The sequence below is a fragment of the Terriglobia bacterium genome (assembly GCA_020072645.1).
Classification (GTDB): Bacteria; Acidobacteriota; Terriglobia; order Terriglobales; family Acidobacteriaceae; genus Angelobacter.
The window spans coordinates 230,687-288,357 of the sequence record JAIQGK010000002.1 but is presented as its reverse complement, the minus strand read 5'-3'; the positions used below and the strand labels follow the sequence as shown (position 1 = coordinate 288,357).

General features: G+C 55.2%; 47 protein-coding genes (1 of these 47 cut by a window edge). 19 read left to right on the top strand and 28 right to left on the bottom strand.

The window, feature by feature from the left end; translation table 11 throughout:
* Positions 1 to 431: 431 nt before the first annotated feature.
* Positions 432 to 1,469: a hypothetical protein gene (locus LAO76_03325; protein ID MBZ5489946.1), complete on the bottom strand. Its 1,038-nt coding sequence runs from the start codon at positions 1,467 to 1,469 to the stop codon at positions 432 to 434.
* Between the two features lie 269 nt (positions 1,470 to 1,738).
* Here LAO76_03325 and LAO76_03320 point away from each other — a divergent pair, with 269 nt between their 5' ends.
* A complete protein-coding gene (locus LAO76_03320) occupies positions 1,739 to 3,997 on the top strand; it encodes a M28 family peptidase (protein MBZ5489945.1) in 2,259 nt (752 codons plus the stop codon).
* Positions 3,998 to 4,086: 89 nt separating this feature from the next.
* Here LAO76_03320 and LAO76_03315 read toward each other — a convergent pair whose 3' ends face one another.
* From LAO76_03315 to LAO76_03305, 3 genes are all read right to left on the bottom strand, one after another.
* Positions 4,087 to 5,073 (bottom strand): beta-propeller fold lactonase family protein, encoded by a 987-nt coding sequence (locus LAO76_03315; protein ID MBZ5489944.1) that lies wholly within the window; start codon positions 5,071 to 5,073, stop codon positions 4,087 to 4,089.
* Between the two features lie 113 nt (positions 5,074 to 5,186).
* Positions 5,187 to 6,110, bottom strand: a complete 924-nt coding sequence (locus LAO76_03310; GenBank protein ID MBZ5489943.1) for a ketopantoate reductase family protein — start codon at positions 6,108 to 6,110, stop codon at positions 5,187 to 5,189.
* A 44-nt stretch (positions 6,111 to 6,154) separates the two neighbouring features.
* Positions 6,155 to 6,973, bottom strand: coding sequence for a hypothetical protein (locus LAO76_03305; protein ID MBZ5489942.1), 819 nt, complete (start codon positions 6,971 to 6,973; stop codon positions 6,155 to 6,157).
* Between the two features lie 138 nt (positions 6,974 to 7,111).
* On the opposite strand from LAO76_03305, the gene LAO76_03300 reads away from it, so the two are divergent.
* Both LAO76_03300 and LAO76_03295 read left to right on the top strand, forming a co-directional pair.
* Positions 7,112 to 9,118, top strand: a complete 2,007-nt coding sequence (locus LAO76_03300) for a S9 family peptidase (GenBank protein MBZ5489941.1) — start codon at positions 7,112 to 7,114, stop codon at positions 9,116 to 9,118.
* A 121-nt stretch (positions 9,119 to 9,239) separates the two neighbouring features.
* Positions 9,240 to 9,611 (top strand): response regulator, encoded by a 372-nt coding sequence (locus LAO76_03295; protein MBZ5489940.1) that lies wholly within the window; start codon positions 9,240 to 9,242, stop codon positions 9,609 to 9,611.
* Positions 9,612 to 9,830: 219 nt separating this feature from the next.
* Here the strand turns inward: LAO76_03295 and LAO76_03290 are convergent, their stop codons facing one another.
* Genes LAO76_03290 through LAO76_03280 form a run of 3 tightly spaced genes read right to left on the bottom strand, consistent with a single transcriptional unit; the run spans position 9,831 to position 12,629 of the window.
* Complete coding sequence (locus LAO76_03290) at positions 9,831 to 10,367, bottom strand: thioredoxin family protein (protein MBZ5489939.1); 537 nt, start codon at positions 10,365 to 10,367, stop codon at positions 9,831 to 9,833.
* A gap of 59 nt (positions 10,368 to 10,426) precedes the next feature.
* Positions 10,427 to 11,371, bottom strand: a complete 945-nt coding sequence (locus tag LAO76_03285) for a class A beta-lactamase-related serine hydrolase (GenBank protein ID MBZ5489938.1) — start codon at positions 11,369 to 11,371, stop codon at positions 10,427 to 10,429.
* A 37-nt stretch (positions 11,372 to 11,408) separates the two neighbouring features.
* Positions 11,409 to 12,629, bottom strand: a complete 1,221-nt coding sequence (locus LAO76_03280; GenBank protein MBZ5489937.1) for a DUF763 domain-containing protein — start codon at positions 12,627 to 12,629, stop codon at positions 11,409 to 11,411.
* Between the two features lie 89 nt (positions 12,630 to 12,718).
* Here LAO76_03280 and LAO76_03275 point away from each other — a divergent pair, with 89 nt between their 5' ends.
* Positions 12,719 to 13,075: a WYL domain-containing protein gene (locus LAO76_03275; protein ID MBZ5489936.1), complete on the top strand. Its 357-nt coding sequence runs from the start codon at positions 12,719 to 12,721 to the stop codon at positions 13,073 to 13,075.
* A gap of 82 nt (positions 13,076 to 13,157) precedes the next feature.
* Positions 13,158 to 13,937 carry a VOC family protein gene (locus LAO76_03270; GenBank protein ID MBZ5489935.1) on the top strand — a complete coding sequence of 260 codons (780 nt, stop codon included), beginning with the start codon at positions 13,158 to 13,160 and terminating at the stop codon, positions 13,935 to 13,937.
* A 183-nt stretch (positions 13,938 to 14,120) separates the two neighbouring features.
* On the opposite strand, the gene LAO76_03265 is transcribed toward LAO76_03270, so the two are convergent.
* On the bottom strand, positions 14,121 to 14,981 hold the full coding sequence (locus LAO76_03265) for a YihY/virulence factor BrkB family protein (GenBank protein MBZ5489934.1): 861 nt from the start codon (positions 14,979 to 14,981) through the stop codon (positions 14,121 to 14,123).
* A 145-nt stretch (positions 14,982 to 15,126) separates the two neighbouring features.
* On the opposite strand from LAO76_03265, the gene LAO76_03260 reads away from it, so the two are divergent.
* Positions 15,127 to 15,585 (top strand): SRPBCC family protein, encoded by a 459-nt coding sequence (locus LAO76_03260; protein MBZ5489933.1) that lies wholly within the window; start codon positions 15,127 to 15,129, stop codon positions 15,583 to 15,585.
* 107 nt (positions 15,586 to 15,692) lie between these two features.
* A complete protein-coding gene (locus LAO76_03255; GenBank protein ID MBZ5489932.1) occupies positions 15,693 to 16,232 on the top strand; it encodes a DUF2127 domain-containing protein in 540 nt (179 codons plus the stop codon).
* A gap of 246 nt (positions 16,233 to 16,478) precedes the next feature.
* Here the strand turns inward: LAO76_03255 and LAO76_03250 are convergent, their stop codons facing one another.
* From LAO76_03250 to LAO76_03215, 8 genes are all read right to left on the bottom strand, one after another.
* A complete protein-coding gene (locus LAO76_03250) occupies positions 16,479 to 16,754 on the bottom strand; it encodes a hypothetical protein (GenBank protein MBZ5489931.1) in 276 nt (91 codons plus the stop codon).
* A gap of 346 nt (positions 16,755 to 17,100) precedes the next feature.
* Positions 17,101 to 18,798: an amidohydrolase gene (locus LAO76_03245; protein ID MBZ5489930.1), complete on the bottom strand. Its 1,698-nt coding sequence runs from the start codon at positions 18,796 to 18,798 to the stop codon at positions 17,101 to 17,103.
* A complete protein-coding gene (locus tag LAO76_03240; protein ID MBZ5489929.1) occupies positions 18,795 to 20,039 on the bottom strand; it encodes a M20/M25/M40 family metallo-hydrolase in 1,245 nt (414 codons plus the stop codon). The genes LAO76_03245 and LAO76_03240 overlap by 4 nt, the downstream gene beginning before the upstream one ends.
* Before the next feature lie 143 nt (positions 20,040 to 20,182).
* Complete coding sequence (locus tag LAO76_03235) at positions 20,183 to 20,383, bottom strand: hypothetical protein (GenBank protein ID MBZ5489928.1); 201 nt, start codon at positions 20,381 to 20,383, stop codon at positions 20,183 to 20,185.
* Between the two features lie 163 nt (positions 20,384 to 20,546).
* The gene (locus tag LAO76_03230; GenBank protein MBZ5489927.1) at positions 20,547 to 20,777 is read right to left on the bottom strand and encodes a hypothetical protein; all 231 of its coding nucleotides are present in this window, start codon (positions 20,775 to 20,777) and stop codon (positions 20,547 to 20,549) included.
* A gap of 104 nt (positions 20,778 to 20,881) precedes the next feature.
* On the bottom strand, positions 20,882 to 22,057 hold the full coding sequence (locus LAO76_03225; GenBank protein MBZ5489926.1) for a LeuA family protein: 1,176 nt from the start codon (positions 22,055 to 22,057) through the stop codon (positions 20,882 to 20,884).
* A 115-nt stretch (positions 22,058 to 22,172) separates the two neighbouring features.
* Positions 22,173 to 23,777: an aldehyde dehydrogenase family protein gene (locus tag LAO76_03220; GenBank protein ID MBZ5489925.1), complete on the bottom strand. Its 1,605-nt coding sequence runs from the start codon at positions 23,775 to 23,777 to the stop codon at positions 22,173 to 22,175.
* Positions 23,778 to 24,380: 603 nt separating this feature from the next.
* A complete protein-coding gene (locus tag LAO76_03215) occupies positions 24,381 to 24,875 on the bottom strand; it encodes a nuclear transport factor 2 family protein (protein MBZ5489924.1) in 495 nt (164 codons plus the stop codon).
* Positions 24,876 to 25,941: 1,066 nt separating this feature from the next.
* On the opposite strand from LAO76_03215, the gene metH reads away from it, so the two are divergent.
* Complete coding sequence (metH, locus tag LAO76_03210) at positions 25,942 to 29,409, top strand: methionine synthase (GenBank protein MBZ5489923.1); 3,468 nt, start codon at positions 25,942 to 25,944, stop codon at positions 29,407 to 29,409.
* A 36-nt stretch (positions 29,410 to 29,445) separates the two neighbouring features.
* Positions 29,446 to 29,814 carry a DoxX family protein gene (locus LAO76_03205; protein ID MBZ5489922.1) on the top strand — a complete coding sequence of 123 codons (369 nt, stop codon included), beginning with the start codon at positions 29,446 to 29,448 and terminating at the stop codon, positions 29,812 to 29,814.
* A gap of 5 nt (positions 29,815 to 29,819) precedes the next feature.
* On the opposite strand, the gene LAO76_03200 is transcribed toward LAO76_03205, so the two are convergent.
* Together LAO76_03200 and LAO76_03195 are read right to left on the bottom strand one after the other, a co-directional pair.
* A complete protein-coding gene (locus tag LAO76_03200) occupies positions 29,820 to 30,932 on the bottom strand; it encodes a pyridoxal phosphate-dependent aminotransferase (GenBank protein MBZ5489921.1) in 1,113 nt (370 codons plus the stop codon).
* Positions 30,929 to 32,317, bottom strand: coding sequence for an amino acid permease (locus LAO76_03195; protein ID MBZ5489920.1), 1,389 nt, complete (start codon positions 32,315 to 32,317; stop codon positions 30,929 to 30,931). The genes LAO76_03200 and LAO76_03195 overlap by 4 nt, the downstream gene beginning before the upstream one ends.
* Positions 32,318 to 32,373: 56 nt before the next feature.
* Between LAO76_03195 and LAO76_03190 the strand changes: the two genes are divergently transcribed.
* A complete protein-coding gene (locus LAO76_03190) occupies positions 32,374 to 32,970 on the top strand; it encodes a hypothetical protein (GenBank protein MBZ5489919.1) in 597 nt (198 codons plus the stop codon).
* Positions 32,971 to 32,983: 13 nt separating this feature from the next.
* Here the strand turns inward: LAO76_03190 and LAO76_03185 are convergent, their stop codons facing one another.
* Together LAO76_03185 and LAO76_03180 are read right to left on the bottom strand one after the other, a co-directional pair.
* Positions 32,984 to 34,318 (bottom strand): NUDIX hydrolase, encoded by a 1,335-nt coding sequence (locus LAO76_03185; protein MBZ5489918.1) that lies wholly within the window; start codon positions 34,316 to 34,318, stop codon positions 32,984 to 32,986.
* Between the two features lie 56 nt (positions 34,319 to 34,374).
* The gene (locus tag LAO76_03180) at positions 34,375 to 34,902 is read right to left on the bottom strand and encodes a hypothetical protein (protein MBZ5489917.1); all 528 of its coding nucleotides are present in this window, start codon (positions 34,900 to 34,902) and stop codon (positions 34,375 to 34,377) included.
* A 479-nt stretch (positions 34,903 to 35,381) separates the two neighbouring features.
* Between LAO76_03180 and LAO76_03175 the strand changes: the two genes are divergently transcribed.
* Positions 35,382 to 36,473: a hypothetical protein gene (locus tag LAO76_03175; protein MBZ5489916.1), complete on the top strand. Its 1,092-nt coding sequence runs from the start codon at positions 35,382 to 35,384 to the stop codon at positions 36,471 to 36,473.
* Positions 36,474 to 36,572: 99 nt separating this feature from the next.
* Here LAO76_03175 and LAO76_03170 read toward each other — a convergent pair whose 3' ends face one another.
* The 5 genes from LAO76_03170 to LAO76_03150 are packed head-to-tail and all read right to left on the bottom strand — an operon-like array spanning position 36,573 to position 41,240.
* The gene (locus tag LAO76_03170; protein MBZ5489915.1) at positions 36,573 to 37,343 is read right to left on the bottom strand and encodes an ABC transporter ATP-binding protein; all 771 of its coding nucleotides are present in this window, start codon (positions 37,341 to 37,343) and stop codon (positions 36,573 to 36,575) included.
* On the bottom strand, positions 37,330 to 38,070 hold the full coding sequence (locus tag LAO76_03165) for an ABC transporter ATP-binding protein (GenBank protein MBZ5489914.1): 741 nt from the start codon (positions 38,068 to 38,070) through the stop codon (positions 37,330 to 37,332). The genes LAO76_03170 and LAO76_03165 overlap by 14 nt, the downstream gene beginning before the upstream one ends.
* On the bottom strand, positions 38,003 to 39,019 hold the full coding sequence (locus tag LAO76_03160; GenBank protein MBZ5489913.1) for a branched-chain amino acid ABC transporter permease: 1,017 nt from the start codon (positions 39,017 to 39,019) through the stop codon (positions 38,003 to 38,005). Before LAO76_03160 ends, LAO76_03165 begins: the two co-directional genes overlap by 68 nt.
* A complete protein-coding gene (locus tag LAO76_03155; protein ID MBZ5489912.1) occupies positions 39,016 to 39,948 on the bottom strand; it encodes a branched-chain amino acid ABC transporter permease in 933 nt (310 codons plus the stop codon). The genes LAO76_03160 and LAO76_03155 overlap by 4 nt, the downstream gene beginning before the upstream one ends.
* Before the next feature lie 26 nt (positions 39,949 to 39,974).
* Positions 39,975 to 41,240, bottom strand: a complete 1,266-nt coding sequence (locus LAO76_03150; protein ID MBZ5489911.1) for an amino acid ABC transporter substrate-binding protein — start codon at positions 41,238 to 41,240, stop codon at positions 39,975 to 39,977.
* A gap of 475 nt (positions 41,241 to 41,715) precedes the next feature.
* Between LAO76_03150 and LAO76_03145 the strand changes: the two genes are divergently transcribed.
* From LAO76_03145 to LAO76_03115, 7 genes are all read left to right on the top strand, one after another.
* On the top strand, positions 41,716 to 43,221 hold the full coding sequence (locus LAO76_03145; GenBank protein MBZ5489910.1) for an MHS family MFS transporter: 1,506 nt from the start codon (positions 41,716 to 41,718) through the stop codon (positions 43,219 to 43,221).
* Positions 43,222 to 43,380: 159 nt separating this feature from the next.
* Positions 43,381 to 45,495, top strand: a complete 2,115-nt coding sequence (gene acs / locus LAO76_03140) for an acetate--CoA ligase (protein MBZ5489909.1) — start codon at positions 43,381 to 43,383, stop codon at positions 45,493 to 45,495.
* Positions 45,496 to 45,569: 74 nt separating this feature from the next.
* Positions 45,570 to 46,913, top strand: a complete 1,344-nt coding sequence (locus tag LAO76_03135) for an extracellular solute-binding protein (protein MBZ5489908.1) — start codon at positions 45,570 to 45,572, stop codon at positions 46,911 to 46,913.
* Between the two features lie 125 nt (positions 46,914 to 47,038).
* Positions 47,039 to 48,079: an ATP-binding cassette domain-containing protein gene (locus tag LAO76_03130; GenBank protein MBZ5489907.1), complete on the top strand. Its 1,041-nt coding sequence runs from the start codon at positions 47,039 to 47,041 to the stop codon at positions 48,077 to 48,079.
* 74 nt (positions 48,080 to 48,153) lie between these two features.
* Complete coding sequence (locus tag LAO76_03125) at positions 48,154 to 49,020, top strand: sugar ABC transporter permease (GenBank protein ID MBZ5489906.1); 867 nt, start codon at positions 48,154 to 48,156, stop codon at positions 49,018 to 49,020.
* 422 nt (positions 49,021 to 49,442) lie between these two features.
* Positions 49,443 to 50,249 (top strand): carbohydrate ABC transporter permease, encoded by an 807-nt coding sequence (locus LAO76_03120; GenBank protein ID MBZ5489905.1) that lies wholly within the window; start codon positions 49,443 to 49,445, stop codon positions 50,247 to 50,249.
* Between the two features lie 272 nt (positions 50,250 to 50,521).
* The gene (locus LAO76_03115; protein MBZ5489904.1) at positions 50,522 to 52,258 is read left to right on the top strand and encodes an L-lactate permease; all 1,737 of its coding nucleotides are present in this window, start codon (positions 50,522 to 50,524) and stop codon (positions 52,256 to 52,258) included.
* 81 nt (positions 52,259 to 52,339) lie between these two features.
* On the opposite strand, the gene LAO76_03110 is transcribed toward LAO76_03115, so the two are convergent.
* Positions 52,340 to 53,665: a M23 family metallopeptidase gene (locus LAO76_03110; protein MBZ5489903.1), complete on the bottom strand. Its 1,326-nt coding sequence runs from the start codon at positions 53,663 to 53,665 to the stop codon at positions 52,340 to 52,342.
* A 95-nt stretch (positions 53,666 to 53,760) separates the two neighbouring features.
* On the opposite strand from LAO76_03110, the gene LAO76_03105 reads away from it, so the two are divergent.
* Positions 53,761 to 55,467: a patatin-like phospholipase family protein gene (locus tag LAO76_03105; protein MBZ5489902.1), complete on the top strand. Its 1,707-nt coding sequence runs from the start codon at positions 53,761 to 53,763 to the stop codon at positions 55,465 to 55,467.
* A gap of 85 nt (positions 55,468 to 55,552) precedes the next feature.
* Here LAO76_03105 and LAO76_03100 read toward each other — a convergent pair whose 3' ends face one another.
* Entirely contained in the window at positions 55,553 to 56,983 is a 1,431-nt protein-coding gene (locus LAO76_03100; protein ID MBZ5489901.1) for an FAD-binding oxidoreductase, read from the bottom strand.
* A 142-nt stretch (positions 56,984 to 57,125) separates the two neighbouring features.
* A protein-coding gene (locus tag LAO76_03095) for an amino acid permease (GenBank protein ID MBZ5489900.1) crosses the window boundary here: on the bottom strand, positions 57,126 to 57,671 show its end. It continues 873 nt past the right edge of the window; the window shows 546 of its 1,419 coding nt (coding positions 874-1,419); the start codon falls outside the window, past its right edge — the gene reads right to left on this strand; it ends in the stop codon at positions 57,126 to 57,128.

Sequence of the window (57,671 nt, the reverse complement as noted above, 5' to 3'; positions counted from 1 at the left end):
ATCGCAGAGATTTGTTGAGTTCGCGGTCGAGCAACTCAAGAAAAATGGGTATTCACCATTGGCGTCCAGCCGTCCGTTGTCAGACGATGAATCGTCTGTCGCTACGCCTGAAGAAACAAAGGATGATCATTTGCCACAATCTAATACCTCGCAAAATCGGCGGTGGTGGCAGATTTGGCGTGACCCATCCTGATGCGTACATGGATGTCCAAATAAATCATTGGCCTTCTAAGGCTTACGCTTGTTAATTTGGAATTGTTTCCCTTGCCATCCCCGAAACCGCTTAGGAGCTTCTGCATACGCCCGTTACTTCTCCTGCTGCAGCCCCACCGCACACTCTGCCGACGAAGCCTCGGATCGGCTCATTGCAAGTCAAGACCACCCGATCTTGATCCGCGTCAATCCGCGTCAATCCGTGGTAGGCTTCGTTTCTAATCGCCGCTATCTTCCCGCTTGACGCCCGGTATTCTCACCCGAGCTGGCCCTTCCAGCTCCACGCCGGGGACCTCGGTTTCAATCCGTATATGCTGTGTCGTGTCCTTTTCTTCGGCAAAAGCCAGGAACGTCAGCTTGTACTGGTGTCCCAGACGGTCGCTGAACTTCCGCAAATATGGGGTGAAAGACAAGGGCGTGTGCGATCCCTGAAAATAGGCCTCGCCGCCCGTCCTGTCCGCCATCTTCAGAAGATTGCTCTGGCCAAAGTCCAGCATGCCATTGCTGAAGACTGCGCCGGAACAGTAAATGGAAGAGACGGAGACTTTGGCCCTTTGCGCGCGTTCCACGGCACTGTCCAGATAAGGATTGGTGGGGCCGGATTCCATGCCGTCAATTCCCGGCGACACCATGAAAATAACGCGGCGGTCGCCAATGTCCGGCCAGCCTTTGATCAGGTCGGTAATCGCCAGGTAGGGGCTGGAATACGCGGCGGTCCGGCCCATGGGCAGCCGCACGGATTTGGCTGCGCGCGCATGGTCTTTCGTCGGGTTTTGCAGGATGCGCACATTGCTGTTGCTCATGTAGCCCACGCCGATGGCCATTTCTGGCGGCTGCGCCAGAATGAACTTGCGCAGGTCCCTGAGCTGCTGCCCGACCTCATGGGTATCGCAGGCGTCGTCCACCACCACCATCAACTCCAGCCCGGCTCCGTCTTTTTCCGCTGGGACCCACTGCGTGACTTTCAACCGTTCCTTTCCCTGAAAGACCCGCACATCCTCGCGGTAAATCACGGGAAAATCCTTCCCATGCTTCGTTTCTACTGACACGGTCACGGTGACCGGAACAACGGCCGTGGAGCTCGTTTGCGGCTGCGCTTTGCCTGGCTCCTGTGGCCTGCCCGTTTCCGAGAAGAGCAGCAACAACGTAATCGCAATCAGAAGATACCAGAGACCAATGCGCTCGTGCGGGCGTTCGCTCATCAAGCTGGAGCGTTGCATCATGGCCCGCTGTTTGTGGATTGTTGTGAGATTCATCGCATTCCTCCCGTCCCGGCTGCGGGGCTAAAGGATTCATCCTCTGCTTCTATGATCCACGCACCGTAACCCTGCCTGCCGTGACGCCGGTCACTGGCCCGTTTCCCATCGGGCAGCCGGTTATTCAAGGGTTTGACATCGGAATAAGCTCCTAACCTCGAAGACGAATCCTTCTTCAATAAGGGCTTTATCTGCGTAATCTGCGGTAAATTCTTTTTGTCATGGCTGCGAAGATATACAATTCCGTTCTTGTTCATAGGAGTTCCTGCATGCGCCGAGTTCTGTTCATCGCCCTTATCTGCCTGATCGCCCTGCTGCCTCTTTCCGCCGCTAACTTTGATGACGATGCTCTCTTCGGCTTCACCTCTGCCACGTCGCACACAGAGCGTGATTGGGAAAATAAGTTTCGCGCCATCCCCGACCCTAAAAACCTTCGCGACTACATGCAGCAGCTTAGTGCGCGTCCCCACCACGTGGGCTCGCCCTATGACAAGCAGAATGCTGAATGGATCCTCTCGCAATTCAAGTCCTGGGGACTCGACGCGCAGATTGAACAATTCGATGTGCTTTTTCCTACGCCTAAAGAGCGCGTACTGGAACTGACGGAGCCGACGCGCTACACCGCCAAGTTGCAGGAGCCGCCCGTAGCTGGCGACCCCACGTCAAATCAGCAGAGCGAGCAACTGCCCACGTATAACGCTTACTCCATAGACGGCGATGTGACCGGCAAGCTGGTTTACGTCAACTATGGCCTGCAGCGGGATTACGAGGAGCTCGACCGTCTCGGCGTTTCCGTAAAAGGCGCAATCGTGATTGCCCGATATGGCAATTCATGGCGCGGCATCAAGCCCAAGATCGCTGCGGAGCACGGCGCAATCGGCTGCATCATTTATTCCGATCCCCGCGATGATGGCTACTTCCAGGACGATGTTTTTCCTGACGGCCCCATGCGCAATGAGAATGGCGTGCAGCGCGGCAGCGTCATGGACATGCCCATCTATCCCGGCGATCCCACCACGCCCGGCGTCGGTTCCAAGGGCGACGTAAAACGCCTGGCACTCAAAGACATCACCACGCTCACCAAGATTCCTACGCTGCCAATTTCTTATGGTGATGCCAAGCCGCTACTCGCGGCGATCAAAGGCCCGGTAGCTCCGGAGAGTTTTCGCGGCGCGCTTCCTATCACCTATCACGTAGGCCCCGGCCCGGCTAAGGTCCACCTGAAAGTGGCTTTCAACTGGGACATCAAGCCGGTCTATGACGTGGTTTTCAAGATCCAAGGCTCGGAATCTCCTGATCAGTGGATTGTGCGCGGCAACCACCATGACGGCTGGGTGAACGGCGCGGAAGATCCCATCTCTGGCCAGATCGCATTGCTGGAAGAGGCGCGCGCACTGGGTACGCTGCTCAAGCAGGGCTGGAAGCCCAAACGCACCATCGTCTATTGCGCGTGGGATGGCGAGGAGCCCATGCTGCTGGGATCGACAGAATGGGCTGAGTACCACGGCGACGAACTCAAGCAACACGCCGCTCTTTACATCAATACTGATGGCAATGGCCGCGGCTTTCTTGGCGTGGAAGGTTCGCACTCACTGGAAAAATTCGTCAACACCGTGGCCCGTGACATTACCGATCCGGAAAAGAACATTTCCGTGTGGAAGCGCGAACAGGCAGCGCGCCTCACCATGGGACGCCCGGAAGATCGCAAGGACGCGCGCACCCGCCCCGATCTGCGTATCGCCGCGCTTGGTTCCGGCAGTGACTACACCACCTTTCTCGACCATCTCGGCGTTGCTTCACTCAACGTTGGTTTTGGCGGCGAGGATGACGGCGGTATTTATCACTCAATCTACGACGATTTCTATTGGTTTACCCATTTTTCCGATAAGGACTTTGTCTATGGGCGCGCTCTTTCCCAGACCGTTGGCACCATGGTGCTGCGCTTTGCCGACTCCGATGTGCTGCCTTACGACTTTGCCGATTTTGCCGACACCATCCACAAATACAATGACGAACTCAAGAAGCTGCTCAAGGACAAGCAGGAGCAAATCCACGATCGCAACCAGGACATAGACGATGGCGTTTACAGCGCCGTTTCCGACCCGCGCAGGCCGACTGTCGCGCCGCCCAAGGAAGAGGTCCCACCATACCTGAACTTTGCCCCGCTTGATAACGCGCAGAATGCTTTGGATCACAGCGCGCAACGTTACGCCAAAGCGCTGAAGACATTCAACAATGCCAGCGGCTCGCAGCAACTGCAGGAACTTAATGCCAAATTGATTCAGGCAGAGCGCAAACTCACCAACCCAGACGGCCTGCCGCGCCGTCCGTGGTTCAAGCACCTGATCTATGCACCGGGCTTCTATACAGGATACGGCGCTAAGACCCTTCCCGGAGTGCGTGAAGGAATCGAAGAAAAGCGCTATCAGGAAGCGGACAAAGAAATCGTCCGGGTCGGAAAGGCGTTACAGGATTACGCAGATGTCATTGACTCAGCCGCAATGGATCTGGAGAAAGCTGGGCACTAAAAAATCTCACCGCGGAGACGCGGAGAGTTGCAGCGCTGTTCCTCATGTACCGGCGATTTTTGGCAATATTGGCAGTTCCGGCAATTTTATTAGGGTACCCACGCCATCCCATCTGGCCCGGGCCCAACATCAATCATGCCGATCGGCGTTAGCTTAGCCAGATCGATGATTGCGACTTGTCCGGCCTGGGCGCAGGCCACATAGGCGCGCTGGCCGTCAGGAGCGATCTGGATTCCCAGCGGCGCCTCGCCTACCTGGATCTTTTGCACCAGCTTTCGAGTTTTCACGTCCATCACCAGCACCTGGCTTGACTCTGCATCAGAGATCAGCACGAGCTTGCCATCAGGAGTAAACTTCAGCCGGTTGGAATGCTTTGTAAGCGCCGGAATCGTAGCAACAACCTTTTTTGTTTCCGTATCAATCACGCTTACGCCGCCATCCTGGGAGTGCGCGGTCCAGACTTCCTTGCCGTCAGGAGACAGATCAATCGCTTCCGGGCGCTTGCCCACGGGGATCACGGTGTAATGCCAATTGCCTCCCTGGCCCATGGGTTCCATCACGCCCACCGAGTCCGAAAAGATATTCGCGGTGAAAATCCTGTTCTGCTCTTTGTTGATCACCAGCATGTGCGTCAGGTCCTGGCCGGTGCCCATAAGCCAGTCCACGCGGTCTGCCGCGGGGTCGTATCTGGCGATAGCTTTGTTCATCTCTACCGTGAAATAAATCTTGCCCTTGCTCTCCACAATCCCATGCGGACGCCGCAATGCGCCTAGATTCACCCGCCGCAATTCTTTCTTCGCTTCCAGGTCGATGACCGAAATGCTGTCACCCGGCATCTGGTCGCCATAGTTGGCGACAAACGCGAGCTTGCCATCCGCCGAAACCGTGACCTCATGCGGCCCATTTCCTGTTGTTACCTCACCGATGACTTTCTTTGCTGCTGGATCAACCAGCAAGAGTTTTCCCTGGGGCTTGTTCAGTACAAGAAGCAGCGGTTTAGGTAGTTCGGCCGCAAAAAGTATGTTACTGAAGACGATCAGGAGTAGTACGAGAGCGGTTCGCCAGAAACGAGTCATAAACCTCCGGGAAAGATGACGAGCGCGTCTTCCAATTTTTAGTCCGCAGGTTTTAGACGACAGCAGGAGCAAAAAGTGAGACCGCGCAGGCGCGACGGCTCACACAGCTCATTTCATCTTTTGGCGGATACCCCGATCGCCGCCGCGGCCGTGTCATGCACCGGAGTTTCCACGCCGCATGACTTGCCGAGCCGCGACACCGCGCCGCTGAGGTCTTCAATTTCCGTAGGACGGCCAGCTTCAAGGTCGATCAGCAGGCTTGGTTTCATGGCATCCGGCAGACCATCGATGGTCTTCATCGTGCGTTCTGCTTCATCATCCGCCAACGCGACCTTGCGTGCGCGGGCGATGCTAATGACTTCACGCACAGCGCGCTCGGTCAGTAAATGGCCGAGCTTTGTTGCGCGAAGCGGGCCAATGGCGGTGCGTGACAGCCCGCAAGCGGCGGCCATGGACGCGATGAAGGCAAACTTTCTCCATAGGTCGGCGGTGATGTCCAGGGAAACACTTGCGTCCACCCCGGCGTCGCGAAGAGCTCGTGCGATGGCATCGATACGCTGCTTGCGTTCCGCCTGTGGTTGGCCCAACTCTCCCAGCACTACGCGCTGGAAAGGGCTGCGTCGTTCAAAAACGCCCGGCGCGGTGCGCACAACGCTGATGGCAGTGAGTCCGCCCACCAACTGCGCTTGCGGAACCCCGTTGGCTACCAACCGGTCCGCCACTTCAACGCCATTGAGCAGTGGCACAATCAGTGCGCCTTGCCCGGCTAAAAAAGCCGCAGCCGGAGCAATCTCAGCCAGCGAATAATTCTTTACGGCCACCAATGCGCAGTCCACGGCGCTGAAATCTTTTACGTCATCGCTTGCCTGCACTGGAACAATGAACGATCCTTCGGGCGTCCGGACTTCCAGACCGCGTTCCCGTAGCGCAGCCAGGTTGGACGATCGCGCAAGAACGCACACATCATGGCCGTTTTTCGCCAGCAGGCCGCCGTAATATCCGCCAACGCCGCCCGCTCCCAAAATCGCAAACTTCATCGCTCGGCCTTTAAGCCGCAGACGCTAAGATTCCTCTCGACCATTTATTCCGATCCCCATTCAAATGAGAGCGTGGGGGCGCAGCTCTTGCTTTTCACTACCACCTGCGTTGTACCCATCGTCCGGGCTTGTACAAACGGCGTGAGTGTTGCCCAGAACTCTCCTTGCGGATTTACCCTGGTTTGCGAATCATGGGCTTCCTGGTAAGACTGTGTGTGGAAGCTGATCTGCTCTCCAGGCGTGAAGCCTTTGCCGCGAATCAGCGCTAACTGAAATCGCGGGCTCAAGCGCACGATCTCAAGGCTGCACCCCTTGTCATGTTCCACCATGGGCGCCGGGACAATGGAAAAGAAAATCCTGGTGGTATGGTCTTCGGAAACCAAAGCATGCCGGTAAATTTCACCGATCCCCGGCGTATAGGTGAGCTTCAGTTCCGCGCCCTTCATGCTTTGAGCGCAGCTCTTGGTTGAATCAGGCGGGCAGCCAACAGTTCCATCCGCCGCGATCACCAATCCGTTTACCATGATGACAGGCGCGGCAAGGGTAATAGGCCAACTCATGAGCGTGTAAAACTTGTTCTTTGGCGCGCCAGTTACCTTCACGTGATACTGCATGACCGGTCTGTCATTTACCTGATCTTTTTTGATCAATAGCACATCCACCTTTGCACCTGGTGTCGTCTTCTTGTCCCAGTCGATCGTGGCCTCTGCTGTCTTTTTCATCAGTTCTTCATCGGATGGCTGTTGGGGCTTTGCCGGTGTAGCGGCGGCCGCAGGCGGTCTGGGCTTTTGCTGTTTCGCGGCCTGTCCAGCCGCTGCAAAGCACACGCCCAGAATTGCTATAAGAAGATAAGTATGTCGCATGATGAACTGGAGAATACCATAAGCGGCGCTGGCCTCTAAATGTGGCGCTCCGCGAAAAATGCGGTCTATGCTCCGCGTTTGCTACCCTCATGTGCAGCCTGTATATTTGGCAACAAATCAATCCTTGGAGATCCTGGAATGCCTGAAGTGGTAAGAACAAGAGTGGCGATCATTTTTGCCTGTCTGCTGCTGGCTCCTGCGGTACTTGCCCAGCCTGCTTCCTCCGCTCGCTCAAAGGCCAGTTCTTCATCCATGGACAACGTGATTGCCACTCTCTGGGCCGGCAAAAATTTTGATCAGACCGCCATCTCGCCCAACGGCAAACAAGTCGCATGGGTGGAGATCACTAAAGACGGATCGGCAATCTTTGTTTCCGCAGTGACTGGCGGTACGCCACGCCGCATTACAGCCGGTGGACAATCCGAGAGCGCCGTTGCATGGTCGCCGGACAGCAAGCAGATCGCTTTTCTCTCTGACGCTGCCAAGCCCGACCAGCCTCAGATCTATGTTACCAACGCTGCCGCCGGCTCGCCGCGCAAGCTCACCAACGTAAAAGGATTTCTCGCCTCGCCTGGCTGGTCGCCTGACGGCAAGACCCTCGCATTCCTATTTACTGAGAACGCTGAGCGTGCTGCTGGCCCTCTGGTGGCGGAAAAAGCGCAGACTGGAGTGATTAAAGAAGCTGTCACTGAGCAGCGTCTTACACTCGTCGATGCGGCAGGTGGCAAGCTGCGCCAGATCTCGCCCGCCGATATGTATGTGTACGAGTATGCATGGTCGCCGGACGGCAAGAACTTTGTGACCACAGCGGCCCACGGCAATGGTGACGACAACTGGTACGTCGCGCAAATCTATACCATCCCTGCCGTTGGCGGAGAGAGGAAATCAATTTACACACCGCCCATCGATTCGCAAATCGCAGTGCCTGCCTGGTCGCCGGACGGCAAGACGGTCGCTTTCATCTCCGGCATTATGAGTGACGAGCCCGCTGTTGGTGGCGATATCTTTATCGTTCCCGCTGAAGGCGGTGCAGCTAAAAATATCACGCCCGGCATGAAAGCTTCCGCCAGTTGGCTTACGTGGACTAGCGGCGGCAAGATTCTTTTCGGTGAAGATGTGGATGGCGAAAGCGGAGTCGCCACCGTCGAACCAAGTTCTGGTGATATTGCAACCCTCACTCGCGGACCGGGCGAACTCAATGCATATGGCTGGGGCACGGCTGTCTCTCTTGCCGCCGACGGAAAAACTGCGGCGGTGATTCGGCAGTCTCTGGCGCATCCTCCAGAAATCTGGGCCGGAGTGATTAATGAATGGAAGCAGATCACCTCGCGTAACGCTTCGCTTAAGCCCGCGTGGGGAGAAGCGAAGAGCATCCATTGGCAGAATGACGGTTTCAATTTGCAAGGCTGGCTGCTTTATCCGGCCAATTTTGATTCAACAAAAAACGACGCGACAAAAAAATACCCCATGGTGCTGCAAGTGCATGGCGGCCCCAGTTCCATGCAGCATTCAGCGTGGCCCGGCCCGCACAGCTTTGGCGTGGCGCTTTCGGCCACCGGCTATTTCGTTTTCATGCCTAACCCACGCGGCAGCTTTGGCCAGGGTGAAGCTTTCACGCGCGCCAACGTCAAGGATTTTGGCTATGGAGATTTTCGCGACATCATGACAGGCATTGACCAGGCAATCAAGCAAGCGCCTATCGACGAGCATCGCCTTGGCATCACCGGCTGGAGCTATGGTGGTTACATGACCATGTGGGCGGTTACGCAGACCAATCGCTTTGCCGCCGCGGTGGCTGGGGCAGGTTTAGCTAATTTCCAGAGCTACTATGGCGAAAACCAGATCGATAAATGGATGGTCCCGTTTTTCGGCGCGACCGTTTATGACGATCCTCAGGTTTATGCCAAAAGCTCACCTATCACATTCATTAAAAATGCCAAAACGCCGACTCTGGTTCTGGTGGGCGATAGCGACGGCGAATGTCCGACTCCACAGTCGTATGAATTCTGGCATGCGCTCAAGACAATTGGCACGGAAACAGAACTGGTTGTCTATGAGCATGAAGGACATATGTTCGTGGATCCCTCGCATCAGCGGGACGTGATTGAGCGCGTGGCGGCATGGTTCAACCAGAAACTGAAGTAATGATTTGTCAAGAAATAAACAGGGTCTCTGCTTTTTTGCTGCTCTGAAATAAATTCATTGGTACTACGGTGATAGGGCCATAAGCAGGTGTTCACACTGGTGTAGTCTGGGAATACCTACCATGACCCCAGCCAGACGCAAAGTCCGTATTCTGCTTGTTGATGGCAATAGCACCGTGCAGCATTTGCGGGCCCTGATGCTGCGGATGCGAGGCTATAACGTTGATACCGCTGTTGATCTGGAAGCCGCCCGCACAGTAATTTCAGCCGCTCCGCAGTACGATCTTGTGATCGTTGACGTGGGCCACTTTGCCGATCCCGGCCTGGAATTCTGCGAAGAGATCAAGCAGCGGCATCCCCATCAGAAAATCCTTATGCAGGTGGATGGGCACATCTATCTCGGTCGCGAAACCTGTCCGGACAAGGTGGTTTCAAAGCAGGAAGGGCCGCACCACTTTGTGGAAGAAGTAGAACGGTTGCTGCCTGCTTCTTAGCTGTCTTGCTCCTTTGTTGACATACGCTCTTACTTATCTAAAAGATAATCATATTTGTTGGGTAACTAAAGGGGGTAGAACGAACTAACTATTGGGGGTAGGAGATTCTCTCTCCATAAGCGGGAAATTGCAATAGCTTAACGCAGAAAAATGCGCTTTGCCGGAGCGGGCAGTATAGCCCGAACTTAAGGGGCGGGCTCTTAGCTATTGCTTATCTACCTATCGCTTACTATGAGCAGGAGTTCCGGAAGAAGAACTTCCCGCGGCAGATGGCTTCCATTTGTATAAAAACTGGATTACATCATCTTCGCTCATCAAATGCGCGCGCTCAAAATCGCTGGTGCCATAGAGTACCTTACCCAGTGAATCCAGCACCGCCAGCGACGGCACGCCTTTTTGCAGATCAACGTGGTATTTCTTTGCCAAGTCCAGATTCTTTTCGTACTTTCCCACGTCAACATGCACAACAATGTAATTGCTGTTCAGCAATGGCGCGATCCTGGGTTGATGAAAGGCATTTTCCAGGATATGGCAGTCAATGCACCAGTTGCCACCAAAATCGAGCAATACATTCTTGTGCTGCTTGCCGGCGGAAGCCAGCGCCCTCCGGATGTCCTGCGCGGCATTCGCGTCTGCTTTGTACAACTGTGGATTCGGATTGGCCGGAGCCTGTAATGGGACGCGTTTAAACTGTGCTGGCGAAACCGCGGTAAGAAGAATAGCGGCGATCAATGTCCATAGAAACCGATTGGTCATAACGATTTCATTTTAGTCCATAAGCCAAGGCGGAACGGCAGGCTGCTTTACAGCGCGTTCTATTTGGGCGACACGACGCGGCCATATTCAGATCCGCGGGACACTCGATCGAAGTAACTATACGTAAGGGCGGCAATCTTGCGGATGGCGGCGGAGCCTTCCTTTTCGTCCTCTAGATATGTGGTCATTACGCACAAAATGTAGGGGCGATTTTTCACGAAAATAATTCCAGAGTCATTTCGCACGGCTTCCAGTTCACCGGGCTTGCTGGCTGCCACGGCATCATCCGGCAGGCCTTGCAGGAGCGAGCTCTCTTTATGGGTGCTCAGGACTTTGATGAAATCGGCGGTCATCTCTTTGTTGAGCAGCTTGCCGCGATAAACGGTTTCCAGCAGCGTCATCATCTCGCGCGGCGTGGAAACGTTTTCGCGGCCTTCGCCGGCAGCTTTCAGGTCCATCATCTGCCGCCGCAGCCGGGTTGCGTGCAAGCCCAGGCTATCCAGCATGGCGTTAACGTTTTCCATGCCAACGCGCCCGATCAGGACGTTGGTCGCGCTGTTATCGCTCACTGCCACCATCATCGTGGCCAGGTCGCGGAGCGTCAGGCGCGTTACTCCCGGCGTCAGGCCCAGCATGATGTCGCTGCCGGAAACCAGGTCCTGGCTGCGCACCACGTATTCATCCGTCAGCTTGAGCTTGCCCTGCTGCGCCTGAAGATAAAGTTCTGCCAGCACCGCGATCTTAATGGAACTGGCCTGCGGCATGATTTCATCGCCATGAATGAAGAAAGTTTCTCCCGAGGCGAGGTCTTTGACAGCGAGACCCATGACGCCATCCAGTCCTTTATCGATGGCTTTCAATTCTTCCTGAAGTTTCTGCCAGAGCGCTTCACGTTTTTCTGTGGTGGGTTTTTCTGGGCAGCATTGGGCCATGGCAGGAATGCAGGCAAGCGCGGTAATTAAAGACAGGAAAAATCGTTTCATCATGGCGTGTGCAGTGTACATAGACGGGTTGCAATGGAGCAAACGCCAGCGCGGGACGCTAGAACAGTTTTAGTTGCTTCTCGTTTTTATTTCTTGTCTTCGGCTTGCGATCATCGAAGACCGTTCTGCCGTCGAGTGATGGAGAAATCTGGCGTTCATGAGCCAGAGTCGCTTCGAAATCGACTTGTGGCTCAACATTGCTCTCGACCATGCGGGTAAAGCGGTCAAGCCGGCTGAAGCCGCTTAATTTTTCTGTATGACCCACTTTGGCCTGCTGCAATGCGCGCCGCAAGACTGAAAGCGACTCGTCATAAGTCTTTAGCGGGACAGGGAAGGGATGGCCATCTTTTCCGCCATGCGCGAAGGAGAAGCGCGCCGGATCAGCAAAGCGCGTCGGCGTTCCGTGCACCACCTCGGCAATCAGCGCCAGAGATTGCAATGTGCGCGGTCCCAGATTTTCCAGCAACAGCAGATTGGCAAAATCGCGCAGCTGCTTCTCATAGGCGACGGCCAGCACCGCGCCCAGCCGTTTTGCGTCAATATCTTTTTCGCGGACATCATGATGTGCGGGCATGGCGAGCCGTGGAACTTCACGCAATGTGCGCTCGGGATTCTCCCGCGTAATCTCCAGCAGAGCGGCTTGCGCGGCTTTGGCCCGGCTATCGACGAGATTCATGATTGCGCCGGCATAAACGCGTTCGCCCACGATTGCTGTGTGCGGCTCGGAAATAAAATCCCGCACGGTTGCTGAATGCCAGTGATAGCGGCGGGCTAGCCCTGTGGCATCGTTCATTCCTTGCTGAACGACGGTCCAGTCTCCGGCTCTGCTCACCACAAAACTGTGTAGATATAGCTGAAAGCCATCGGCAATGGCGTTGTTATCGATCTTTGCGGTGAGGCGGCTGGTGCGCGCCAGTTCGTCACCATTCAGGCTCTCACGCTCGGCCACAGCGCAAAGCTCGTCTGGGGTCTTGCGTGAATGTTTCCCGCGTCCGCCACATACGTAGATGCCCAGCTCATGCGCGCGCGGGTTCAGCCCGCGCTTCAAGGCCCCCATGACAGACGTTGTGATTCCTGATGAGTGCCAATCCATTCCCATCACGCAACCCAGGGCCTGGAACCAGAAAGGATCGCTCAAGCGGGAGAGAAGTTCCGGCGCGCCGTAATGGTAGAGCACGCTCTCGGAAATCGCCGTGCCCAACATGGTCATGCGCTCGGCAAGCCACGGAGGCACACGCCCGCCATGCAAAGGAAGATCGGCAACCCCGGAGCGCTTCATGCTTACTATTATCTACCAGCCGTTTTACAAATTCAGGACAGAAGCGATGTAGCGCGATTAACACGCTTAGGCTCGCTCATGATTGAAAGATGAGGGGCTCGCTTCACGTAATACGGCACCCTGCGCCTGCCGGCGTGGATCCTGGTGTTCACAAGCTCATCCTGACGGCGATTCATGAGAGACGCCTGTTGCGTTTTTCCTATCACGGTAAGCATCGAATCGTGGAGCCGCAGGATTATGGCATTCAAAAAGGAGTCGTGAACCTCTTTACGTACCAGACCGGCGGCGAAAGCAGCAGCAGCCGTTTGCCTGACTGGCGCAAGTTTGCCGTTCTGAGAATGTCCAGCCTTGAATTGCTGGATGAAACATTCCCCGGCAGCCGGTCTGTTCCTTCGCAAAGGCATCAGGAGTGGGATGTGCTGTTTGCCAGAGTCGATCATTCTTAAAGTAGATCATTCCTAAGTAGCGCATTCCTGGATAGTCGCCGAAAAGCGCAAGCTAATATGCTTCGCGTATACTTTCTGGGCTATGGCAAACATTGATAAGCATCCCGCAGGTTCGTTTTGCTGGGTTGAGTTGGCGACCACGGACCAGAATGCCGCAAAAAAATTTTATACATCGCTCTTCGGTTGGGCCGTGGAAGACAGTCCCATGGGGCCGGACGATTTTTATTCCATGTTCAAACTTTCCGGTCGCAATACCGGAGCCGCTTACACCATGCGCAAGGAGCAGCGCGCGCAAGGCGTGCCTCCGAACTGGATGCTTTATATTGCGGTTGAAAATGCCGATCAGTCCGTCGCCAAAGCGGCCCAGGCCGGCGGCACCGTACATGCTCCGGCGTTTGACGTAATGGATATAGGCCGTATGGCCGTTCTCCAGGACCCTACGGGCGCGGTTTTCTCCATTTGGCAGCCCAAAAAGCACAGTGGCATTGGCATCACCGGCGACAACACAGTCTGCTGGGCTGATCTCAGCACTGCGAATCCGGAACGCGCAAGCAAATTTTATGGCGATCTCTTCGGCTGGCAGTTAATGAAAGATGAAAAAGATCCTTCCGGTTACATTCACATTAAGAACGGCGAACATTTCATCGGCGGAATTCCTCCGGCCAAGCACCGGAATCCCAACACTCCACCGCACTGGCTGGTTTACTTCCAGGTGGCCGATGCTGAAGCAGCCACAGCCAAGGCCGCACAACTGGGAGGAAAAATCCTGATGCCTGCGCGCCAGATGGAAAACGTGGGGACATGGTCCATTGTTGCCGATCCGCAGGGCGCGGTGTTTTCATTGTTTAAGTCGGCAAGGTAAAGAAGCCGCTGGCTACTAGCCGTTGGCCGCTAGCCAAAGAAAAATCAGGCCGCGAATCAACGCGAAACACGCGAATGATGTTTAGATTGTGATTCGTGTTTATTCGCGAAATTCGCGGCTACGTTTCCGTTCTCGCGTTTACCAGCGGAAATCTGCGGGATACCGGCTGAATGCTAATTGCTCCTACGCTGTCAGGTCCAGTTCCGTGAGCCCACTCGGTTTTTCGTCCTGCTTGATTTTTCCTTCTTTCGTCTCTTTTGCCAACTGGCAATTCAGCTCTGCTCCCACCAGCATGAAGAAGCTTGTCCAGTAGAGCCACACCATCAGCGCGATCACAGCGCCCATGGCGCCGTAGGTTTTGTTGAAGTGAGCAAAGCTGCGGAAGTAATAACCCAGAATGTAGGAAAGACCGATCCAGCAGCCCACGGCCAACACAGCTCCAGGAAGCGTGGCCCAGAAACGCTGCCTCACGTTCGGCGCAAGAAAATAGAGAGATTCCACGGCGAGAACGGTGAACACCACTGCAACTGTCCAATGGATATATGGCCAGGCTTGCGCAAACAGCCATGAGAGGCTCGTCCGCAATGCCAGCCAGGTCCCAAATTGCGGGCCCACAATCATCACCACGAGCGCGACCAAAAGAAGTAATCCCACCAGGAGAGTGAGGGCAACGGCCAGCGGCCTTGTTACCCAGAACGGACGCGCTTCTTCAACTTCGTAAGCGATGTCGAGAGCCTCAATCGCCGCTGCGAAACCGCCGGATGCGGTCCACAGCGTTCCCAGGATACCGAAGGAAAGAAGCGTGCTTCGGTTGGGCGTTACCACAGTGGCAAGCACCTTGCGCAGAAGCTCAATCGATTCGCGGGGTACGAAACCCGACATCAGCGATAAGACCTGTTCGAAAGGATGCGCTCCCGGCAAATAGGCGACAATCGCAGAGACAAGAAGAAACGCCGGAAACATCGAGATAACAAAATAATACGAAAGAGCCGCGGCCATTTGCAGCGTGTGCTTTGCCGGCACTGCTTCGACCGTGCGCCACACAGCATCTTTAATTCTGCCAAGAACCCTGCGAGGCCTTTTGATCCTGGTTCCATTCGCAAAGATGGGGCCGACGCTACTCACAATGGGTTAGATGCCATTCGGTGCTTGCGCGTCCGGTGTGTTCCAATGGAAGAAAGGCGGTTGAATGGCGGATGAACCCTATACTTTGTCTTTCATGCAGCAGGTGGCCCGTCCGCTGCCGGAAGTTTTCGAGTTTTTCTCGCGAGCAGAGAACCTGGAAGCGCTTACTCCTCCGTGGCTGAACTTCAAGATTCTTAAGGTCAAGCCCCAGCCGGTCCAACAGGGGACGCTGATCAATTACAGCCTGCGCGTGCATGGCATTCCGCTGCGCTGGACGAGTGAAATTGTGGAATGGGAGCCGCCGCACCGCTTTGTTGATTTGCAATTGCGCGGTCCGTACAAACTGTGGCGGCATGAGCATCGTTTTGAAGCGGGAAATGGCGGGACGCTGATCACGGACACAATCACTCTCGCGCTTCCGCTTGGCGTTCTGGGGCAGATGGCATACAAGATCAAGGTCAAATCGGACGTGCAAGAAATATTTACCTTCCGAAAAGAGAAGATTCGCGCGCTTTTTGGCTGAGAAGCGTCATCGTCACATCGGTCACACGCTCTACTAGTGCAAACAACGCAACCTCTCCGGTTTCCGTCTAAAGGTGCATATAGAATAGTTCTTCATCCCTGAATCGAATGAATAACCAGAAGAGCCTGCTCGCAAAACATCTTGGCCTGCGCGGAATTGCCCTGATTGAGGCGGCCAAGGGGCTGCTTGCCGTATTGGTGGCGATATGGCTGGTGAGCCTGCTGCACAAAGATATTCAAGATGTGGCTGAGCATCTACTGCGTATTCTTCACAAAATTTTTCGGTTGAATCCTGATGGCCATCTGGCCCGCGAGCTCATTCGCGGAGCGCGACACGTTACCCCGGGAAACCTTCATTTATGGATCGGCGGCACGCTGCTTTATTCCACCATTCGCTTTGTGGAGGCCACGGGGCTGTGGCTGGAGAAGCAGTGGGCGGAATGGTTCGCGCTGATCAGCGGCTGTTTGTATCTTCCCATTGAAATCTATGAACTGGCGCACCGCGCCACGCCGATCAAATGGGCCATTTTTGCCACCAATGTTTTGATTGTGGCGTACCTGGCGTGGCTATTGTGGGACCTGCACATGCAGAGAAAGCAAGATAAAGCCGCTCTTCGCGAGGTGGTGGAACCTGCGACACGACTTTGAGCAAATAGCAAATAGCAATTGGCAAATAGCTTGCACAAAATCCCCAAACCTCACCGCAGATGACACTGATAATACTGATTTACACGGATCAAAAGTTCAATAGGACCATTTTTGATTTGTAAATCTGTGTCATCCGTGTTTATCCGTGATGAGATTTTTTTTGTGCAAAGCAATTCTTCCAATGCTAAGGGCATTGGGTGAAGGGACCCGCCTTGCAGCGGCGGGTCCTGCGTTCAACAGTGGGCTTCACTCTTTGGGTGGCTGCGAAAATTTCTCGCGGTCACGTTCTTCAATGCGGCGCATCGCCCCGAGCAGATGGTAATTGGCGCCTGCCCTAAGATGCTCAGACTGGCGGTTCAGGGACTGCATCATGAGCGGATCGAAAATGCCGACCTGTTCCAATGCTTCCATGTTGCGATGAACGCGGGCGAAGGATGCGTTGAGACGGTTGAGAAGATCGTAGATGTGGGGTTTGGGTACGCTGCTGGAATTAGGTGCGCTGCTAAAATCTGTGTCAGCCATAGGTCGCCTTTCTTGTGAAGGTGATTTGTGGTTAGGGCTGCGTTCGGTGTGCTAGCACCGGCGTGGCCCGTCTTTGTTATAGATGCACGGTGAAAGTGGACGCAACAAAATAGCGAAGCAATTTGAAGAAACGCATAAAGTTAAATGGCGGGCGAAGATTGTTAAGTAGGGATTTCAAGGGCTAAAGCAGTTTCAAAGAACATGTCCTTGATTTTGTGGCACAGGCACTCCTGCCTGTGCTCTGTTAAACGTTAAGGATGCAAGCACAGACAAGAGTGTCTGTGCCACATCTCTTCAGACCAGAAAGGCCCGCTCTTCCACCGGATCGACGACAGCAATACTATATCTACTTAGCTTCGTAGACCGTCTTGCCGCCGACCACGGTACGCAGAACGCGCGTCTTCAAAATCTCCGGCGGCGCTATTTTTGTGATGTCGCGATCAAGCACGACGAAATCGGCCAACATACCGGGTTGAAGCTGGCCTTTTTTCTGCTCGGCAAACTCTGCTATTGCTGAGCCGACGGTATAAGCGAAGATGGCGTGCTGCATGCTGATTTTCTGCTCCGGGTAATACTCTTTGGTCCCGGCTTCATTCTTGCGGGTTACAGCGGCGTACAGACCGCGGAAGGGCGTGATGGGCTCAACGGGATAGTCAGTCCCGAACGCCATGATAATTCCGTTCGATTCAAATTCCGCCCAGGGATACGAGTGTTTGGCACGTTCTGTTCCCAGGTGTGATTCAGCCCAATTCATGTCTGTGAGCAGATGGTTGGGTTGCACGGAGGCAATCACGCCGAGATCTTTGAATTTCTTAAAATCTTCCGGCGCGATGACCTGATCGTGCTCAATGCGGAAGCGGAGTTTCTTGTTGTTGCTTTTTTGCTCCGCATAGGCAAAGGCATCAAGGGCCATGCGTGCGCCGCGGTCGCCGATGGCGTGGAATCCCATCTGAAAGCCGGCGCCGGCGCGCTCGGCGGCCTTGGCATCCAGCTTGTCTTGTTCATAGCGGGGAATGCCGGAGTTTTTTGGATCGTCGGTGTAGGGCGCGAGCATGGCGGCGGTGCGCGAGCCAAGTGATCCATCCATAAAGCCCTTGAGCATGGTGGTGTGCAGCATGGGGTCCTCCTTAGGATGGTGCTGGCGCATCTTGATCAACTGCTCCACCGGCGCGTCGAAGGGGAGCCACTCCGAGATGCGGAGGGTCAGCTTACCCTCTTTTTCCATCTGCTCATAGGTGAGGAAGTCTTCCCAGTCAGAGTTGTCCTGGGCGGAGGTGATGCCAGAGCGCGCGGCGTCTTCAAGCGCAAGTTCTGCGGCTTTGCGGCGCTGCGCAGCGGTGGGTGGCGGGATCTTGTCGCCGACCAACCCCATGGCCGTCTCACGCAGAATGCCGGTCGGCTCGCCTTTGTCGTCGCGATCAATCTTGCCGCCGTGTGGATCAGGTGTCTGCGCTGTAATGCCTGCGGCTTTGAGCGCTACGCTGTTGGCAATGGCAATGTGTCCGTCAACGCGATTGAAAATGGCGGGATGGTCGCCGGTGACGGAGTCGATATCGCTGCGCACAGGCGTCTTCTGCTCCGCCCAGAGAGTGTGGTCCCAGCCGCGGCCCTGGATCCATTCGCCCGGCGCGGCGGTCTTCACACGGGCGGCGATCCGCTGCTTCATCTCGTCGAGCGATTTGGAGCCGACCAGGTTTACGTTCAGCTTTTCAAATCCGCCCGAGCCGAGATGGACGTGCGCGTCATTGAAGCCAGGCATCACAAAGTGCCCGCCAAGATCGACAACCTGGGTATTAGGGCCTTTGAGCTTCTGGACTTCTTCATTCGAACCCACGGCGACGATCTCGCCGCCGGCAACTGCCACTGCCTGAACCCGGGCGAAGGGGGCCTGCGGCGCACCGCTTGCCGTTAAGCTTGCCACCTGTGCAGCGGTTCGGTAGATATCGCCATTCACGAAAATGACATCGGCGGGTGTTTGCGTTTGTTGCGCAGACGACAAACTTGCCATGGTTAGCACCATCAAGACAGCTAAAAGAATTTTCATTCCTGCACTCCGGTAAGAGCCATCAAGACTAACAGAATGCGCTTGAGTCCAAGGTCACGATTGCTGCAATCGAACCATTCGCGCAGCGTGTGCGCGCCGCCGCCGTCACCGCCGGCGCCGATTGTGGTCGCCTCAATCCCCAGCGCGAGAGGAACGTTGGCGTCAGTGGAAGCCAGCCGGGCAAAAGATTCAATCCGCAGATGCTTGTCCGCGGCGCGGACAAACTGCAGGATGCGAGCATCAGGCGGCAGCTCGGCAGCAGGGCGGTCGCCAATGCTCTCAATGGCCAGCGTGACCTTGAGTTCGCCGGAACGATGCGACAAAGGCGCTTCCCGCCAGGCTTCAGCAATGCATTCGCGCAGACGATCTTCAAGCTTTTGCAGCTCTTCCATGGATGCAGAGCGGAGATCAACACGCGCCGTTGCCGATTCAGGAATTGAGTTGACCGATGTCCCGCCCGAAATCACGCCGACATTGAATGTAGTGCGAGGAGATTCCGGCGCCTGCACGTCACTAAAGCGGGCCAGTGCGCGCGAGAGAAGAATGATAGGGTTGGGGACGCCGAAGTCGCTCCAGGAATGGCCGCCCGGACCGCGAAATGTGATCTCAAAGCGCCGGCTTCCCAACGCCTGATTGACGTATGTATCAGTGCCTGCGCCGTCGATCACAAGCAGTGATTGTATAGAGTCGCGCCACGGAGAGGCCGCGAAGAGATGCCGCATGCCGCGAAGATTGCCTTCACCTTCTTCCCCCACGTTGCCGATGAAAACGATGTTGGTTGCCGGTTTGAGCTGTGTTCGTTTCAACGCATGAGCGATAGCCAGAAGAGCCGTTACTCCGGCTGCATTGTCACTGATGCCGGGACCATAAAGCCTGTTGGCTTCTTCACGCGTTTGCAGCGCGGTGCCCTGAGGAAAGACGGTATCGAGGTGCGCGCTGATGCCGATCAGTGGCGCAGCCAACCCGCTATTGAGCAGTCCCAATACGTTTCCGAGTCTGTCCACCTGAATGTTTTCAAGCCCGAGCGCGGTAAATCTCTGCCGCAACCATTCGGCGCGGGCAGCCTCGCCAAACGGGGGAGCTGGGATTTCAGTAAGCTCACGCTGCCAGCGGCGAAACTCGAGTTCCTGATTGTGGAGATAGGCAAAAGCGGCGTGCACGCTCCGCATCTCCGCGATGCGGGCGATCTCGCGCTGGGCGGAAATTCGCGAGGTGTCAGGGATCGGTGGGCGGGTGGCCATCTCTTAATGTTTAACTATATAACCCGCCGCGCCCTGAAATGAAGCTGGTATTGCGATATCAGGCTTTGAGCGCCAAGGCCAATTCAAACCAAAACAAAGCGGCCGCACTGGGCCGCTTTAATCTACAAACTTTCAAGGAAAGCCTATTTCGGGGGCGGGGTAGTGGTGCTGCCGGATTTTTTCTTGGACTTCTTGCCGCCCTTGTGGTGCATCGTTTTCTTGCCGGATTTGGTCGTTGCGGTCTTGTCGCCTGCCGGTTTGTCTGTGGACCCGCCACCAGCCTGTGCGAACGACAGGGTAGCGCCGAGCAGCAGTGTAAACGCGATTGTAAGTAGCTTCTTCATTCGTCTCCTTCAGAGGGACATCAGTTTTTTGAAATCCTTCAACTCTGTAAAGAATTGTTTGCGCAACATTTTAAGCAGAGAAGCTGGAAAAAGGAAAGCATTCTTGTGAGGCGTAAAAAAGCGGCCCCTGCGTGAGGCCGCTTGGGTAACGATGAATAACAGTTTATTTCGGTGATGGGCTGGCTGCTGGAGCCGGAGTTGCCTCAGTAGATTTCTTTCCTTTTTTCGACTTCTTGGCGCCATGTTTGTGATGCTTCTTGGTGGTGGTGGTCGAAGTGCTGCTCTTTGTCTGGTCGCCAGATGGAGTCTGTCCGCTGGTGGTGCTGCCTGTTTGAGCAAAGGCCAGAGCGCCGCCAAGTACCAGAGTGCACGCGATTGTGAATAGCTTCTTCATTCTTTCTCCTTTAAAGGGAAGTTCAGAGTGTTATTACAAGAAACCCGCGCCGCGGAAAATAGTTGCGTTGCGCCGATGGGGCCGCCAATCACTCTCTAACACGGCTAAGTATTGGCTGGAACCTTTTGGCAGCACGCCAGGATTTCCTCTTCCGTAAGGCAGCGGTCTGAAGCTTTGGCCCGCTGAAAGATGCGGTCCACCAGCTCCTCAGAGGCGGGGATACCTTTGCGCTCCAGCCAGAAGATCACGTTTGACTTGCCCGACATGGGGCCAATCTCAATGATTTGTTCCAGGCCGAAGTAATGAGAGGGTACACCGGAGTAGACGGAATTAGCCAGCTCAATATCGCCTTTGCGGAATGCCTTAATAACAGCCGCGGCATGTACTCCCGTCGCTGTACGAAAGGCATCTTCTCCCATCACGGGATAATTGCGAGGGATCGGCACGCCCGTGGCTTCCGAGACGGTCATGCAGTATTCCTTCAGCTTTGTCAGGTCCTGCTCTGCCCAGGGTGAAACGCCCATCAGCTTCAGGTTCACCAGCATCTGGTCGATCTGCGTATTCCCCACGCGTTCGCCGATGCCAAGCGCCGTGCCGTGAACGCAGTCCGCGCCGGCCGCCAGCGCAGCCAGAGAGTTGGCGACAGCCAGCCCTCGATCAGAGTGGCCATGCCAATCTACACGGATTTTCTGTCCTGAAGGCTTCACCACTTCGTCCAGCACAAAGCGGATCAGCGCCTGCACGCCGCTGGGCGTCGCATGGCCCACGGTATCGCAAATTACGATAGCCGTCGCGCCGCTGTTAATGGCCGTCGTGTAGAGCCGCTTCACCGTCTCAGGATCGCAGCGGGAAGTGTCCTCCGTTACGTACATCACTTCCAGGCCAAGAGACTTTGCGTAGGTCACGGCTTTTTCCGTGGTGCGGAACAGGAAGTCGTCAGTCCAGTTTTCTGTGAACCGGCGGATGGGGCTGGAGCCCAGGAAGCACGCAACTTCAATCGGTATGCCGGCGCGCTGAGAGATTTCCGCCACCGGACGAATGTCGTTCTCATGGGTGCGGGCGGCGCAGTTCGGCTTGATCTTCATCCGGCAGCTTGCGATTTCCCGCGCCAGCAGCTCCACGTCCGCCACCGCGCGCGGACCGGCGCCGGGCAAGCCGATATCGACAAGGTCAATACCGAGGTCTTCCATCAGGTGCAGGATCTTGATTTTTTCGTCGATGTGCGGATCTTTGACTGAAGGCGACTGCAGGCCGTCGCGCAGCGACTCATCGTCCAGCATGACACGTTGTTTAGGCGCAGATTCGGTTCCGGGAAGGGAATTCCAGTCGTAAATCAAATGAGAGTGTTTCAACATTACTTTATTAGGCCCCGCTGCCTCAAAGCCGATTTTACGCCTAAAGAAGTCGCCGACGAAGATATGATTTTGTGCTTTTCACCCCTCCACGCAGGCGTTTTATTAATCCTTTTGCGAACAGCAGTTCAATGAACCCGCCCATCTGCTGCCCGAAGGCAGGGCCGTATCCATACCACCAGAGCTTTTTCATGCGCGGCATACGGTCTGAATCCACGTACTTGGGCCAAACCATTTCTTCCAGGCCAAACCGGCCGTGCGTGCGGCCAATCCCGCTGGCCTTGATGCCGCCGTGCGGCGCTTCACTGATGCCAAAGCAGGTCAGCACATCGTTCACCATTACGGTGCCGGCCTGTACGCGCCGCGCCAGCGCCTCACCACGTTTGCGGTCGTTGGTAAAGACGCAGGCCGCCAGGCCGTATTCGGAATCATTGGCCAGCGCCACGGCTTCGTCTTCTGTCTTGAAACTGCACACCGGCAGCACCGGGCCAAAGGTTTCTTCGCGCATGATCTTCATGGAGTGGTCCACGTCTGCCAGGATGGTAGGCGCAAAAAAGTTTGGACCAAGCTGTGCCAGCGGCTTGCCGCCGGCCAGCAGCCGCGCGCCGTGGGCCACAGCGTCTTCCACATGCGATTGAACGATGCCGAGCTGGCGTTCATGGATCATGGGGCCGGCATCAATGTTTGGATCCGTACCTGGACCGATGCGGAGTTTGTTTGTCTTCTCAACGCACTTCTCCAGAAACTTGGGATAGATTTTTTCCTGCACGTAGCAGCGCTCGACCGATAGACAAGTCTGTCCTGCATTCATGAACGCGCCCCACACCGCGGCACTCGATGCCACGTCAACGTCGGCATCTTCCAGCACGATCATCGGATCTTTGCCGCCCAACTCCAGCACCACAGGCAGCAACCGGGCTGCGGCGGCCTGGGCTACGCGCTTGCCGGTGGCCACGCTTCCGGTAAAGACAATTTTCTGTACGTTCGCCGCAAGCAGCGCTGCTCCGGTGGCGCCCTCACCGGTGATCACCTGAAGCAAGTCGGGGTCAAGGCCCGCCGCGCGCAATAGCTTTTCCAGCTCCAGCGACGAGTACGGCGTAAATTCTGACGGCTTCAGCACAACGGCGTTGCCCGTGGCCAGCGCTGTCAGCGTCTGAATCGACGGCAGATTGAACGGATAGTTCCACGGGCTGATGATGCCCACAACTCCGTAAGGCTCGCGCAGCAGCGTGCCGGCCTTGAGCTTCATCACGGGATTTCCGTGCGGCACCGGCTCAGGTTTTAGAAACGCCGGCACATGGTTCTGGAGATACTTCACCGTGTCCAGCACAACCATTACTTCCGTGGACATCGCTTCCGTCTCGGGCTTTCCGGCCTCGCGGCTGATCACGGCGGCGACGGAATCTTTCTGGTCGCATAGCAGCTCGGCAAAGCGCCCCAGAATGCGCATACGATCCCGGACAGGCGTCGCAGCCCAGCGAACTTGCGCAGCGGCTGCTTTGGCCACAGCTTCAGCTATCTGGTTCGCCGCCATGTTCGGCAGCGTGCCAATGATTTCCTGCGTGGCCGGATTTTGAACGGCAAATTGCTGGCCTGACTGAGCGTTTGGGTGAGCTGGAGCAAGTTCGGGTTGTGGAATGGTGGTCATGGGAGACTCGTGAATATTCTACGCCGACGCTCAACCGGGCACGTCATGAATTCGTTGCAGGCCCTGCGCACAGCTCCGATACTTGAAACCTTGCTTAGGCCATAAGGCTTATTGGCAGGAAGCGACCGAAATGAGGAATACCCTTTTGGGAATTGATACTGCGTGAGAGCTGTTTTTTTCTTGATACAGCTACATACCTCAACGAGGATGATTGGAATGCGCTAATGCGATCTTTTGACGCTCATTTTGAACACGCATCAGTTGCATTGAATGAAAAACAGAAAGGGAACCCATGCCAAAGAAGAGAACGGCAGCTCAAGCAATTCGATTTTGCATCCTAGCGGCAGTGATTCTTGTAACAACGCTCCCGGCCCAGCTATCGGCTGGTACGAAGACATTTGTTGGTTGTCCTCCAGAGTGCTACGACGGAACTAGTCCAGTCCCCTGTTTCTGTCCCAGTCCACCACCATCCCTACGTTAAAGAGAGGACGCATTCGCCTGTCCAGTACCCATCCTTTCGTGTTCTTTGCGAAAGGATGGGGTTATGCATGGGCTAGAATATTCGCCCTTCGGGCTTGCAATCGAGGGTCGCTTCCGCTCTTCCTATTTGCCCACACAATCCTTCCGCCCAGTATCTGCCACGCTGGCAATCACCCATTTGCCGTCCGTGCGGACAAGATTGAACAAATCCGTTCCGCAGTGGTCCACCTTGCCGTCCACCAGGAAATCAAACGGCGCCCACACCACGGCCAGGTCGTTATCGATGCGCACCAGTGGATCGTGAATGCGCTCTTCAATCTGTGCCTTTCCGGGTTTGCCCACGATGTCGGCAAAAGCGTCAAAGGTCAATTGGGTGGGCTTGCCGTCGCGCATCAACACCATGCCGCCGCCGGGCAGCAACGGCTTCTTGAATGCCGTCGCGTCATGTTTTGCCATGGCGTCAAACATTGCCGTTATCGGAGCCAGGACGGCCTGGGCTTCCTTGGTTTGGGCCTCTACCGAGGCCTGTGTGGCGGCGTGAACAGAATTGACCAGAAAGCCGGCGGCCGTTGCTGCGGCAAGGAACAGAATCAGGTGTAAGCGACGGAAGAATCTCATGGCAACAGATTGTAAACCTGCCACGCAGACACTGAGGCACGGAGAAGAGCCGAAACCTTACCATTTGATGAACACGGATGATACTGATTAGAAATGCGGCATAGCAATCTTGGTGACGGTCGCTTTTCGACCGTAGGCGAATTGCACATTTTTCCGCGGATTACCGGTACGTCGAGCGGCTGGGGGACGATCCCTAACCGACACAAGCTCCGTGCCGGTGGATAATCTTTAAGCGCTTTTCCAGTTTGGTGATGAAACCCGGCGAGAGCTAAAAGGTTTTGTTGAAGCGTTTCCGGTCGAGAAATGGGATGTCCCTTTCGAGGTCAAGCTGATGAATTCGGTGCTGAGAGTGACGCCGAAGAAAATCATCGTCCATGTGCTGGTGCATGAGATGCGCCACTGGGCGCAGATTGTCCCTCTGTGGCGCTTGAAGGTATAACGGGCAAATTTCATGATTTCTTATTCAGCCCGGGCATGGGGTGGCGATATCAGACGTGAGCTGAGCAGGGGGGATGAGACCTGCTTTTCCCTGCCAACAGTGCTCGTTTCGCTTGACTTTCGTGGTGCCTCATGCTAGATTAACTCATTTAATTGCAGTGGTTTAGGCTCATTTGTGGTGGTGATCTCGAGTCTGGGATGCCCTTGGGATGATGTGCGCTAAGTGCTTTGGAATCCTAATTGAGGTGGAGGGGGAGGATGGGGCGCGGCCTTGTGCTGCACCCCAAAGTGAGACAGAGACCCTGGGGGTGCACCTCACAAACCTACGCCAATCCTGAGATGGCTTGGAATGCAGTGGGATACCAAGGGAGGGGCAGGAGGTAAAGATCGCCGTTTCAAACCCCCGAACCTCGCCGCAGATTAACGCAGATATACGCAGATCAGGAATGGAATCGACAGGACTAATGGGAGATAGAGGGTAAGGCCGAATCGTAACCCTTACAATAAGCGGGAACCCTGACTGAGGAGAAGGCTTCGCCTGGTTTGGGTCGTTCGGTCCACGGCCGGGCCGCTCGCTCACGAAGACAAGTTGAGGCGCCGCGATTTTGCGGCGCAACATTTAAGACAAATGAAATCATTTCTAGAGACAGTTCGCGAGCGCGTTGTTATCTATGACGGCGCCATGGGCACGGAGATTCAGGAGCGCCATCCTTCCATGGATGACTTCTGGGGCAAGGAGAATTGCTCTGAAGTGCTGGTGCTGAGCCGGCCCGACATAATCAAAGATATTCACGCTGCTTATTTCAAGGCCGGGGCCGACGTGGTTGAGACCAACACGTTTGGCGGCACGCGCATTGTGCTGGGCGAGTTTGACCTGGCCGACAAAGTCCATGAGATCAACAAGCGCGCGGCCGAGCTGGCGCGCGAAGTGGCGCATGACTTTTCCGCCAATGGCAAGCCTCGGTACGTTGCGGGATCGATTGGGCCGGGAACCAAGCTTCCGTCGCTGGGACAGATCAGCTATGACGACATGTTTAATGCCTATCTGGAGCAATCCCTGGGGCTGATTGATGGCGGCGTGGACATTCTGCTGATTGAAACCTGCCAGGACATTCTGCAGACCAAAGTTTCCGTGGCTGCGGCGTTTGAAGCGATGAAGCAGCGGGGCAAACGCATTCCTGTGCAGGCGCAGGTGACGTTGCAGGAGTCCGGCACCATGCTGCTGGGCACCGAAATTGGCGCGGCAGAGACGGCGCTGGAGCCTTTTGATTGTGAAATTATTGGCCTGAACTGCGCGACCGGTCCCAAAGAAATGAACGACGCGGTGCGCTATCTGGCGCACAACGCGCCGAAGGAAATCTCAATCCTGCCAAACGCCGGCCTGCCGGAGAACGTAGGAGGCGTGGCACATTACCGGTTGACGCCGCAGAGCCTTGCGGAATGGCACAAGAAATTCATTACCGAATATGGTGTCCGGATCGTGGGCGGATGCTGCGGCACTAATCCGCAGCACATCAAAGCCGTGGCTGATCTCTGCGCGAACCTGGAGCCGGCGAAGCGCGAAGTGCAAGTGACGCCTTCGGCATCAAGCGCCTACAGCACCATGCCGCTGGACCTTGATCCCAAGCCGCTGATCGTGGCCGAAGAGATGAATACCACCACGCGGGTGGAAGCCTTCAAGAACATGGTCCGCGAAGGCAAGTATGATGACATTCTGGCGCTAGCGAAAAAGCTGGTGGCGGAAGGCTCGCACATGCTGGACCTGTGCACGGCCATTGTGGGCGAGGACGAAAAGGGCTATATGACTTCGATCCTCGAGAAGGTGGCCACGCGCGTGCCCGCACCGGTGCTGGTGGACTCCACCGAAGCCGACGTGATTGAAGAAGCGCTGAAGCGCATTCCCGGCAAGGCGATTATCAACTCCATTAATCTTGAAGACGGCGAGAAACGCACGGCCAAAGTGCTGCCAATGGCGAAGAAGTACGGCGCAGCGGTGATCGCACTGACGATTGACGAAGACGGCATGGCGCTGACGGCGGAGAAGAAAGTCGCAGTCGCCAAAAGGATTTTCAAGCTGGCCACGGAGAAATATGGCATTCGTCCGATCGACCTGATCTTTGACGCGCTGACGCTGCCGATTTCAACCGGCCAGGACGACTATCGCACGGCGGGCATGGAGACGCTGAACGCGATCAAAGGCATCAAGCAAGAGTTGCCGGAAGTGAAGACGATCCTGGGCGTGAGCAATATTTCGTTTGGGCTGAATACTTACGCGCGGCGCGTGCTGAACAGCGTGTTCATGAAAGAAGCGGTGGATTATGGGCTAGATATGGCGATTGTGAACTACGCCAAAATCTATCCTCTATATAAGATCCCGCAGGTTGAAGTGGACCTGGCGCGGAAGCTGATTTATTACGACAAGTCGGCGGGCGATCCGCTGCAGATTTACATGCAGCATTTTACCGGCCTGGACAAGCAGCCGCAGGTGGACGCCGCGCCGCTGGAAACACTTTCAGTTGAAGACAAGCTGAAGCGCTGCATTATCAATGGCGAAAAGGCGCTGGGCGATGGCGCGCAGAAGCAGACGCTGGAGCAGATACTGGACGATGCACTGCAAAAGTATTCGCCGCTGGAGATCATCAACACGGTCCTGCTGGACGGCATGAAGACCGTTGGCGAGTTGTTTGGCGCGCGCAAGATGCAGCTGCCTTCAGTGCTGGATTCAGCCGGGGTGATGAAGCAAGCCGTGGCATATCTTGAGCCCAAGATGGAGAAGAAAGAAGGCAACCAGAAAGGCACGCTGGTGCTGGCCACGGTGAAGGGCGATGTCCACGATATCGGCAAAAACCTGGTTGACATTATTCTTACCAACAACGGCTACAAGGTGGTGAACCTGGGGATTAAGCAGCCATCCGATTCGATCATAGCCGCGGCCAAGCAGCATGGCGCGCATGCCATTGGGTTGAGCGGACTGCTGGTGAAGTCGACGCTGGAAATGAAGTATGTGATCCAGGATTTGCAGGCGCAGGCGCTGGATTATCCAGTGATCTGCGGCGGCGCTGCGCTTACGCGCAAATACGTGGAAGACGATCTGCGGCGCGAATACTCGAACTCAGTGTTCTACGCCGATGACGCGTTTACAGGCTTGCACCTGATGGATGACCTGACTTCAAGCAATGGGGCGCGGGAAAAACGCTTGGAGGAAGGGCGCACGGTGAAGGAGTTCGCCAAGACTACGATGATTGCCGGGGCAGAAGGCTCCAGCAGCACGGAGCGCTCGGCGGTGGTGCCGCCGCCGCCAAATATTCCTGCGCCTCCGTTTTACGGCGTGCGCGTGCGCAGGAACTTTGACTTGAATGAAGTCTTCCAGTACATCAACCACACGGCGCTGTTCAAGAACCAGTGGCAGCTGAAGACCGCGTCACAGGCGGATTATCTGAGAATTGTGGAAGAAAAATATATTCCGGTGCTGTCAGAGTTGCAGAAAGAAGTGGCGGAGAAAGGCTGGTTTGAACCCAAGGTCGTCTATGGCTACTTTGCCTGTGTCGCCGATGGCAACGATGTGCTGCTTTTCGATACGCCAGAGACGCGCAACGTGATTGCGAAGTTTACATTCCCGCGGCAGCGCGAAGGACGGAAGCTGTCCATTGCTGATTTCTTTGAGCCCAAAGATTCGGGCAAGCTGGATGTGATCGGTCTTTCTGTGGTGACGATCGGCAGCCGTGCTTCACAGGAGACTAAAAAACTCTTTGACGCCGGCGAGTTTACCAAGTATCTGTACCTGCACGGTCTGAGCGTCGAGACGGCAGAGGCGCTGGCGGAGTTGTTCCACAAGCAGGTGAGAGAAGAACTGGGAATCGCCGGAGAAGACGCGACGCGAGTCGGTGATTTATTTCACCAGAAGTATCGCGGGTCGCGCTATTCATTTGGCTATCCCGCGTGCCCGAACCTGGAAGACCAGACCAAGCTATTTGCGCTGCTGAAGCCGGAAGAAAACATTGGCGTTCGGCTGACCAGCGGTTTCCACATGGAGCCGGAGCAATCGACGTCGGCGATTATCGTGCACCATCCGCAGGCAAAGTATTTTGTGGTGTAGTGGGTTCTGATTTTCAATTCATACTAAAGGAGTGCGATGAACGCTCTCAAGAAATTTGAACCAACTGCATACGCCACGCTACGAATCGTGTTTGGATTCCTGTTTGCCTGCCACGGAGCAAGCAAAGTGCTTACCGTGTTTGGCGGCCACAGACCCAATGATGTCCTGGGCTGGACCGGCGCTGGGATTGAGTTGGTATGCGGACTGCTCATCCTGATTGGATTACTTACACCGCTGGCTGCTTTCCTGGCCAGCGGCGAAATGGCGGTCGCTTATTTTATGGTGCACCAGCCAAGAGGTTTTCCCCCGCTGAAAAATGGCGGCGAGCTGGCAGTGATCTATTGCTTTGTCGCGCTGTTTATCGCCTGCTGCGGCGCTGGCAAATGGGGAGTGGACAAAGGCTGAGCTTACTAGGCGCTGACTTGTAAGGACGCGCGGTAGCTGTTCAGACCTCGCTCTAATTGCGGCAAGGCTGCCTGAACAGATTCAGTGGGTATACCGACGCCCATTCTGAACCGGTTTGGATCCTCAAAGAAGCTGCCGGGAACCACGCTGGTTTCAAAATCGTTGCGCAGTAACTGGCAAAGGGAATCAACATTCCCATTTTTCAGGCGAGGGAAGACAACGGTCCCGTATTCCGGCCAGAAGTAATCCAGATCGTCGCGCTTGAGCAGGAAGCTATGCAAGAGTCGACGGTTAGTATCGAGCATGGATTTCATTTCGGCGGCGATTTGTGGAAGTTTTTGCAGAGCGATGACGCTGAGCAGCTCAGCGGGATGAGCAAATGTTGCGCCGTGCAGATCATTGATGCGGAACATGCGCCGGGCAAGTTCTGGTGAAGCCAGCACCCAACCGCAGCGCAGCCCGCTTAGTCCGTAGGCTTTGGTGAGGCTGTTGGTAACGATGAAGCGCTCAGGATTGATATGGAATGAGCTGGCAGGCGATGATTCAAACAACATCTCGCGGTAAACCTCGTCCACCAGAACGCGCGCGCCGACTTTGGCAGCAAGGTTTCCAATTTCGCGCAGCGTGTCGTCGAGGACAAGAGAGCCGGTTGGATTGTGAAGGTTGCAGATGACGATCAGGCGCGTGCGCGGAGTGAGATTGCGTTCCAAGTCGGCCGGATCGATGGCGAAATGATTTTCTGCGCGGCGCGGGAATCGCTTGATCGCAAGACCCAGATATTTTGCGGTGCTGAGAATCAGTTCGTAGGTGGGCTGCTCGACCAGGATTTCATCGCCGGGCTCAGTGGTGGCGGCCAGCGCAAGGTAATTTGCCAATGACGTTCCCACGGCGCTGACCACGCATTCCTGGGCTATACGATATCGGCGCGCGATCGCCTGAAGCAGCGGCTCGTATCCATAGATCGAGGGGCCGTTGATTTCCAACTGGTCAATGGTCACGCCAAGTTTCGCTAAGAGAAAGTTGGCCACGCCGCTGGTGGCAAGATTGAATTTTGCCGCTGAATGCAGTTTGGCCCAATCCATGTAAGGAGAATGGGCTGTGCTTCTGGAATATGTCATGCGCGTAAGGTCCGTCTCCAAATGTAATACATGGGGACACCGGCTACCAGAATTGCCACGCCGATCAATGTATTTTCTGGGTACGTGTACAGCGTATTGCCGACTACGGCCAGGCAAACCGCGCAGAAGAGCACAGTGGTGAAGGGATGTCCGGGCATGGAAAATGCTGATCGCGCTGGATTGCGTTGGCGAAGAATGAAGAGAGAGCCGGCGGTAAGCGCCCAGAAAAGTACGTCCATGGAGGTGACGTAATTCAGGATCTTGTCATAGCTGCCGGTCAGCAGGATCACCATGGTCCAGACGCTTTGTATTGCGATGGCCACCACCGGCGCTTGAGTTCGTGGATGGATCCACGCCAGCTGTCGAAAGAAGAGCCGGTCATTGGCCATGGCAAAGTAAACGCGCGGCGCGGTCAAAACGCTCTGGCTGAGAAATCCCAGAGTGGAAATTGCGATAGCGAGCGCGATGATGGTTGCGCCGCGTTGTCCCAGCGCCAACCGCATAACAGCAGAGGCCGGCGCGGGCGTGTTCGCCAGAGTAAACACTCCGAGCGCGTGCACGCAGACATAATTGACTGAAACGTAGAGGAGCGCAACCGCAATCACGCCCATGATCAAAGCGCGAGGCAGATCACGACGCGGGTCTTTCATTTCCGCCGAGGCAAAAGTGGCTGTGTGCCATCCGCCAAAGGCAAAGACCACCGGGACCATGGCCGCTCCAAAGGACGAGAACAATCCACCAGAAACGGGCTGGTCCAGAACAGGTTTCCATTGGACATGCCCATGGACCAGGAAAGCTCCGGCAAATACGAGCAAAGCAATGGCCGCAATCTTCAGGATCATGAGCCCGCTCTGGACCGTTCCGCCCGCGCGCACGCCCATGCAGTTGATTACCGTGAGCAGAGCTAGCGCGACGAAGGCAATTTGCCATTCACCGGCGTGCCATCCGGTGAGTTCGAGAAAGTAACGCGAGAAGGTTACTGTTACGGCGGCCATTCCGCCGGTCTGGATCACCAGCAGCAACACCCAGCCATAGAGAAATGAGACCAGAGGATGATAGGCATCGCGCAAATAAGCATATTGGCCGCCGGCGGTGGGCATGCGGTCCGCAAGTTCCGCCCAGATGAAGCCTCCCAGGAGCGCAATGCAGCCGCCCACCAGCCATGCGCCCAGAACTAAAGCCGCCGTGTGAACGCGCTGGGCGACGACATATGGATTCATGAAGATTCCCGTGCCAATGATGCCGCCCATCACCAGCATGGTGGCGTCGAACAAGCCGAGCCGGCGAGCCAGAGATTGTGCCGAACCCGAGTTGGCCTGAGGAGTGGGTGAGTTCAATTTGTCCGAGACCCGAACGAATCTTAAGCGAGGCGAACGGGAAAGCATAGCAAAACTGCCAATCGATTCATTTACAATCTGGAATTTATTATGGAGGCCTTTTTATGAAGAAGATTTTCTGCTTCGCCGCATTGGCACTCTTCCTTCTTTCCGTTTCGTGTGGCAGTTCTTCGTCAAAGACCGGAGGAGCCAGCGCAACAACGCCGACACCAGCGGCATCGGCATCTTCCGGCAGTAGTGACGTTCAGCCCCAATCGCCCAAGGCTGAAATTGATCCATGCTCTCTGTTCAGCCCGGCGGACGCGCAGACAATCACCGGCGTGCCCATGAAACTCTCGCCAGGGCACGGCGACATTGTCTGCATGTATGAGGAAACATCGCCCAAGCCGAACATGGATACTGCGCGCATTTCTTTGATGGTGAACGTTGCCAGATCCATGGATGAAGAAGATAAGGAATGGAAAAATACGAAAGACATACGGCGGCTTAAACCCGGAGAGAAGAACATCACCAAGCTGAGTGGGATCGGCGACGAAGCCTGGTTCGATGGAAGCGCTGAGAAGGGCAAGGTCAGTATAGGCGGAATTCTGGCACGCAAGGGAAAAGCAGATTTTGCGTTGCAATCCGCGGTGCTTCAGTATCGCTCGTCGCTGGAAAAGATGAAAGAGATTGCGCGCCGCATCGCTGGCCAGTTGCCGTAATCGTGGCTCTGCGTTAGGCGATTTTGCGCTTGCGTCCACCACCTACACGGGCGAGCAGGCGCTGTCCCAGGCAGCCGAAAAGAAAAGCCAGGCCCATCACGGCGCTGATGTGGCGGTCGCCGGAGTGGAATGTGATGGAAGGCATGTATTCATAAATAGCGTAGCCGCACAGTCCCGCGAGCGCGCCAAACAGAACTGGCGCAAGAGTGATAAATAAATTGGAAGCCGCGGCCTCGTTTCGTCCGGCAATCAGCGAATGTGCCGAGCAAACCGCAGAACCGAGCAGGCCGAAGAACAGCACGGCGGCAACCATTGGCATGCGTCCGGGAAGGAAGATGAAAGGAGCTGCCGCCACCGCCACTAATCCACAGACGATCAAGAGCATGCGAAGGCGGTAGCCAATGATCCGGGTTTTGACGTGGCGGTCGCTGAAATCTTCATTACGTAGGGCAATGGCATCGGCCACGTTCTCGGCGCTAAGCTGATCTTCAGGACCGGAGAGTAATCCCTCCATGGCTGCGGCGCGCCAGGAGTTGATTTTCAGAGATTCCTCGCGCAGAACATGCGCGCGATTGGCAAGCTCGATCTGGTTCATTCCAAAGACGGCGTAACGCTGCGCCGCATGCAAGCCGAACCAACCGCCTTCAATGTCGTCGCTTTCAAGGCAGCGCAATACGTTATTGAGCTGTTCATGCGCTGCGATAGCCCAATAGTTATCAGGGCGCAAGCTGCGGCGCTCAAGGAATCCAAGTTCCACGCGGAAAGCTTCGCATTCACGCAGCAAACGCGAATGCGCATGGTGGGTCTCCACGGAGAGGTTCTTGGCGATCTCGGGCCTTGTGGCCGCTACATGGCTCGCCGCTGTTGCAACATGGCTTTGCGCGGGCACAGCAGTCGCGGCTGGTATTTCTGATTGTTTCGGAATGCTTCCCACGCGAGAGAGCAGCGCTTTTTCCTGAGCATGGGTCAACCGTTCAATGGCGGCGGGAACCGGGAGCCACAGCGCTTCACCAATTTGCTCATTGTTCCTGCTACCTTTTTCTTCCACCAGCGTCATTTTCCAGAACAGCACGACCTTGGGCACGCCATTATCTGAATAGCTGATCGTACCCAGATAGTTGCCGATGCGGCAGGAGCAGCCGGTTTCATCCTCCACTTCGCGCATGGCCGCTTCCTGAAAGGACTCGCCATCTTTCACTTTGCCGCGGGGAAGCGTCCAATCCTGATGGCGCTTGCGGTAAACCACCATCACTTCATCGCCACGAGGAGTACTGCGCTGCAGAATGCCGCCGGCGGCTTTGATAACCGGCGGATCTACCGGAGCAATCGGAGCAATCGATGTCGCCATAGTTTGAGAGAAATTCTAATTTTGGATTGTAACCCGTATCAGCAGAAATGAAAGAGTCATTTTTGCTGAAGAATGTCTGCACCTAGCCGTTGTTCTTGGATAGAAGTCGTGTTCAGTGCGGCGGCGATGTCATATTCCTGATAGCCGCGCAAAATCTTTCCCGGCGGCGCCGGCCGAAGAACATAAACATACGGACGGGGCGGCCCAGCATGCTCTTCGCTTTCTATCTCAAACCACTGACCATCAATGCCAATAGTGACGCTGGAGTTCCATCCGGTCTTCGGAGTAGCAGAAGAAATCCGTATCCGGTTGTCCGGAAGCCGTTCCACGGCATCTGCCACAGCCGGACCGGTACGACGCTGACTGACGGATCGCGACATTGAGTCAGATATTTTGAAGCAAAGAAAAACCAGCAGGCTGGGGACAATCTCAGCGGAAACGAGGCTGCCAATAAAACGGAGAGCACCTTCCAGCGCAACGTACAGAAGAAAGAATGACAGCGGATGAAATAGGAATTCGAGCACAACAAGAACAGTGACGACGGCTTCTCCCGTCGAATTCACGGCACCCATGTGCGGAGCCATTTGTTGCGATCGTGCAATTAAATGATGCTTGAACTGAGCGCTTAGAACTAGCGCCATTAGAAGAAACTGCGCAGCCCCGCTCCACATTGCAGCGCGCTGGACTGTGAGCTGGGAACTGGGCCGCCAGGTCTGGCGTACCTTCGCCGGACAAAATGAAAGCAGAAAATCCCGCAAGATGCTCAGCATGGGTGTTGGTGGTATGGAGAGTACATCTGGCCCAAGGCTTTCACAAGCAAATTGCTTCCCGAACTTTCAGCCGCTTAAACCAAAGATTTACCTCTGCATAGCGCGCGCGGGGTTGCCTAGTCCTTTGGGATTAAGTTTGGCTTAGCCTATTTGTAAAAAAACCGTGAACCGCGAGCCAACTAGAGAGAGCAGAGCTGAGTCAAAGCCTTCTGAGAGGTGCGGTTCCCTTGAGACGAGCATTTTTGTTTTTTTTCAGCCCTCTACTTCTGGCCCTAACAATTGGATGCGGTGGTGTGAAAGGTTCGTCGCCTTCACCTACTCCAAGTCCTGTGAACCAAGCGGTGGCAATCAAGAACGTTGTCGTAGTAATCATGCAGAACCGTTCATTCGATAATCTTTTCGGCACTTTCCCGGGCGCCAACGGGATCAAGGCCGGAGTTCCGGGCTTCACGCAGACAACTTCCACCGGAGCCACAGTTACGCCACAACTGCTGACGAGCACCTCCACCCCCGACCTGCCGCATGCCCGCAGTGATTTTCTGCGTGTCTGGGACATGGGAGCAATGGACAAATTCGCGTTTTATAACGGCGTGACTTCCATGGGACATTATGACAACACGAGTCCCGGAGTGGGCACGCTATGGAGTTGGGCCCAGCAATTTGCACTGGCTGATAATTTCTTTCCGTCAGTCATGGGCGATGCACCCTCCAACCAGCTTTACCTCGTAGCGGCGGACGACAATAATGATCCGAGTACGCTTCAGCCGTTCTTTCCGCCATGTAACACTCAGGTAAAAGCCAGCGCGGGCTATACCTTCCAGCATGTGGGAGATCAATTGGCAGCCAAAGGCCTCACATGGAGTTGGTACGCGGAAGACTTGAACAATTGCAGTTTTTATGTGCCTCAGGAGAACCCGTTCCAGTTCTTCACTGACTCGCATAGTTCGCCAAATATAAAAGATTTTTCCACTTTCGCCACCGACCTAGGTTCGGGACATCTGCCCGCCGTTTCATACATACAGCCTGCCCCGGCTCATAGCATGCATCCCGGCAGCGGTCCTGTGACGAATGGCATCACCTGGCTTGACGGGTTCATTAAGCAGATACAGGCAAGCCCGGTCTGGGCGAATACAGCGATCATCGTGATTTGGGATACGAGCGGCGGGTGGTGGGACCACGTGCCTCCACCTCAGGTGGATGCTCAGGGCTTTGGACCAAGGGTTCCGATGCTGGTCATTTCTCCATTCGCCAAGAAAAATTACATCTCACACGTGCAGATGGATGATGTTTCTATACTGCGCTTCATCCAGGCCACCTTTGGGCTGGCGCCTTTAAATGCAAGAAACCAGTTAGGCAGCGACATCAACGACATGTTCCAATTTTGATTGGCTGTTGCGGCAACTTTTGTGAGCGGAAAGGAAAGGGCTGCGCAAAGTCTGCGCGGCCCTGAACTTTCGGTGGTGGCTGCTGATCCCAAGAGCGGACTAGGCGGAGGGAGTTTCCTCCGCGATGCCGAGGTAGGCGCGGCGTACGAATTCATTGTTCATCAGCATTTCCGTCGGACCTTCCAATGTAATGCGGCCGGTTTCCATGACATAGCCGTAATGTGAAATTTGCAGAGTGTAATTCACGTTTTGCCCCACCAGAAGAATCGTGACGCCCTGGTGCGCAATGTTGGTGATGAATTCAAAAATCTCGTCGACAAGTTTGGGCGCTAATCCCAGCGAAGGCTCATCGAGCATGAGTAGTTGCGGCTCTGACATCAGACCGCGCCCGATGGCGCACATCTGCTGTTCGCCTCCGGAAAGCGTGCCGGCCATCTGGTGGCGGCGTTCTTTCAGCCGGGGAAAAAGTCCGTAGATCCGCTCAAGACCAGGATGCGCTTTGGGGCGGAACTGGCGGAGGAAACATCCCATCAGGAGATTTTCTTCTACGGACATTCCAGGCCAAAGCTGGCGGCCTTCAGGCACCAGGCTGATGTGGCGGCGGACTCGATCACGAGGAGAAAGAGAAGTAATGTCATCGCCATTGAGCAGCAGCCGGCCCTTTTTTGTTCGAAGCATGCCGGCAACGGTATTCAGGGAAGTCGTCTTCCCAGCGCCATTGGATCCAATGATGCATGTAACCTTGCCCTTGGCCACTGAAAATGAAACGCCCCACAGTACCTGGGTCGTGCCATAGCTTACTTCAAGGCCTTCGGCCACCAGGAGCTGGTCGCTTTGTTTTACGTCAGTCTGCGGCTCAGCCACGCGCATTTTCCCCGAAATCGGTTTTTCCCAGATAAGCTTCAATTACTGAGGGATCGTTCTGAATGTCTTCCGGCTTGCCCTCGGCCAGCTTGCGGCCAAAATTCAGCACGGTGATGCGATCGCAAACGGACATGATCGCTTTCATGTCATGCTCCACATACATAATCGTGGTGCCGCTTTCGCGTAAGCGTTGAATTAAGCCCATCATGGCGCGGGTTTCTGCGCCGGTAAGGCCACCGCAAATCTCATCCAGCAATAACAGTTCAGGCATTGTGGCCAGCGCTCGCGCAACTTCCAGCCGCTTTTGTTCTCCCAGGGAGATTGCGGACGCAAGGATATGCGCCTTATGGTCAAGCCCAACCAGTTTCAAGGTTTCCATGGCGCGTTCTTTGGCGATGGAAGTTCGCGTTACCGCAAGGCGGCCATAGTGCACGGCCAACTGCACATTTTCAAGGACTGTCATCGCTTTGAACGGACGGACCACCTGATGGGTCCGCGCCACGCCCTTTTTCACTAGGGAAGCTGCGTCCATGCCGGTGACATCTTTGCCGTGAAAATGTATCTGGCCGCCGGAGGGACGGACCGCGCCGGTAATCAGGCTGAAAAGCGTTGTCTTGCCCGCTCCATTGGGGCCGATGAAACCACATATCTGCTTTTCCGGGATATCAAAGCTCACGTCCTTCAACGCCGCCACGCCCCCAAAGTACTTGGTCAGCGCCTGGACTTCCAGAATCTTCACTTTTTCTCCTCAACAGCCGGAAAAGACGCCGCAAGAGACCCAGCAGGCCATCAGGCTCCAGCAAGATGATCACTATTAATAGTGAACCATAAATCAGCAGGTGAAGATTGGGAAATTTCACTGATATCTGCTCTTCAACCATGCCGTATATTACGCCGCCCAGCACCGGCCCCCAGACGGTGCCAATGCCGCCAATCACCGGCATGAGCAGAATAGAAATGCCGGTCGAGAAAGCGAAGACGTCTCCGGGATAAAAGAATGCTGCGCGCCGAGCGTAGATGCCACCAGCAATGCCGGTTAGCCCTGCGGCAATCGCATGGACCCAAAGCTTGGTTGTGTACGGATTCACCCCAAGATCGGCGGCGGCATCTTCATCCTGCTTGATGGCGCGAAGCGCGAGTCCAAACTTGCTGTTGGCGATGGCCGTGGAAACCAGCACGGCCAGCGCCACTGCCGCAATCGCGGAATAATAATGCTCGTCCGGACTGAAAGGCTGGTTTTCCGTAATGCGGTAGCCGCTGGATCCTCCGGTGACATCCAGATTATTCATGATCACGCGGACAGCTTCAGTCACGCCAATGGTGGCGATGACGAAATAAGGGCCGCGCAGTCGGAACGTAGGCAGGCCAATCAGGAACGAGGCCAGCATGGCAATGGCCGCGCCGCCAATGAACCCGAAATACGGGCTGTGTCCGGCATGCATGAGCAGCGCCGTGGTGTATGCGCCCAATCCAAAGAAGACGGCAAATCCAAACGAAACCTGGCCCGCCATGCCGCCAAGCAGGTTCCAACCCAGGCTGGTGGTTGTCCATACCGCGGTGATAAACAACAACCGGATGAGATTGTCGCTGGGATTGGTTTTAGGCAGCAACAGCAGGAAAGCCAGCAACAGCCACGGCAGAATAATTTTGAGCCAGCCAAGAACCCCGGAAGGCCGCGTCATGCGGCTTTCCATTTCCGGCTGAACAGGCTGGAGAGGCCTTTCGGCAAAATCAGCAGAACCACAACCAATAACGCGAACGGGATTACCTGCTGGTAGCTTGGAGGCAGGTAATGGAAAGACCATCCGTGCCAGTAAACCGGCAGTGGCACGTTGATTCCAAACGTTTCCAGGATCGCCAGCAGGATTGCTCCCATCGCAACCCCGGAAACTGATTCCAGGCCGCCAAGGACGATGATCACAAAGGACCGCAAGAGAAAAGGCCGGCCAAAGTCGGGGCTAAATGAGAAAAGCATGCCAAGCAACCCGCCTGCAAATCCTGCGAAGGCGGCTCCCAGGCCAAAGGTAAGCCGCGCAGTTTTTTGATCGTCAACGCCGACGATCTGCGCGGCATATGGATTTTGAATCAGAGCGCGCATGGACCTGCCAAACCAGCTGCGGTGAAACACAATCTGCAGGACGGCCATGCAAAAAACTGCCGCCGCAAATACCACCAGATTTACCTTGGGAATTGAGATCTGGCCGATCTGCACAGAAGAAAGCGTGAGCGGCGTAAGAATCGATTGGTCTTCATTGCCCCATACCAGGTAAGCAATATTTTGCAGGACAAGCCAGAATCCAAACATCAGCAGGAGCGACGCGAGTGTCGGGGTATCCGACTTGGGAAGCCACCGGATCAGGAGCCAATGCACCGCCATCCCAAAAACAAAGAAAACCGGCAGGGCGATTATTGAGCCAAGAATCGGATCAACGTGGAAGCGCTGAAACATTTCCAGGGCAAAGTACGCTCCCAGCATCAGGAACCCGGCATGCGCCAGGTTCACGATTTTCATGACCCCGTAGATCACGGTCATCCCTACTGCCATCGCCGCATACACTCCGGCCAGCAGCAGGGATTTCAACAGCAGGTCGAGATACTCGACAGCATCCATGATTTGGGTTCGTCCCCGTTCCTTGCTTACTTGCTCGGCGACGGCGCCACTGGTTCACCCGTTGCTGCGTCTTTGGGGAAAACGATATCTACTTTGTTGCCAGGCTTGTTTTGCGTGATCACAAAGGGATATTCGGATTGTCCGTTGGCGCCAAACTTCAAGACCTGGCCTGGGAGCACGGAATCCTTCAGCTGCGCTTTTTTGAGAGCATCGCGGATGGCAGTCTTATCCAGCGAACCGGCGGCCGTGATTGCCTGGGCCAGTATGCGCATACCGTCATACGCCGGAGCGGCGTACCAGGAATCAACGTCATGACCGGTGAAAGCTTTGTAGTCTGTGGCAAATTTCTTGGCCTGGGGATAAGGCAGCTTGTTCGACCACCAGATACCGGCAAAGATGTAGTCGGTGCCAGCGCCCAGCGCCTGGCGGGCGTTCGCTTCAGGTCCGCGCGCTCCATAGCTAACCATTTGATGGTGCAGGCCATTCTGCAGGTATTGGCGATGCATGGTGATGTAGTCCGGCAAATGTGCGTCGGAGAGAAAGATATCCGCATGGCTGTTCTTTACTTTCTGCAATATGCCAGAAAAATCGGTGGCGCCCAGTTCAAACTTTTCATTCAGCACGATCTGGAAATAGCCCGCATGCTTATTTGACCAGTCGGTGAAGCCCTGAACGTAATCGGTGCCGTGGTCTGTGTTTTCCACCACCATGGCCACCTTCAAACCCTTTTTGAGCTTGCCCTGGTCCATCAGAGACCCCAGAAATTCAGCCGACGTGGTCCCAATCAGCGCTACCGGGCTGAGGCTTCCGAACGCGTATTGATAGCCTTTACCGAAAATGGCGGTCGCGCCCGCTCCAGTGGTGATCCACGGGGTCTTGTAACGGTCTGCCATCACGGATTCGGCGGTGCCCAGTGCTGTCGAGTAGCCGCCCAGAACGGCGACAACCCCATCTGAGCTCATGGCCCGCTCAGTCAGCGAAGCGGACTTCTTGGAGTCGGTGCCATCATCGTAAAAGACTTCTTCTACTTTGAGCTTTTTCCCTTTGCTCTTGACCATGATCCCGCCAGCGTCATTGATCTGCTTAATGGCGAGCTCAATACCTTCCTTCTGATATTGGCCAGGCTTGCTCTCGCTTCCGGTGGTGGGCAGGACCACGCCGATTTTGATAGTGTCGTCGGCGACGACGGCGCGGCTGGAGCCGGTGCAAAGCGTTACGATCCCACCCAAAGCCAACGCCAGTATTGAAGCGCGGCGGATGTTCTGGCTAAAGCAAGCTAAGGTTCCCCTCATGAATCCCTCCTCAACGCAGTATGCGGCCCAGTGTGACAGAAGGCCGGAGTTTTAGATCAGCAACATGGCTGGTAAATACAGATGGTGCATGATATTCCTGCAAGTGCTGAATCACAAGTGGGGGATGAATCCGGCTTTAGCAGGCCTCCCTGGACCATCCTCGACGCAGAGGCGTTCCGTGAACGATTCATGTTCTCCGATTCATTTCTGCTTGACATCTACGGTAATCCGACTACCCTAGGTTGCCAAATGGACTATCGAGCCCAACCTGCCGTTGGAGCAGGCTAGGGCGTTTCCCAGAGACACCAATTCTTCGGCCACGGGTACCAGAAATGGCTGAAGCCAAGCCCTGTGAGGTATTACGCAAGGCAAAGTTTGGTTTCATACGGCATTATGCTCAGTTTGATGCTTCAAAATCCGCGCAACTCAACAGGAACCAGGTCCGGCCGGCTTGGTTCTATTCCAGGAGGGCCACATGTCTAGCGCTTCTTCTACTATGCCGGTGACTTCATCGAGCCAGATTTCGACCTCAAAAATCTGGGGAGTCATCCTGGCGTCATCGGTTGGAACGATGATCGAATGGTACGACTTCTATATTTTCGGCACGCTGGCCCCATATCTGGCGCCCAAGTTTTATCCACCGGGGAACCAACTGTTTCAGTACATTGCTTATCTGGCGACGTTCGCAGTCGGCTTCATGGTCCGGCCCTTCGGCGCGCTTTTCTTTGGACGCATCGGCGACCTGGTTGGCCGCAAATACGCCTTCATTGTTACGCTCACGATCATGGGCGGCGCCACAGCACTTGTGGGCGCGCTCCCCAGCTATGCCCAGGCGGGCTGGTTTTCTCCCATTATCCTGATCGCGTTACGCGTCCTCCAGGGATTAGCGCTGGGTGGTGAATACGGCGGCGCGGCAATTTACGTGGCTGAGCATGTACCCGACAATAGACGCGGATTCTACACCAGCTTTATCCAGATCACAGCCACTTTGGGCCTGTTCGTTTCCATTGCCGTGATTCTGGGCACGCAGAGCCAGATGAGCGATCAGGCATTCAAAAACTGGGGCTGGCGTATTCCATTCCTGGCTTCGTTGATCCTGGTCCTGATTTCTTTGTATATCAGGCTTCAGATGAAGGAATCCCCCATTTTCACGCAAATCAAGAGCTCAGGCATGGCTTCAGCGGCGCCGCTGAAGGAAGCCTTCACTAGATGGCCGAATTTGAAGCAGGTCTTGATTTCGTTGTTTGGCGCCACCGCGGGTCAGGGGGTGGTGTGGTATACGGGGCAATTCTTTGCCTTGTTCTTTATGACCACCATCCTGAAAGTCCCTGCGCGTGACGCAAACATTATCGTAGCCAAGGCGCTGCTGATCGGTATGCCCTTGTTCGTCTTGTTTGGCTGGCTCTCTGACAAAATCGGACGCAAGAAGATCATTATGGCCGGGTTGCTGCTGGCGTGCCTGACCTACCGTATGCCGGGAACGAATTTTGGTATCTATCCTGCGATGCAGCGCGCTGCCGGAAACAACGTAACGCACGTGGATGCTACCAAGAATGCGGTGACAGGCGCCACGGTCCTTACGCCGCAAACCCGTGATGCGACTGGAAAAGCTGTAGCCGCTCCCGTTGCCGCTAATGCCGATAAAAACAAGCTGATGTGGCTGGTATTCCTTCAGGTGATCTTCGTGACCATGGTTTACGGGCCGATCGCGGCGTATCTGGTGGAAGCTTTCCCGGCTAAAATCCGGTATACATCTCTTTCATTGCCGTATCACATAGGCAATGGCGTGTTTGGAGGATTGGTGCCGCTTGTCTGCGTCTGGATTCCGGCTATTACCGGCAATCCATTCGACGGCCTCTATTACCCCATAGCCATCGCGGCGCTGACTTTCATCGTTGGCAGCATCATGCTCCGCGAAACCCGTAACGTCCACATCTGGCAGGAGGTCGCTGACTCAGCTTCCAGCGCTGCCCGCAAGTAAACGCATCGGCTTGCGCAGGGATGGCCCTCTAGGTGTAGGATGATCTGTTTCGGACTGGCGGGTGGCAGCCGTTGCCACCCGTCCTTGTTCGTTACGGCCCACCCCCACGGGCTGTGTGACTTTGAGCGATTCGATTGAGAAATCCAAGAGGTCCATGCCATGGCTGACGCCCGCGTAATGAAGGAAAAGGAACAAGAGACAGAGGTCAATGAGGCGCAGATCGCTGTCCATTGGAAAGAAGAGCAATACTTCCACCCAAGCTCGAAATTTATTGGGCAGGCTTATCTGACCGATCCCGCCGTTGATCAGCGCTTCAGCGAAAAGAATTTTCCCGAATGCTTCCGTGAATATGCAGACCTGTTGAGCTGGGACCAGTATTGGCACACTACGCTCGATACCAGCGATGCCCCTTTCTGGAAGTGGTATGCCGGAGGCAAGCTCAACGCCTCTTATAACTGTATTGACCGCCATCTGGAAAAATACCGGAACAAAGCGGCGTTTATCTTTGTGGGCGAGCCGGAAGATGTTCCGCCGGTCTCCATCACCTACCAGGAGCTTTACTATCGGGTCAATGAAATGGCGGCGCTCCTGCGCGATTTTGGCGGATTGAAAGCCGGAGATCGCGTCACCATCCACATGCCCGTGGTTCCTGAGCTGCCGATCACAATGCTGGCCTGCGCCCGCTTAGGCGTGATCCATTCTGTGGTTTTTGGCGGATTCAGCGGAGAGGCTTGCGGCATGCGCGCCGCAGATTCAGGCAGCAAGGTCCTGGTCACGATCGACGGCTATTACCGCAGCGGCGCCATGACTGATCACAAGGAGAAAGCCGACATCGCGGTAAAAACGGCCAAGGATGAAAAGCACACGATTGAAAAAGTCCTAGTCTGGCACCGCGAGGCGGGAAAATACGCTTCCAAAACGCCGATGGTCGAAGGCCGTGATTTTTTTGTTGAAGATGTATTGAAGAAGTATGCAGGACAAATTGTTGAGCCTGTGCCAATGCCGTCAGAAGCGCCGCTCTTCCTGATGTACACCAGCGGCACAACGGGCCGCCCCAAGGGCTGCCAGCATGGGACCGGCGGATACCTCTCTTACGTCGCTGGCACCACAAAATACATTCAGGACCTCCATCCCACTGACGTTTACTGGTGCATGGCCGATATCGGCTGGATTACGGGCCACTCTTACATCGTTTACGGACCTCTGGCGCTGGCGGCAACCTCTGTTCTCTATGAAGGCGTGCCGAACTATCCTGACGCAGGACGCCCGTGGCGCGTAGCCAAACGCTTGAACGTAAATATTTTCCATACGTCGCCGACGGCGATCCGCATGCTGCGCAAAGCAGGGCCGGACGAACCCGCAAAATATGACTACCACTTCAAGCACATGACGACTGTGGGCGAACCCATCGAACCGGAAGTGTGGAAGTGGTACCACGAAGTTGTCGGCAAGGGCGAAGCGGTGATCGTTGATACGTGGTGGCAGACAGAGACTGGCGGCTTTCTTTGCAGCACCAAACCGGCCATTGATCCTATGAAGCCGGGAAGCGCCGGGCCAGCGCTGCCGGGAATTTATCCGGTGATCTTTGATGAAGAAGGCAAGGAAGTAAAAGGCGGTTCGGGCAAGGCAGGGAACATCTGCATCCGGAATCCGTGGCCGGGAATGTTCCAGACAATTTATGGCGATCGCGACCGTTTTGTGGCGCAGTACTATCGCAAGTACAACAAAAACCCCAGGAGCAAAGACTGGCGCGACTGGCCGTACTTCGCCGGTGACGGAGCAGTGCAGGCTCCGGATGGCTACTTCAGGATTCTTGGACGCGTCGATGACGTGATCAACGTCGCCGGCCATCGCCTGGGGACCAAAGAGCTGGAGTCAGCTTGCCTCACGGTGAATGAAGTGGCTGAAGCCGCCGTAATTCCGGTGGTGGATGAAGTAAAAGGCCGCGTGCCGGAAGTCTACGTTTCACTAAAGCCTGGCCAGCACAATGCTGCCGCGGTTTCGGACGCCGTAACCAAGGCAATCGAACATCAGATCGGCAAGATCGCTCGTCCCAAAAAAGTCCACGTAGTTCCGGACATGCCGAAAACGCGCTCAGGCAAAATTATGCGTCGAGTGCTGTCGGCAATTTCGAATCAAATGGATACGGGCGACGTCACCACGCTGGCGAATCCTGATGTGGTGGAGCAAATCCGTGTGATGGTGCAGGGCAACCGTCCGGTCGTGACTAAAGATGTTCCGGAAGATGTAAAGCGTTTTGGCGAAGAGCGTTGATGAGGAAGCAGATCAGTAAAATCTAAGATCACGTTTGCGATTGCAAACAATCGCTGAAGGACTGAGGAGGCAATATGAAGGAAGAGAAGAAGGGCAAGGGTGTAAGTCGTAGAGATTTCATCAAAATTGCCGGGGCCGGCGGCGTTGCCGCTGGGGCGCTTGGGCCTGCATTCCTGTTTCCTGAGCGCGCCGCTGCGCAGCAGAAGACGCTCAAGATCCTGCAGTGGAGCCACTTTGTTCCCGCATTCGATGAGTGGTTCAATAAGAAATTCGCGGTTGAGTGGGGACAAAAGCACAACACCAATGTCGTCGTCGACAACATCAATCTGGTCGACCTGAATACCCGGGCGGCATCAGAAGCCCAGGCCAAAAAGGGACACGATCTTTTCATGTTCCTCTCACCGCCGGCGGCGTATGAAAATCAGGTCATCGACATGACCCACGTGTATCAGGAAGTGGAAAAGAAGCATGGCAAGAAGATCGATCTGGCGCACAAGTCAACTTACAATCCGAAGACCAAGAAGTATTACGCATTCTCAGATTCCTATGCGCCTGATCCGGGCAACTGGAGAAAGGACTTGTGGGAGCAGGTAGGTTTCCCAAACGGCCCGGACACATACGACGATTTGCGCAAGGGCGCGAAAGCAATCAAGGACAAAATGGGAAACCCCTGCGGGTTGGGGCTCTCACAGGAGTTGGATACCAGCATGGCCATGCGGGCTCTGCTGTGGTCTTTTGGCGGCGCAGAGCAGGATGAAGCCGGCAATGTGACCATCAACTCCAAAAACACAATAGAAGCCCTCAAGTTCATGAAGGCGCTCTACCAAGAGTCGGAAACCCCGGAAGTCTTTACCTGGACTCCACCTTCAAACAATCAGGCCATGCTGGCGGGAAAGGTCTCTTATGTGGCGAATGCCATCTCCATCACTCGCCAGGCGGAGAGAGAACACCAGCCCATCGACAAGAACATTATGATCAGCCATGCGTTGAAAGGCCCAGTGCGCCGGATCGCCGCCGAGCACGTGATGGATTGCTACGTGATCTGGGAGTTCGCCGAGAACAAGGAAGGCGCGCAGCAATTCCTGATCGACTACATTGATGCGTTCCACGATGGTTTTGTCGCTGGGCAGTTCTATAACTTCCCCTGCTTCCCCAGCACGGTTCCCAAGCTGAAACAAGAGATAGCCAGTGACCCGCGGGCGACGCCAAACAACAAGTACGCGGTGCTGGGCGATGTGCTGGATTGGGCGACCAATGTGGGCTATCCCGGATATTGTTCTGCTGCTATTGACCAGGCGTTCAAGAGTTGGACAATCCCAACGATGTTTGCCACAGTCGCGCAGGGCAAGGCAACTCCCGAGGACGCAGCCAAAACCGCGGAAGCCGAGTACAAGCGCATCTTTGAACGCTTCAAATAAACTGGCGGTTCATCGCTAACGCGATTGACATCTGCCTAAGGGCCCGCGATTCCGCAACCGAATCGCCACACGCTGAGACTGCTAGTGGGTCAGTTTTTCAAAACTGGCCCACTACCGAGGACTGAATGGCCGTCGTTGAAACCCGGAAACTGACCAAGGTATTTAAAGAAGGAGAGCTCGGAGCTGTAAATGAAGTAGATCTGGAGACTCGCGAAGGCGAGTTTCTGGTTTTTCTGGGACCTTCAGGTTCCGGGAAAACCACGCTCTTGCGGATGATCGCCGGCCTGGAATCCCCCACGGCTGGCGAAATCCTTATCGGCGGAAAAGTGGTGAATGACTTGACGCCACGCGAGCGCCGCATAGCCATGGTCTTCCAGAGCTACGCGCTCTATCCACATCTCACCGTTTACAACAACATTGTTTTTCCGCTGAAAGCGCAAAAAGTTCCAAAGAACCTTCACAAAGAGAAAGTGGAATGGGCGGCTTCACTGTTGGGAATCGGCGGGCTGCTGCAACGCAAACCGCGCGAACTCTCTGGCGGTGAACGCCAGCGCGTAGCCCTGGCGCGCGCCATTGTCCGTGAGCCCGCGGTCTTTCTGCTGGATGAACCCCTTTCCAATCTCGACGCCAAGTTACGTCTCTCAGCCCGCGAAGAACTGGAACGCTTCCATCGCCGCGTTGGCACCACAACGATCTATGTGACCCATGACCAGGTGGAAGCTATGGCGATGGGTGACCGTGTGATGGTGCTCAACAAAGGAGTAGTGCGGCAACTCGGAACGCCAAAGGAAGTTTATGACGATCCCGCCGATACTTTTGTGGCGACCTTTTTGGGATCGCCGCCCATGAACCTGATGGAGATGGACGGAATGATTGTGGGCTTTCGGCCTGAGCACTTCCGAGTAACAGAGGACGTGAAGGACAGCGCCAAAGTTACGTTCAAGTTCCGCGTGGAGAACGTGGAATATCTGGGTGCGGAGTTCATCCTTGCCGGCTTTCTCGAGGGCGGCAAAATGGACGGCAAGAAAGTGATTGCGCGCTTGCTGCTGGGACACAGTTTTGAGATTGGCACGACATACGATTTTGCCGTGGCGGAACGTCACCTGAAGTTTTTTGATCGCACAACCGAAAAGAAGATTACCCCGAGGAACGTCGCATGGCAGTAGGCGCTGTTGCAAAACCCGGCAAAGGAAAGTTCAAGTCCGCGGGCGCGGCCAAGAGCCCATTGCTCGGTATTGCCATGTTCAGTCCTGCCCTCTTGTACATCGTGCTGCTGATCGGGTTACCGTTTCTCCTGGCCATTTTTTATGCCTTCAGTGATGCCCGCATCGGCACGGACATGGACCTGGCGCACTTCTGGAGGCATCTGGTCGGGTTGGAGAATTTTCGGAGCATCCTTCAAAGCCCCAGTTTTAAGGCGGCGCTCAAAAACTCAATTATCTTCACCGTTGCCGCGCAGGTCATTGTGATGGTCTGTGCGAACATTCTTTCCATTGCGCTGGAAAAACCTTTCCGCGGACGCGGGCTGGTCCGCTTTTTGATCCTGTTGCCGTGGGTAGCGCCGGTATCGCTTGGAACGATCGGTTGGAAATGGATTCTTGATTCCATTTACAGCGTGATCACCTGGGCGCTGGTCTCGCTGGGATTTGTCAATAAATATTCTCCGCCAATGTGGCTCGGCCAAGAAGGACTGGCCATCACGTCAGTCATCCTGGTGCATTGCTGGCGGCTGATTCCGTTTTCAACCGTGATCCTGCTGGCCGGCAGAAGCGCCATACCCAAGGAGATTCCGGAAGCGGCGTCGATTGACGGCGCAGGATTCTGGCGCACGCTGTTTCAAATCAACCTGCCCATGATGACGCCAATCCTCGGTGTGGCGGTGCTTTTTGGCACCATCTTCACCTTTACGGATCTGGCGGTAGTCAATCTTCTGACCAACGGCGGCCCCTACGATTCAACGCAGACTCTGCCCAACCTGGCGTTTACGCAGGGCATTCAGGGCAGCGACCTGGCGGCGGGAGCGGCAATTTCCGTCTTCCTGGTGCCGGTGCTGGTTGTGATTGCATATTTCATGTTGCGCGTGGCTAACCGGGCGGAGGTGGTGTGATGGCGACCGCAGCCAAACTCAGCGCGACCACAGCCGGGGCCAAAAGGCCATTAGGGATTAGTGCCATCAGTGCGCTGTTACTGGCTGGGGCTGCGGCTCTGCTGGGACTAACGCTGTTGCATCACGCAGGGGGACTCACAGGAATTTTCAGACTGGTGGCCGTGCTGGTGATGGTGCTGATCGCCCTGGGGCTTTGGAAGCTGCACAATGCGGCCCGCACATTTCTGTTCTTCTTGTGTGCCGCTGATGTCATCGGCTGTCTGCTGGCGCTGTTTTTGTATGCATTGCGCCAGGCGCATTACCAACTGGCCGTGTTCCTCGTGGTCCAGATGGGTATTTCGGCAGCTCTCATCTGGTATTTGCGATCGGAGAGCGTAACGCGAGCATTTGAAAATCAGAATCCGTGGCCCACCACGGTAAAGATGCTGGTGCTCACGGTGTTCACCGTCCTGCTGGCCTTTCCGTTCTACTGGATGGTGATTGCCACCTTCAAGCAAAACATTGATTTGTACGGAATGGAAAACAATCCATTCATCTTCAATCTTCCGCCGACCCTCGACAATCTGCGCTTGCTCTTTACCCAGACGCGCTTCCTGCGCTGGCTGGAGAACACGGCGCTGGTGGGCATGATCGTGGTGGTGATTACGCTCTTGCTGGCTGTCCCTGCGGCCTATGCGTTGGCCCGGCTCACCGGCAGATGGGGAGAGCGGTTGGGCATTGGGATTTTTCTTACCTACCTTGTGCCGCCGACTCTGCTGTTTATTCCGCTTTCCCGCGTGGTGGCGTCACTTGGCCTGCAAGACACCATATGGTCGTTGGTGCTTGTCTATCCCAGCGTGACCGTGCCGTTCTCCATTTGGCTCCTGATGGGCTTCTTCAAGTCGATCCCGCGTGAGCTGGAAGATGCGGCCATGGTCGACGGGCTGACTCGGTTTGGCGCCTTCATCAAGATGGTGGTGCCGATCTCGCTTTCCGGCATTCTGACCGTGGTGATTTTTACGTTTACGCTGGTTACGCAGGAATATGTCTATGCTCTGACCTTTATTTCGCCGGAATCGCAGCAGATGGTCGGCGTGGGCATCCCAATCTTTTTGGTGCGCGGCGACGTCTATTTCTGGGGATCACTGATGGCGGCTTGCCTGATTGCCAGCCTGCCGATTGCATTTATCTATAACTTATTCCTGGATAGGTTCATCGCCGGGTTTACCGTTGGGGCCGTCAAGGGCTGACATAATCCACTCTCGACCGTGCGTACGCTCATAGAGTTTCTAAAAGATGCGTGTCTCCGACCCCTGCTCTTGATTGGGCATTTGAACGATTTTTTATAAGGATTTCCCCTCGGAAGCCGCCCCAGATCACACAAAATACTTGACAGATCATCTCTCAGGGCTGAAAGTTATGGCGCACTTTTACGCCTCATTTCGTCTGCACGTGGCCCGGGGTCGGGGTGCGATAGCTTCTTAAGTTGGGCCAACGGAAGTTCTCAATTCAGGAGAAACTGATGCCGACTTGGACACAAATTTACGATCCTTTTGGACACTGGTGGCTTTCCGCTCTGGTGGCTGCCCTCCCGATTGTTGTGCTGTTCACCATGATGGCGGGCTTTCGCGTTAAGCCGCACTGGGCTGCTCTTTCCGGGGCGGGGACGGCGGTCCTGGTTGCCTGCCTGGCCTTTCACATGCCGATTTCGCTGGCCGCTGGCAGCTTCCTCTTTGGTGTTTCTACAGGATTGCTGAACATCGTCTGGATTGTGGTGGCGGCCGTTTACCTGTATGACATTGCCGTCAGCACGGGCGATTTCGAGATCATGAAATCGTCTGTGGCCGGAATTACCGCCGACCGCCGCTTGCAATTGCTTCTGGTGGCTTTCTGCTTTGGCGCGTTCATTGAAGGTTGCGCGGGATTCGGCTCTCCGGTGGCGATTGCCGGAGCCTTCATGATCGGGCTGGGATTCAAGCCGTTCCACGCCGCGGCGCTCAACCTGATTGCCAATACGGCGCCCGTGGCATGGGGCGCAATCGGAACACCAGTGCACATGCTGGCTACTGTGACGGCAATGCCGGAAGCCGATATGAATGCGATGATCGGCCGCATTCTGCCCATCACAGCAGTGATTGTGCCCTTCTGGCTGGTTCGCGCGATGGTTTCATGGAAAGAAACGTTCGAAGTTTTCCCGGCTATTGCAGTTGTAGGAATTTCCTTTGCGTCGATGCAGTATTTCTGGTCGAACCACATGGATAGCAACCTGGTTGACATCACCGCTGGCCTGTTTTCGCTGCTCTGCACAGTCGTGTTCCTGCTCTTCTGGAAGCCCAAAAAGATCTGGCGCTTTGAGGACGAGGGAGGCCACATAGCCGTCACCCCGGCAGGGAAGAGCGTTCCGAGCGTTTCCGGCGGCTCAGGACCGGAGGTTCACTCCTATTCTTTTGGACAGACCTTTAAAGCCTGGCTGCCATTCCTGATTCTGTCCGTCTTCGTGTTCCTTTGGGGCTACAAGCCGGTTAAAGTCATGCTGAATAAGACCACGCCTGCCTGGACAACGCCCGATGGCAAGCCCCGCGGCGGATGGGATACCCCAATCCACAATAAGATTTCACGAGCGCAACCGGTCGTGGCCAAGCCTACGCCTGAAGGCGCGCGATTCCCGTTCATTTGGCTCTCTGCCACCGGCACGGGCTGCTTCCTGGCGGCGATCATTGGCGGCCTGATTCGGGGCGTAAGCCTTGGGAAGCTGATGACAATCTTTGGACATACGCTTTTCCGCATGCGGTGGGCGGTGATAGCCATCTCCGCGATGCTTGGTCTGGGATTTGTTACAAGATACTCAGGGAGTGACGCTGTCTTGGGCCTGGCATTCACTCATACAGGATGGTTCTACCCCTTCTTCGGGACATTCCTGGGCTGGCTTGGTGTGGCGCTCACCGGAAGCGATACTTCTTCCAATGCGTTGTTCGGCAGCTTACAGAAGATCACGGCCCAGCAAATTGGCCTGGATCCCGTGCTGATGACGGCGGCAAACAGCGCCGGCGGCGTGATGGGCAAGATGGTGGATGCGCAATCCATTTGCGTGGCCACGGCTGCTACTAACCAGGTGGGCAATGAAGGCTTTATCTTCCGCTTTGTTGTCTGGCACTCGATTGCCCTGGGAGCGATTGTGGGCGTGATCGTTATGATCTATGCCTACGTGCCCTGGGCAAAGGCGCTGGTACCGCACGGAGTGAAACTGCTTTCGCAATAGCAAAGCGCATATCTTAAACGAAAGCACCGCCGGAAATGGCGGTGCTTTTGTTGTTTAAAAAAGAAGTGAGAAGACTGCCCGCTAGTTATTGAATCCCGGCAAATCCACTCGCTTGGCGATGTGGTCTTTGATCCAGTGGGCGTCCCACCATTCTTTGGGATCAATCTGGATGCCCTCAAGCTGCATGCTGAAATGGATGTGGTCGCCTCCGGCCATGCCGGTCATGCCGCTTTTGCCCATGATCTGGCCGCGTTTCACCATGTCGCCTTCATGCACGTCGATCTGGCTCAGGTGGCCGTAAATCGACTGCAATCCATAACCGTGGTCCACCACAATGCAGTTGCCGTAAATGCCCAGCGGCGCGGCATAGACCACGCGCCCGTCATTCGTGGCTTCCACGCCGACGTGCTGCGTGATGGAAAGATCGTAGCCCAGGTGGACCTGCTGGTCGATCTTCTTGCCCTGGTAAATATAGTTGCGCACGTCGGCAAAGTTTGCTTCCACCTTGGAATTGGATTGCTGCCTGAACGGCTGCGACCATAGAAAATGGTCCGCGGTCTTGAGGCGCAGATCGGCAAGAGTCTTGTTATTGGCGCGGCGCATTTCACTATTGATCTTCACAAAGCGTTCTATCGGATCGCCTGACCCGCCGGGATCGAGCTCATTCACTACCTTCTGGACGAACTTGTCGTCCAGTTGCAGATCGCGCACGCGATACTTTGGCTGTTCGTTCTTTGGGAATTGATAAACCATCTGTCCGGTGACTTCATTGCCGGCGGGATCGGTGGCATAAACCAACGGAGGCGTGCTCAGGGGCATGTTCCAGGCAAAAGCGAAGAGTGAGAACAATCCGGGCTTGCCGCCGGGCATGGGCCAGCTGCGGAACTTCTCGTCACCCACGCGCACGCCGGACTCACTGGCATATCCGGAAACATTGAACGTCACCAAATCAGCCATGCCCAGATAAAGATAGTGCTGGTCTGAATCCACGCTGACAGAGGGCGGGCGCGTTACGACCGTGACTTCTCGCTCGCTGCGGACCGTCTTGCCACGAAAGTCATTCGAGGTGGCTTCCACGATCAGGCGAGCTTTGCCGTCCTTGAGCTGCGGCGTGGTCTTTGCGCCAGCGTTGAAAGTATATGTCGCGTCCGCGACTCCGCCTTTCCAGTGCAGACGGTGCGAAGGCTGCTCCATGTCCCACACTTTGTAGCTGGAGCCATTCTGCTCCACCGTTGCCACGGCGCTACGAATGCCATGAGGATCGCTAACGTTGATGGTAATTGGCGTGGATTGCCCCAGGGCCATAAGCGACGGCGGCAGCGTTACCACTGGTGTGGCAGACATAAAGAACAATGCCATAATCGGCACAAGGACCAACAAGCAGAGGATGAGAAAGAAAGTACGCATGATGGAAATTTCAGAATAGCACGAAGAGAAACGCAGAGAAGAATCGCTAAGGCATTTACTTTAAGGTGATGCTGGAGACAAACAGTTGCCGGAGCATGAGTAATGTTTTGTGCGAAGGTGTAGATCACTTTTTGCCGTTATCATTAACAGACACGGCCTCCCGCCGCTCTACAAAGGAAAAAATGCCATATCGACTCGCCATTACTATCGCGGGTGCTGTTTCGCTCGGCAGCTTCGAAGCCGGAGTTCTTTTTGAGGTCTTTGATGCCTTGTGCCAGCATAACCAAACCGCCTCCGCCGACCAAAGAATCTACATTGACGTTTTGACCGGGGCCTCTGCTGGTGGGATGACCGCCGCGATTGCATCGCAAACGCTCCTTTACACGGGACCAGTGAGCGATCCCTATAACAATCCTTTTTATAATGCGTGGATTGCCGGAGTGGACATACAAGGCCTGCTTCCACTCGGGGCCAATGAATCCTCAGACTTCTCGATTCTTTCATCAGATTTTGTGAGGAAAATAGCAAAACAGTTCCTCCTTGGTCGGTATCAGACAACTATTCCTACAGCGATAAAACATCCCGCCCTCAACCCTGATGGGGCTATTTCTCTGGGGCTGGCTCTCTCTAACCTAAACGGGATCGACTATGAGCGCCCTCTTCTAAGCGGCGGCACGTTCAACTACACGCGCTTTCAAGACCAGATCTTGTTTCACCTGGGACCACATAGTGACTCACAGGCTACCTGGTCCCCGATTCTCGAGTCCGCTGTGGCCTGTGGCGCATTCCCGTTTGCATTCCGCGCCTGTGCTTTAAGCCGTAGTTTCCAGGATTTGTCCGGGCCATTTGCGGCCCCCTGGCCAAAGACTCCGAGAGATTTCGCGTATACAGATGGGGGAGTGTTTCAAAACCAGCCCCTTGGCATGGCGAAGAACCTGGTTGACCTAATAGATCATCATCAACAGACAGAGACACGTTCTTACTTGTTTGTTTCACCCACTCCGTTAGACCCGTCGCTCAGCAGCATGACTGACAAAGAGGCAAGTTTCAAACCCATGCTTGGTGCGCTGATCCAGGCCATCTACAATCAGGCCGGGTTTCGAGATTGGATAGAAGCCGAATCGGTTAATGCTGCAGTGAACCTGCTGAACCAGCGTGCAACGGAACTTCTTGCCCTATTCAGTAATCAAACGCTGAAAGCATCGGAGATCAGAAACGTTACACAAATTCTTCTGCCCCGCCTGCAGCCCAGCATGGCTGAGCTGCAGACAGCGCGCATGCAACTCCAAAAGCAATTTGCGGCTGAATATGCCAGTCTCTCAGCCCGGATTGGCAGCAGCGGAGCGGATACGTGGCTCGATACTGTACTCCTGCTGGAATTAGCGGCGGATCTGCACGAAAAAGATGAAATGCTCATCTATTCAATTACAGCAGAAAAGAAAGACCTAGCCGGCGCAGGCATTTTTTCTTTCCTCGGTTTTTTGTATAGGAATTTCCGCGATCATGATTACGACTTAGGGAGAGCAAAATCGCAGGCGTTTCTCACAAACCTAAAGCAAGCGTCGGGAGGGAAATTACCCCAGCTCAATTACATACCCAAGCCCATTCATGCCATTCAACCGACCCCGCCGGGTGGTTTCACAGCAGCGATGATTCCCAAGCAAAACCGCAAAGATCTTTACAACGCTGTGGCTCAAGCCGCTGATAATTTTCTAAAACAGGAAGGCCTCAGCTGGCTGGTTCGCAAAGGAATTGAAGCATTCTATGTGGATGGGAAGATCAAGAAGATGTTGGATCTTTGATGATCAGCCAAAGGATGGCCTTGAGGTTTTGCCAGGAGCCACAATACGTCGATATTCTGGCGCTGAATGCAGTTACCTCTGCGAGCTAAACTCTTTTTGTCGCCGTGCTGCATTGCCCAATGTTTGCACTCGGGTTGCGAGGCTGAACGTTCTGGTTCATCCGAAAGAAGTTACCCGGATCATAGTGTGATTTGATCGCGACCATGCGGTCCCATCGTTCTCTATAAGCTTCAGGGACGCGGTTCTGCTCGTCGCCGCTCATAAAATTCACATAGACTCCAGGTTTCATCGCCGGTCGCAGTTTGTTGAAAAGTCCGCGAACCCAGGAAATATTGCTGGCGTCGGCGGACGCTTCTGACCAGCTTGCCAGCAGAGTGAGTACGAAAGGCGCGCTGCGATCGCCAAATGAAGTCTCATCGGCAGCAACCTGGGCCGCCGCGCCACCCAGATAGGCAAGCTCAATCATTGTGTCAAGTGAAGGAATTTCTGCGACTGCTTCCATCATGAGACCGATACTTGCGTCGTCAAGATAAGTGAAATAGCCCGATTTGGTGTAATAGCGCCGGCCATGGGGAAAGTCCGAATCTGCCATAGTCTGTAGACCGATAAACGATACAACATTGCTACTCACAGAATCCGGAGTGCACAGGGAAAGTGCGCGCTCCAGATACTTGCGCCCGGCAGCGGGATCGCCCGTCCAAACCAAAGAGTTGCTGGCTACTGGATGCCCACGCAGCTCAACCGGCACATTCTCTTTATGCGCGGCAAGCCGTAGATTGATGTTCCATTTCAAATCCAGCGGAGCTTCCGCCATGAAATTGCGCCAGAGTTCCAGAAGCCGGCGAATGTTGGACCCAGGGCAGAGCCCTTCCGCCAGTACCAGAGAGCTGAGGGGATGCAGCTTGACTTCAAATTCCGTCACCACGCCGAAGTTGCCGCCGCCTCCGCGCAGCGCCCAGAATAGATCCGCATTGTTTGTTGCGTCCGCGCGCAGGATGGAACCATCTGCTGTGACCAGCGTGAACGCTTCCACGTTGTCACAGGACAACCCGAATCTGCGCGTGAGCCATCCGGTCCCGCCACCAAGAACAAGGCCACCGGCCCCGGTATGCGAGACTACACCGGAAGGAAAAACCAGGCCGGCTTTCTGGGTAGCCGTATCAATTGATCCCAGCAGGCAGCCTCCAGCGAACCGCGCGCGGCGCATTTCAGGATTCACTGAAACCTGTCTCAATCTTGAGAGGTCCAGTACCATTCCGCCATCGCACGTACTGAATCCGGCAAGGCTATGCCCGCCGCACCGGACAGCCGTCAAAAGCCCGGCGGAAGAAGCCGCGCGAATCGCGCTTTGAACGTCACTGACATCGGCGCAACGTGCAATCAGGCCCGGACGGCGATCAAACATACCGTTCCATATTCCGCGCGAAGTTTCATAAGCGGCATCGCCCGGAAGCAGCAAGTCGCCTTGGAATTGTTCACGGAGCGAAGAGTAAACTTCTTCGCCGGCTTCGGGCATTGAGGATCCTCCTTGCCAAATAGAATCTACCACGCAGATACGAGGCGCGGAGAAAGTGAAAAGCTGCTAACCACAAAGGACACAAAGGTACACCAGGGATTTCCTCATACAAACTCCCACCTTCGTGTCTCTTCCTTTGTGGTTAATGTTCTTGCCTCGGGCGCAGCGTATAGACCAGCGAGATCACGCCCAGAAAAACCAAGAATGCAGGAATCGACCATTGCAGGCCGTCGACAAAAAAAGTAGTCACTGATATCCCCAGAAGCAACACGATGTTCACTATCGTAAAAAAAGGGTGCGCCGGAAGGCGCATGGGCAAACTCAACAGCCTTTCACGGGTAATAGTCTTGCGAAATCGGAGATGGGTGTTGAGAATCACCAGCCAGACAAACAACATGCCCGCAACTGCCGTTCCATAGAGCATGAGAAAAGCGTTCTTAGGCGCATAGATGGCCAGCAGGATGGCCGCGATGATCCCCGCAGTGGAGGCCAGCAGCGCAAGATGTGGCACTCCGTTGCGGCTGACCCGGCCCATCCACGCGGGCGCATAGCCGCCGCGGCCCAGAGAGAAAAGCATCCGCGTTGAAAGATAAAGATTGGTGTTCACGCTGGAAAGCGCCGCCGTAAGCACTACGAAGTTCATAATGGCGGCAGCAAACGGTACATGCGCCGCTGCAAAGGCCGTGAC

What these genes read in the sequence shown, in the direction of transcription:
- LAO76_03325 (MBZ5489946.1), bottom strand. Translation starts at nt 1,469, where the DNA reads ATGAATCTCACAACAATCCACAAACAGCGGGCCATGATGCAACGCTCC.
- LAO76_03320 (MBZ5489945.1), top strand. Translation starts at nt 1,739, where the DNA reads ATGCGCCGAGTTCTGTTCATCGCCCTTATCTGCCTGATCGCCCTGCTG.
- LAO76_03315 (MBZ5489944.1), bottom strand. Translation starts at nt 5,073, where the DNA reads ATGACTCGTTTCTGGCGAACCGCTCTCGTACTACTCCTGATCGTCTTC.
- LAO76_03310 (MBZ5489943.1), bottom strand. Translation starts at nt 6,110, where the DNA reads ATGAAGTTTGCGATTTTGGGAGCGGGCGGCGTTGGCGGATATTACGGC.
- LAO76_03305 (MBZ5489942.1), bottom strand. Translation starts at nt 6,973, where the DNA reads ATGCGACATACTTATCTTCTTATAGCAATTCTGGGCGTGTGCTTTGCA.
- LAO76_03300 (MBZ5489941.1), top strand. Translation starts at nt 7,112, where the DNA reads ATGCCTGAAGTGGTAAGAACAAGAGTGGCGATCATTTTTGCCTGTCTG.
- LAO76_03295 (MBZ5489940.1), top strand. Translation starts at nt 9,240, where the DNA reads ATGACCCCAGCCAGACGCAAAGTCCGTATTCTGCTTGTTGATGGCAAT.
- LAO76_03290 (MBZ5489939.1), bottom strand. Translation starts at nt 10,367, where the DNA reads ATGACCAATCGGTTTCTATGGACATTGATCGCCGCTATTCTTCTTACC.
- LAO76_03285 (MBZ5489938.1), bottom strand. Translation starts at nt 11,371, where the DNA reads ATGTACACTGCACACGCCATGATGAAACGATTTTTCCTGTCTTTAATT.
- LAO76_03280 (MBZ5489937.1), bottom strand. Translation starts at nt 12,629, where the DNA reads ATGAAGCGCTCCGGGGTTGCCGATCTTCCTTTGCATGGCGGGCGTGTG.
- LAO76_03275 (MBZ5489936.1), top strand. Translation starts at nt 12,719, where the DNA reads ATGAGGGGCTCGCTTCACGTAATACGGCACCCTGCGCCTGCCGGCGTG.
- LAO76_03270 (MBZ5489935.1), top strand. Translation starts at nt 13,158, where the DNA reads ATGGCAAACATTGATAAGCATCCCGCAGGTTCGTTTTGCTGGGTTGAG.
- LAO76_03260 (MBZ5489933.1), top strand. Translation starts at nt 15,127, where the DNA reads ATGGCGGATGAACCCTATACTTTGTCTTTCATGCAGCAGGTGGCCCGT.
- LAO76_03255 (MBZ5489932.1), top strand. Translation starts at nt 15,693, where the DNA reads ATGAATAACCAGAAGAGCCTGCTCGCAAAACATCTTGGCCTGCGCGGA.
- LAO76_03250 (MBZ5489931.1), bottom strand. Translation starts at nt 16,754, where the DNA reads ATGGCTGACACAGATTTTAGCAGCGCACCTAATTCCAGCAGCGTACCC.
- LAO76_03245 (MBZ5489930.1), bottom strand. Translation starts at nt 18,798, where the DNA reads ATGAAAATTCTTTTAGCTGTCTTGATGGTGCTAACCATGGCAAGTTTG.
- LAO76_03240 (MBZ5489929.1), bottom strand. Translation starts at nt 20,039, where the DNA reads ATGGCCACCCGCCCACCGATCCCTGACACCTCGCGAATTTCCGCCCAG.
- LAO76_03235 (MBZ5489928.1), bottom strand. Translation starts at nt 20,383, where the DNA reads ATGAAGAAGCTACTTACAATCGCGTTTACACTGCTGCTCGGCGCTACC.
- LAO76_03230 (MBZ5489927.1), bottom strand. Translation starts at nt 20,777, where the DNA reads ATGAAGAAGCTATTCACAATCGCGTGCACTCTGGTACTTGGCGGCGCT.
- LAO76_03225 (MBZ5489926.1), bottom strand. Translation starts at nt 22,057, where the DNA reads ATGCTGGACGATGAGTCGCTGCGCGACGGCCTGCAGTCGCCTTCAGTC.
- LAO76_03220 (MBZ5489925.1), bottom strand. Translation starts at nt 23,777, where the DNA reads ATGACCACCATTCCACAACCCGAACTTGCTCCAGCTCACCCAAACGCT.
- LAO76_03215 (MBZ5489924.1), bottom strand. Translation starts at nt 24,875, where the DNA reads ATGAGATTCTTCCGTCGCTTACACCTGATTCTGTTCCTTGCCGCAGCA.
- metH (MBZ5489923.1), top strand. Translation starts at nt 25,942, where the DNA reads ATGAAATCATTTCTAGAGACAGTTCGCGAGCGCGTTGTTATCTATGAC.
- LAO76_03205 (MBZ5489922.1), top strand. Translation starts at nt 29,446, where the DNA reads ATGAACGCTCTCAAGAAATTTGAACCAACTGCATACGCCACGCTACGA.
- LAO76_03200 (MBZ5489921.1), bottom strand. Translation starts at nt 30,932, where the DNA reads ATGACATATTCCAGAAGCACAGCCCATTCTCCTTACATGGATTGGGCC.
- LAO76_03195 (MBZ5489920.1), bottom strand. Translation starts at nt 32,317, where the DNA reads ATGCTTTCCCGTTCGCCTCGCTTAAGATTCGTTCGGGTCTCGGACAAA.
- LAO76_03190 (MBZ5489919.1), top strand. Translation starts at nt 32,374, where the DNA reads ATGAAGAAGATTTTCTGCTTCGCCGCATTGGCACTCTTCCTTCTTTCC.
- LAO76_03185 (MBZ5489918.1), bottom strand. Translation starts at nt 34,318, where the DNA reads ATGGCGACATCGATTGCTCCGATTGCTCCGGTAGATCCGCCGGTTATC.
- LAO76_03180 (MBZ5489917.1), bottom strand. Translation starts at nt 34,902, where the DNA reads ATGGCTCCGCACATGGGTGCCGTGAATTCGACGGGAGAAGCCGTCGTC.
- LAO76_03170 (MBZ5489915.1), bottom strand. Translation starts at nt 37,343, where the DNA reads ATGCGCGTGGCTGAGCCGCAGACTGACGTAAAACAAAGCGACCAGCTC.
- LAO76_03160 (MBZ5489913.1), bottom strand. Translation starts at nt 39,019, where the DNA reads ATGACGCGGCCTTCCGGGGTTCTTGGCTGGCTCAAAATTATTCTGCCG.
- LAO76_03155 (MBZ5489912.1), bottom strand. Translation starts at nt 39,948, where the DNA reads ATGGATGCTGTCGAGTATCTCGACCTGCTGTTGAAATCCCTGCTGCTG.
- LAO76_03150 (MBZ5489911.1), bottom strand. Translation starts at nt 41,240, where the DNA reads ATGAGGGGAACCTTAGCTTGCTTTAGCCAGAACATCCGCCGCGCTTCA.
- LAO76_03145 (MBZ5489910.1), top strand. Translation starts at nt 41,716, where the DNA reads ATGTCTAGCGCTTCTTCTACTATGCCGGTGACTTCATCGAGCCAGATT.
- acs (MBZ5489909.1), top strand. Translation starts at nt 43,381, where the DNA reads ATGGCTGACGCCCGCGTAATGAAGGAAAAGGAACAAGAGACAGAGGTC.
- LAO76_03135 (MBZ5489908.1), top strand. Translation starts at nt 45,570, where the DNA reads ATGAAGGAAGAGAAGAAGGGCAAGGGTGTAAGTCGTAGAGATTTCATC.
- LAO76_03130 (MBZ5489907.1), top strand. Translation starts at nt 47,039, where the DNA reads ATGGCCGTCGTTGAAACCCGGAAACTGACCAAGGTATTTAAAGAAGGA.
- LAO76_03125 (MBZ5489906.1), top strand. Translation starts at nt 48,154, where the DNA reads ATGTTCAGTCCTGCCCTCTTGTACATCGTGCTGCTGATCGGGTTACCG.
- LAO76_03120 (MBZ5489905.1), top strand. Translation starts at nt 49,443, where the DNA reads ATGCTGGTGCTCACGGTGTTCACCGTCCTGCTGGCCTTTCCGTTCTAC.
- LAO76_03115 (MBZ5489904.1), top strand. Translation starts at nt 50,522, where the DNA reads ATGCCGACTTGGACACAAATTTACGATCCTTTTGGACACTGGTGGCTT.
- LAO76_03110 (MBZ5489903.1), bottom strand. Translation starts at nt 53,665, where the DNA reads ATGCGTACTTTCTTTCTCATCCTCTGCTTGTTGGTCCTTGTGCCGATT.
- LAO76_03105 (MBZ5489902.1), top strand. Translation starts at nt 53,761, where the DNA reads ATGAGTAATGTTTTGTGCGAAGGTGTAGATCACTTTTTGCCGTTATCA.
- LAO76_03100 (MBZ5489901.1), bottom strand. Translation starts at nt 56,983, where the DNA reads ATGCCCGAAGCCGGCGAAGAAGTTTACTCTTCGCTCCGTGAACAATTC.